This is a genomic window from Stenotrophomonas sp. Steno-C18 (assembly GCF_056393195.1).
In genome coordinates this window covers 170091-225863 of record NZ_JBWJOX010000005.1, presented here as the reverse complement: position 1 = coordinate 225863, position 55773 = coordinate 170091, and the positions used below count along the sequence as shown (strand labels likewise).

Sequence of the window (55773 nt, the reverse complement as noted above, 5' to 3'; positions counted from 1 at the left end):
GCCGGCGGCAGCAAGTAAGTCGCGCCGCTGGCGTCGCCGGACACGGCGACGCGGCCGGGCTCGGCTATCATCGTGCCCATGCATGATGTCCTCCTGATTCCCTCCGTCTTCCCCCTGTCGCTACGTAGGTCATTGCCGGTACCGATGGGAGGTGCCGCATGAACAGCATTCGTCCGCTGCCCGAGATCCTGATCAACCAGATCGCTGCGGGCGAGGTGGTGGAGCGGCCCGCATCGGTGGTCAAGGAACTGGTGGAGAACGCGCTGGACGCCGGTGCCACCCGTGTGGACATCGACCTGGAAGAAGGCGGCGTGCGGCTGATCCGCATCCGCGACAACGGCGGTGGCATCGCCGCCGAACAGCTGCCGCTGGCCGTGTCGCGGCATGCCACCAGCAAGATCGCCAGCCTGGATGACCTGGAATCGGTGGCCACGCTGGGGTTCCGCGGCGAAGCCTTGCCGTCGATCGCCTCGGTCAGCCGCTTCACGCTGGCCTCGCGCCGCCCCGATGACGAGCACGGCGCTGCCCTGCAGATCGAAGGTGGCAAGCTGGGCGAGGTGGCCCCACGCGCGCATGCGCCGGGCACCACGGTGGAAGTGCGCGAGTTGTTCTACAACGTGCCGGCACGGCGCAAGTTCCTGCGGGCCGAGCGCACCGAGCTGGGGCATATCGAGGAATGGCTGCGCTCCTTGGCGCTGGCCCGTCCCGATGTCGAGTTGCGCGTCTCGCACAACGGCAAGCCCTCACGCCGATACAAGCCCGGTGACCTGTACTCCGATGCACGCCTGGGCGAAACGCTGGGCGAGGATTTCGCGCGCCAGGCGCTGCGGGTGGACCACAGCGCCGCTGGCCTGCGCCTGCATGGCTGGATCGCGCAGCCGCAGTATTCGCGCGCCAGCACCGACCAGCAGTACCTGTACGTCAACGGTCGCTCCGTGCGCGACCGCAGCATCAGCCACGCGGTGAAGATGGGGTACGGCGACGTGCTGTTCCACGGCCGCCATCCGGCCTACGTGTTGTTCCTGGAGCTGGACCCGACCCGGGTGGACGTCAACGTGCACCCGGCCAAGCATGAAGTCCGCTTCCGCGATGCACGCCTGATCCACGACTTCGTCTATCGCACGCTGAAGGATGCGTTGGCTGAAACCCGTGCCGGATTGGAACCGTCGGCGATGGGACAAACCGCCGCGCAGGAAGCGCCGGCCGGAGCGGCACCGCTCAGTAGCGGTGGCGGTTACGGCGGCGGCTACGTGTTGTCGCGCCCCGGTGGCAGCGTCGGCAGCAGTGGCAACTGGCAGGCGCGGCAGTCGCCGCTGGGCCTGCCGGTGGCCGAAGCGCCGGCCGCCTACGCGGCCTTGTACTCGGCGCCGCCGGCTGGGCAGGTGCAGGCGCCGGTCGACGCCGGTCCCGCGTTGCCGCCCACCTCCAGCGACAGTGGCGTGCCACCGTTGGGTTATGCCATCGCCCAGTTGCATGGCATCTACATCCTGGCCGAGAACGCCGAAGGCCTGATCGTCGTGGACATGCATGCCGCGCACGAACGGATCGGCTACGAACGCTTGAAGAACGCACACGATGGCATCGGCCTGCACGCCCAGCCGCTGCTGGTGCCGATCACCCTGGCGGTCGGCGAGCGCGAGGCCGACACCGCCGAGCAGGAAGCGGCGACGCTGGCGGCGCTGGGCTTCGAGATCACCCGTTCCGGTCCCGGTTCGCTGCACGTGCGCAGCATTCCGGCACTGTTGGCCAACGCCGAGCCGGAAGCCTTGCTGCGCGATGTGCTGGGCGACCTGCGCGAGCATGGGCAGAGCCGGCGCATCGCCACCGCGCGCGACGAGCTGCTGTCCACCATGGCCTGCCACGGCGCGGTGCGCGCCAACCGGCGGCTTACGATTCCGGAAATGAATGCCCTGCTGCGCGACATGGAGATCACCGAGCGCTCGGGGCAATGCAACCATGGCCGCCCGACCTGGGCGCGCTTTTCTCTGGCTGAAATTGATCGCTGGTTCCTGCGGGGGCGTTGATGAAGACTTTACGGGGCTGTGCCGTGCTGCTGGCCGCGATGGTGCTGGCCGCGTGCGGCAAGCAGGAGGCGGCCAAACCGCCGGTGGCGGTGGATGCGAACTTCGCCCATGACAACGAGCTGTGGCGCGAAAGCCGCCTCACCGAGCTGCTCGCCCCGGATGGCTGGACCAGCCTGGTCGGCCTGCACTGGCTTGAACTCAAGGCGCATTACATCGGCAGCGGCAGCACCAGCGGCATCCGCATGGCGATGGGGCCGCCACGCATGGGGCTGGTCCAGCGCGAAGGCCAGACCTTCTGGTTCACCCCCGAGCCGGGCGTCTCGCTGAAGGCCAATGGCGCGCCGATCACCGGACGCATCCCGCTGCTCAGCGACGATGCCGAGCAGCCCACCGCGATCACCTTCGACGACGACAAGGGCCTGCTGACCCTGATCCATCGCGGGCCGCGCTACGCGCTGCGGCTGAAGCATGCCGATGCGCCGGCGCGCCGGCATTTCGGCCAGCTGACCTACTGGCCGGCGGATCCGTCCTGGCGTGTCACCGCCCGCTTCGTGCCGCATGACGCCAACAAGACGTTGCCCATCGTCGACATCACCGGCCTGACCACTGACCTTCCCAACGCCGGTGCGGTCGAGTTCGAGCGCGAGGGCCGCACCTGGCGGCTGGAAGCGCTGGGTGAACCGGGGCGTCCGTTGCAGCTGATCTTCGCCGACCGCACCAACGGCCGCGGAAGTTACTCGGCCGGCCGCTTCATCGATGCCGGGGCCCCCGACGCCAAGGGCGAGGTGGTGGTCGACTTCAACCGCGCCTACAACCCGCCGTGTGCATTCACCCCATTCGCCACCTGTCCGCTGCCACCACCGGAGAACCGGCTGGACCTGCTGGTCGAGGCGGGCGAGAAGGCGTACGCCAAGCCGGCGACGGAGGCCGCACCATGAGCCACTGGATGACGCGCGCGGCCTCCGCGCTATTGGGTTTCAGCCTGTTCTGCGGTGTCGCCTACGCGGCCCGGCCGGCCGCCACGCCTGCCGCCGCGCCGGCCTATGTGCCGCCGACGCCGTTGTTGTGGAAGGTCAGTGGCGGCAAGGGCGCCGAACTGTACCTGCTGGGGTCGTTCCATCTGTTGAAGCCGGATGACTATCCCTTGTCGCCGGACGTGGACCAGGCCTTCGCTGCCTCCAGCCGCCTGTTGTTCGAACTGGCTCCGGAGGAGATGGCGTCACCGGCGCTGGCCACGCAGATGATGCAGGCCGCGATCCGTCGTGATGGTGGCCAGCTCAAGGAGGAGCTCGACGCCGAGACCTGGCGCCGCCTGCAGGCGTGGGGCGCGGGCAACAGCATGCCGGTCGAGCGCCTGGTCGGCCTCAAGCCGTGGTTCATCGGCCTGACCATCAGCCTGACCCAGATGGCGCGGCAGGGCCTGGACCCGCAGGCCGGGCTGGACCGCCACTTGATGAACCTTGCAGCCAAGGCCGGCAAGCCGGCCGCGGGCCTGGAAAGCGCGAGCTCGCAGATCAGCATGCTCGACGGCATGAATGCCGATGAGCAGCGCCAGCTGCTGCGCGAGGCGCTGGAGCAGGTGGAGAAGGGCGACCAGCAAAGCCGTCGCCTGCACGATGCGTGGCGCCGTGGTGACGACGTCACCTTGTGGCGGGACATGGCGTCGGAAATGAAGCGCACCTACCCGGGCCTGTACCAGCGCATCAACGTCGATCGCAATGACGCCTGGCTGGCACCGCTGCAGCAGCGCCTGCAGGACAGGCAGGGCACCACGCTGGTGGTGGTCGGCGCGTTGCACCTGCTCGGCAGTGACGGTGTGGTCGAGAAGCTGCGTGCCAAGGGCTACACGGTCGAGCGCATCTGCTCGGCCTGCAGGAGCCGCCCGTAAGCGGGGCAGGGGCAGGTAGCGGAATGGGGTGGCCGGGATGTGATCCCGGCATCAGTGGTGGTGGTTGCGCCGCGCCTGCCGAATCTGCAAGACGACCTGTGGTCTGCCACACATGAAAAAGGCCGACGCTTGCGTCGGCCTTTTGATCATCCGGCAACGGCTCAGCGGCCGGTGCGGGTCTTGCCGCCGGTGCTCGGCGGCGGGTCGGCCGGCTTGTTGGTGCCGGTGCCCGAGGGGCGGCCGAAACCGGCACCCATGTTGCGCTGGAACTCCTGCCACAGCTCCAGGTTGCGCTCGGTGAGCTGGTTCATCATCGCCCACGGCGTCTGCCCCAGCAGATTGCCCATCTGCTGGCGGAACTGCTGCTGCTGGTCCAGGAACACCTGCATGCTGCGCTCCAGGTAGTTGCCCATGAAGCCCTGCAGCGAGTCGCCGTAGAAACGGATGAGCTGGCTCAGCAGCTGGGTGGACAGCATCGGCTCGCCGTCCTGCTCCTTGTCGGCAATGATCTGCAACAGCACCGACCGGGTCAGGTCCTCACCGCTCTTGGCGTCGCGGACTTCGAACTCCTCGCCGTCGAGGATCAGCTGGCGGACGTCCTCGATGGTGATGTAGCTGGAGATCTCGGTGTCGTAGAGCCGGCGATTCGGATACTTCTTGATGATGCGGGTCGCAGCCATTAAGCAGTCACTCGTCACGGTTAGGTGCGCAGCATGGCGCAGTGCAACAGGGCTTGCAACCGCCAAAAGTACAGGTTGCAAGGCGCGGAAGGATGATTTCTTGTTGCGCAACATGAACCGCCACGTCCTGCAACATGGCGGTCGCGCTTACCAGCCCATGTGGTGGCCGCCGTTGACGTCCAGGTTGGAGCCGGTGATCCAGGCCGCTTCCTCGGCGACCAGGAAGGCCACCGCATAGGCGATTTCCTCTGGCTTGCCGAGGCGTCCGGTCGGGATGTCGGCCACGATCTTGGCGCGCACCTCCTCTGGCACGGCCATCACCATGTCGGTGGCCACGTAGCCGGGCGAGATGGTGTTGACGGTGATGCCGAAGCCGGCGTTCTCGCGCGCCAGGGAAATGGTGAAGCCGTGCATGCCGGCCTTGGCCGCGGCGTAGTTGGCCTGCCCGTACTGGCCCTTCAGGCCATTGATCGAACTGATCTGGATGACCCGGCCCCAGCCACGCTTGCGCATGCCCTCGATCACCGGGCGGGTGATGTTGAACACCGAGTTGAGGTTGGTGTTGATCACCTCGTGCCACTGCTCGGCACTCATGCGGTGGAAGGTGGTATCGCGGGTGATGCCGGCGTTGTTGACCAGGATCTCGACCGGGCCGAGGCTGGCTTCCACCGCTTCGACCAGCGTCCGCCCACTGGTGGGGTCGGCCACGTCGCCCTCGAACAGGGCGATGTCGTAGCCCCGCTCGCGCATCTGCCGTTGCCACTGTTGCGCCTTCTCGGCGTTGCGGAAATTGGTGGCGACTCGATGGCCCTGGTCGGCCAGGCGTTGGCAGATGGCGGTACCAATGCCGCCGGTACCACCGGTGACCAGTGCGACGCGGGATGTCATGGGCAAGTGCTCCAGGGCGAAAGCGCGGGGAGCCGATGATTCTAATGAAACTGCGGTCAGCCCGGGGGCGATTCCGGGACGATGAACGAGGCTTTCTGCAGGAGCGCGGGGTTGAACCCGGCGGCGGCATGCTGCAGCAGCTCGCCGACGCTGCCTGCAGCATCCAGTGCAGCATCGGCCTGGCCCAGTGCCGACCACAGCCAGCGCAGGGTGGGCAGCGGGTCGGCGGCATCGACCGGCCTTGCGGCCAGCGACTTGGACAGCTTGTGGCCACTGGCATCGAGCAGCAGCGGCAGGTGCAGGTAGCGCGGGGTCGCCACACCCAGCGCCCGTTGCAGCAGGATCTGGCGCGGGGTGGAATCGATCAGGTCGAGGCCGCGCACCACGTCGGTGATGCCCTGCTCGGCATCGTCCACCACCACCGCCAGCTGGTAGGCCCAGCAACCGTCGGCGCGCAGCAGGACGAAGTCACCGACCTCCCGGTCCACCTGCTGGGTGAATGGCCCCTGCAGGCCATCCTGGAACATCACCCGGCTGCCGTCGGCTACCCGCAGCCGGACGGCCGGGTGGGGGCGTAGCTGGTGGGCCGCGCAATGCCGGTGAATGCCCTGCTGGCCGGCCAGGTCGCTACGGCTGCAATGGCAGGCAAAGGCCTTGCCCTCGGCCAGCAGGCGGTCGAGGGCGGCCTGGTACAGCCGATGGCGACGGCTCTGGTACTGGATGGGGCCATCGGCGTGCAGGCCGAATGCGGCGAGCGTGGCCAGCTGGGCATCAGCGGCGCCGGCGACCTCGCGTGGCGGGTCCACGTCCTCGATGCGTACCCGCCATTCACCCCCCGCATGGCGGGCCAGCAGCCAACTGCCGAACGCAGCCAGCAGCGAGCCAAGATGGAGCGGGCCGGTCGGGGAAGGGGCGAAGCGCCCGCGGTAGGGAATGGAGGACATCGAAGCTGAATCGTCGGTCAGATTCACGCTTGAATTCAAGCGTTGGCCCCCGCAGATTTAACTCACTTTTTCATCCTCACGGATTGTTTCCCATGTTTACCCGAATCGGGCTGTTCCTGATGACCAACTTCGCGGTGCTGATCTTGGCCAGCATCGTGATGTCGCTGCTGGGCGTGAACTCGGCGCAGATGAGCGGCCTGCTGGTCATGGCCGCGATCTTCGGCTTTGGTGGTTCCATCATTTCGCTGCTGCTGTCCAAGTTCATGGCCAAGCGCGGCACCGGCGCGGTGGTCATCACCGAGCCGCGCAACGCCACCGAGCGCTGGCTGCTGGATACCGTGGCCCGCCAGGCCAAGGCCGCGGGCATCGGCATGCCGGAAGTGGCGGTGTACGACGCCCCGGAGATCAACGCCTTCGCCACCGGCGCCAACCGCAACAACGCGCTGGTGGCGGTGTCCACCGGCCTGCTGCACAACATGAGCGAGGACGAGGCCGAAGCCGTACTGGGCCACGAGATCGCGCACGTGGCCAACGGCGACATGATCACCATGGCCCTGCTGCAGGGCGTGCTGAACACCTTCGTGATCGTGTTGGCCCGCGTGGTCGGCGGCGTGATCGACAGCGCGCTGTCGGGCAACCGCGAGGGCGGTGGGCGTGGTTTTGCCTACTACATCATCGTGTTCGTGCTGGAGATGGTGTTTGGCCTGGGCGCGACGGTCATCGCGATGTGGTTCTCGCGCCACCGCGAGTTCCGTGCCGACCATGGTGGTGCCTCGCTGGCTGGCCGCCAGAAGATGATCGCCGCGCTGGAGCGCCTGAAGCTCAACCATGGCCAGAGCACGCTGCCGACGCAGATCGCGGCCTTCGGCATCGCCGGCGCCACCGCCAGGAAGCTGTTCATGAGCCACCCGCCGCTGGAAGAGCGCATCGCCGCGCTGAAGGCATCCACGGTCGCCTGAGTGCTTGAACAACCGTCGTGAAGCAGAACGCCCGGCCAACGCCGGGCGTTCTGTTTTGTTGCGCCGATGCCGGGCCCGGCATCGGCACCGGTCATGGCCCGGTGGGCGAGCGCCTCACATTGCGCAGGCCGTTCGCATCCAGCACCGCGAGCACCTCGTCAGTGTCCTCGTCGACGAACAGGAGCTTGCCGGAGGGCGCGTCGGTGCTGCCAGTCAGGATATAGGCGGTGCAGTGTGCAAGCAGTTGCTGGAACTCGGGCGGGAGCTGGTTCCAGGTATCCACGGTCAGCACGGTGCCACCACGGGCGGTGGTGTGCCGGAGATCGAGCAGGCCGGTCCGCCGGGCCGAATCGATCTGTTCCTTGCACATGGGGATGGCCTGCGGGGGAAAGGGGGCCGGCGGGTCCGCCGGTTCCTGCCCACATGCGCTGTTCAGCGCCGCCAGGCTGGCAATGATGCAGATGAACGATCGTTTCATGGCTCCTCCCTGATCTTGAACGGTGCCTGTTTCACGGCGGCACGTCGGTATCGTAGCCAGAACCTCGCGTGTTCCGGTACCCCGACGCTGCGTGGCAGGAAGGGGGGGGCGCAGGGCCCTGCGCGGCGCGACGTTCCCGGCAGTGCCCTGGCGCGCTCTACAGGCCGCGCAAACAGAAACGGCACCCTTGTGGGTGCCGTTTGCGGTGTGCAGCTCCAGGGCGATCAGAACTTCGGATCGAACTCGGCGGCATAGCCGGTGTTGACGATCACCTGCTGCAGGGCTTCGCAGACCTTGATGTTGCCGGCGACCACCTGCTGGGTTTCCGGGCCCTTGTCGTCCATGCGTGCCAGGGTGGCGCCGCGGTAGTTGCAGACCTTGCCGCCGGCTTCGCGGACCAGCAGCACGCCGGCGGCGATGTCCCAGGCCTTCACGCCGGCCTCGAAATAGGCATCGGCGCGGCCGCAGGCCACGTAGGCCAGGTCCAGTGCCGCCGAACCCACGCGACGCACGTCTTCGGCCTGCACCAGCAGGGCGTCGACGGTCTTGAGCTGGGCGCTGGCACGGGCGCGCTCGCGCGGGGCAAAGCCGGTGTGGACCATCGCGCCGGCCAGGTCCTTGCGGTCGCTGACGCGGATGCGGCGGTCGTTGAGCACGGCGCCGGCCCCCTTGGAGGCGGTGAACAGCTCGTTGCGCAGCGGGTCGAAGATGACCGCGTCGGTCGGCTCGCCGTTCTCCACCAGCGCGATGGACACGCAGTAATGCGGGAAGCCGTGCAGGTAGTTGCTGGTGCCGTCGAGCGGGTCGATCACCCACATCTGGCGGCCGCTGCCCTGCACGCCGCCCTCTTCACCGAGGATGCCGTAGCTGGGGTAGGCGCGCTTGAGTTCCTTGATGATCACCTTTTCCGCATCGCCATCGACTTCGCTGGCGTAATCCATCCGACCCTTCTGCACCACGTTGAGCGCTTCGAGCTTGTTGATGTTGCGGAGCAGGACGTTGCCGGCGAGGCGGGCGGCCTTGACCATGACGGTGACGGCGGGTTTCTGCATGGCGTAAGGCTCCCGTGAAGGCAGAGATCGGATTGGCGGGGGAAAAGAGCAGGTCCGGCGCACTGGCCGGCCGCGCAGTTTACCATTCGCAGCTGTCCCGTTCCTGATTTTTTATAAACCATGCCTGCTTCCACCCGTATCCGTTTCGTCCTTGTTGGTACCCAGCACCCTGGGAACATCGGTGCTGCCGCCCGCGCGATGAAGACGATGGGGCTGGCCCGGCTGGTGCTGGTGGCCCCGGAAAAGCCATTGGACGAGGTGGCGTTGCGCCGCTCGGCCGGTGCCGAGGACCTGCTCGGTGACGCCCCGGTGTTCGCGACCCTGGCCGAGGCCGTGGCCGACTGCCGGTTGGTGCTGGGCTGCACGGCGCGCTCGCGCCGGGTCCAGTTGGAGGAGCTGCTGCCGGAAGTGGCCGGGCAGCGCGCCGTGGCCAAGGCCAGCGAGGAGGGCGGGGAGGTGGCTTTTGTGTTCGGCCGTGAGCGGACCGGCCTGACCAACGAGGAACTGCAGCTGTGCCACCTGGCCGTGCACATCCCCTCCAACCCGGAGTTCAGCTCGCTGAACCTGGCCGCCGCGGTGCAGGTGCTGGCCTACGAGGTGCGCATGGCCGTGCTGGAAGGCCAGGCGCAGCCGGAACGGGAGCCCGGCTACGGCGAGGCGCCGGCCAGCCATGCCCAGCTCGAAGGGTTGTTCGGGCAGTTCGGCGAAACCCTGGATGCGATCGATTTCCACAAGGGCCGTGCGCCGGAATCGGCCCTGCGCAAGCTGCGCCGCCTGTTCATGAAGGCCGACCTGTCCGAGCAGGAGGTACGCCTGCTGCGGGGGATCCTGGCCGACGCGCAGCGGATGGCGCGCCTGGCGTCCGAAGGGCGTAACTGAGAAGTACATCACGTTGCAATATTTCCGGTACGCTTGACGGATCAACAGGGGAGTTGCCGTTTTGCGTGTGTTTCGATGGCTTTGGGGAGCCGTGCTGGTGGCTGCTGTCCTGCAGCCGCTGGAAGGAAGCGCGGTGGAGCGTTCGGTGCTGGTACTGGGGCGGATCAGCGATGATCCGAAGGCCCACTACGACCAGCTCAAGCCGTTGCTGGACTACGTCGTGCCACGGATGCGCGAGGTCGGGATCGTCGAAGGACGCATCCTGATGGCCCGGGACGCGCAGCAGATGAGCAGCTACCTGCGTCGCGGACGGGTGGACTGGGTCACCGAGACCTCGGGGACGGCCATGGCGCTGCAGCAGCGCGCCCAGGCGCAGCCACTGCTGTTGACCGAGCGCAACGGCGTGAGCGCCTACCACTGTGTCTTCTTCGTGCGCCGCGACAGCCCCATCCAGACGCTGGACGACCTCAAGGGCCGGACCCTGGCACTGCAGAGCACGCTTTCAACCAGCGCCTACCTGGTGCCGGCGATGGAGCTGCTGCAGCACGGCGTGCCACCAGAAATCCTGCTCACTCCGCAGGACGCGCCCGCCGCCGACGCGGTGGGCTACGTGTTCGCCCGGTCGGAGCTGAACATCTCCACCTATGTACACAAGCGGGTGGTCGATGCCGGTGCGTTCAGCAGCATTGACTGGGCCGACGACCATGCCATGCCGGTGGCCTTCCGCCAGGACCTGCGGGTGATCTACCGCAGCGAGCCGATCCCGCGCGCGGTGGAGATGGTGCGGGGCGACCTGGAACCGGCGGTCCGCGAACGCCTGCGGGCGGTCCTGCTCGAGGCCAGTGGCGACCCGTTGGCCGGTCCGGCGCTGGTCAAGTTTTTCGGCACCACCGGGTTCCATCCGGTGGACGCGGACAGTCAGCGCGCCCTCGACCGGCTGCGCAACGGCCTGGCACGGGTCAGGATGGAAGTCGAATGAACACTCCCCGTTTTGGCCTGCGCGCACGCTTCATGCTGGCTGCCGGCGGTGCATTGCTGGTCGTGCTGCTGCTGGTGGTGCTGATGCTGACCCGGCAGGCGGCGGTACAGAAGGAAGTGCTGCGCAGCAGTGGCGAGGTGGTCAGCCAGGTGTTCGACCAGAGCGTGCGCGAGCGCGGCACCGCGCTGGCCAATGCGCTGGCCGAGGCCCTGGTCAACCCGTTGTACTACTCCGACCTGTCGGCGATCGGCACGCTGGTACGCAACACCGCCGGCCAGAAGTCGGTCAGCTATGTGCTGGTGCACGACCACGAGGGGCGGCTGATCCACGACGGTTCGTTCGACGTGGCCGGCTACGGCCAGGCCATGTCCGACCCGTTGGCGGAGGCGGCGGTGCGGGCCGACCGGATGCTGGTGCAGAGCTCGCCGTCGATCCTGGAAGTGGATTTGCCGATCCATATCGGCGACCAGCGGCTGGGTGGGGTGCGGGTCGGCATGGAACTGGCACCGGTGCGCGTGCAGGAGGCGGTGGCGATGCAGGCGCTGGCCGCGCGCATGGAGGACGCGCGTAGCCGGCAGATGGGCTGGATCTATGCGCTGATGGCGCTGCTGGTCGGTTTCGCCGTGGTGATGATGATCTACGTGCAGCGCACGCTGGTGCAGCCGATCCGCTGGCTGGGCGATGCCGCGCAGCGGATCGAGCGCGGTGACTACCGGATCAACGTGCAGGCCACCGCGCGGCGCGACGAGGTGGGTGAGCTGCTGCGCACCTTCGACCGGATGAGCCAGAGCATCGCCCGGCATGATCGCGAAGTCCGGCAGATGGCCTATACCGACGCGTTGACCGGGCTGACCAACCGCCTGGCGTTCCGCGAGGCGCTGGACCACCGGCTGGCCAAGGCCAAGTCGGCCAACCATGGGCTGGCGTTGCTGTTCATCGACATCGACGAGTTCAAGCGGGTCAACGACACGCTCGGCCACGAGGCCGGCGACGACGCCCTGCTGCAGTTCGCCCAGCGCATCGCCGCAGCGGTGGACCAGGAGGGCGGCGAGGATGCCCTGTTGGCCCGGTTCGGTGGCGATGAGTTCGTCATCTTGATCGACAGCGGCGAGCGCATCGTGGCCGAGACCGCCACCCGGCTGGCCGAGCGGCTGGTGCTGGAACTGGGGCGTCCGCTGCAGGTACAGCGCCGCGAGATCTTCCTGGGCAGCTCGATCGGCATCACCCTGTTCCCCGAGGACGCGGTGGATGCCACGGCGCTGTTGAAGAACGGCGACATCGCCATGTACCAGGCCAAGCTGGCCGGCAAGAACTGCTTCCGCTACTACAACCGGGCGATGGACCATGCGGTCGAGCGGCGCCTGCACCTGGAGCAGGAACTGCGCGGCGCCTGGGGCCGGGACGAGCTGCGGCTGGTGTACCAGCCGATCTTCCGTACCCGCGACCGGGTGCTGGCGGGCGTAGAGGTGCTGCTGCGTTGGGATCACCCGACGCTGGGCGCGATCGCGCCGTCGGTGTTCATCGATGTGGCCGAACAGAGCGGCCTGATCCAGGCGCTCGGCCCCAAGGTGCTGCGCCTGGCCTGCGAGCAGGCCACGCAGTGGCCGCGCAACCACCTGGGCGAGGAGTTGTTCATCTCGGTCAACGTCTCGCCGCGGCAGCTGCGCAACGGCGACCTGGTGTCGGAGGTGGAGAACAGCCTGCATGCCTCGGGTCTGTCTGCCTCGCGCCTGCACCTGGAACTGACCGAAACCGCGGTGATCGGCGACGAGATGCTGGCCGTGTCGCTGCTGGAGAAGCTGCACCGGGCCGGGGTCAAGGTCTGGCTGGACGACTTCGGCACCGGCTTCTCGGGCCTGAGCCACCTGCGCCAGGTGCCGGTGGACGGGGTCAAGATCGACCGCAGCTTCGTCGCCGAGATGGAACGCGACCCGGACGACCTGGCGCTGACCACGGCGATCATCGCCATGGCGCATGCACTGGGCATCACCGTGGTGGCCGAGGGCGTGGAGCAGGAGGCGCAGTTCGAACTGCTCAGCCAGCGCGGCTGCGACCTGGTCCAGGGGTACTGGTTGGGCCGACCGGTGGAAGCCGGCGAGCTGGTGCGGATGCTGCGCCCGGGGCCGCAGGCGCTGGCCGCCGACTGACCGGCGGCGGCTGGCTCAGAGCGGTCGCTTGCTGGTGTCGCCGGCGATCTCGCGCACCAGCTTGGGTACCAGGTACCCGGACAGCCGCGCCATCAGCCCGGCATGCAGGGCCAGGGCTTGTTCGTCGCTGACCTCGAAGTGGGCTACGCCCTGCACGCGGTCGAGCTGGTGCAGGTAATAGGGCAGTACGCCGGCGGCGAAACTGCGCTCGCTCAGCGCCGCCAGGCTGTCCAGGTCGTCGTTGATCCCACGCAGCAGCACGGCCTGGTTCAGCAACTGGGCGCCGGTGCCGCGCAGGCGCGCCAGCGCGGTGTCCACGCTGGCATCGAATTCGTTGGCATGGTTGGCATGGATGACGAAGGCCACCGGCCAGGGCAGGGCCGCCAGCCATTGCACCAGGCTGTCGTCCACGCGTTCGGGCAGCACCACCGGCAGGCGGCTGTGGATGCGCAGGCGCTTGAGGTGCGGGATCGCGGCCAATGCGTCGGTCAGCTCGGCCAGCTTGGAGGTGGCCAGTGACAGCGGGTCGCCGCCGCTGAGGATGACCTCGTCGATGCCGGCATCAGCGGCGATGGCATCGATGGCCTCCTGCCAGCCGCCCTTCGCCGCGTTCTCGCCGGCGTAGTCGAAATGGCGGCGGAAGCAGTAACGGCAGTGGATCGCGCAGCTGCCGGTGGCCACCAGCAGGGCACGGCCACGGTACTTCTGGATCACCCCGGTGGCCTTGCGGGCATCGCCGTCGCCCACCGCGTCGAAACTGAACCCGGGCACCACCTGCATCTCGGCATCGATGGGCAGCACCTGCCGCAGCAGCGGGTCGGCCGGGTCGGCTGGGCGCATCCGGGCCACGAAACCGCGCGGCACCCGCAACGGGAACTGCGCCAGCGCCTGCGCTGAAACGCCCAGGTCTTCGGCCCCCAGGCCGAGCAGGGCCAGCAGCTCCGCCGGGTCGCGGATGGCCTGCCGCCAGTGGGCCTGCCACCGGTCGGCAGGCAGGGGCAGGACGGCTTTTTCTGGAGTGCGGGCGGGGGCTGCGGTTATCATTGGCGGTCAGAAAAACAGATACCCCGCCTGCTGGCGGGCCTTCCATTCTAATCCGGCCGGCCAATGAACGCGCCGGTTTTGCTACCTCAGGAGTTTTTGCATGGCCGCTTACGGCATGAATGACGTCAAGAACGGGATGAAGATCCTGGTCAACAACCAACCGGCGGTCATCATCGACACCGAGTACGTCAAGCCGGGCAAGGGCCAGGCATTCACCCGCGTGAAGTACCGCCTGATCAAGGACGGCCGCACGCAGGAAATCACCATGAAGTCGACCGATTCGCTGGATGCGGCCGACGTCGTGGACACCGACATGAACTACATGTACAGCGACGGCGAGTTCTGGCACTTCATGGACCCGGAAACCTTCGAGCAGGTGCAGGCGACCAAGGCCGGCATGGGCGGCGCCGAAAAGTGGCTCAAGGGCGAGGAATCCTGCGTGGTCACCCTGTGGAACGGTGAGCCGATCGCCGTGCAGCCGCCGAACTTCGTCGAGCTGAAGATCACCGAGACCGACCCGGGCGTGCGCGGTGACACCTCCGGCGGCGGCGGCAAGCCGGCCACCCTGGAAACCGGCGCCGTGGTCCGCGTGCCGCTGTTCGTCAGCCAGGATGAAGTGATCCGCGTCGATACCCGCTCCGGCGAATATTCGGCCCGCGTCAAGTAAGCAACACGATGCAGGCGCCGCCACCCGTTGCCGCACAGCCTCGCGCTGCCGGTGGCGGGGATGCGGCGCCTGTTCGCATCCGGCCGCTGCGCCGGTTTGTCATGGCAACAGATGGTGACCCCCGTGAGTGACGCCCAACCCCAGCAATGTGACCTCCTGATCGAAGCCGGCCATGTGGTCCCGGTCGAGCCGCACGCGGTGGTGCTGGAAGACCACGCGGTCGCGGTGAGCGACGGCCGGATCGTGGCGATCCTGCCGCGTGCGCAGGCACGGGCCCGTTTTGCCGCGAAGCAGGTGGTTTCGCGTCCGGACGCGGCGCTGATCCCGGGCCTGGTCAACGCGCACACCCACAACCCGATGACGCTGCTGCGAGGCGTGGCCGACGACCTGCCACTGATGACCTGGCTGCGCGAGCACATCTGGCCGGTGGAAGCGGCGGTGATCGGCCCGGAATTCGTCGCCGACGGCACCACCCTGGCGATCGCCGAGATGCTGCGTGGCGGCACCACCTGCGCCAACGAGAACTACTTCTTCGCCGACGTGCAGGCCGCGGTCTACAAGAAGCATGGCTTCCGCGCGCTGGTGGGCTCGGTGATCATCGACTTCCCCAGTGCCTGGGCCAGGACCGACGACGAGTACTTCGCCCGTGCCACCGAACTGCACGACCAGTGGCGCGACGACCCGCTGATCGGCACCGCCTTCGCGCCGCACGCGCCGTACACGGTCAGTGACGCCAACTTCGAGCGGGTGCGGATGCTGTCCGACCAGCTGGACGTGCGCGTGCACCTGCACACGCACGAGACCGCGCAGGAGATCACCGATTCGATCCAGCTGCACGGCCAGCGCCCGCTGGCGCGCCTGGACCGGCTGGGGCTGGTCAACGAGCGCCTGATCGCGGTGCACATGACCCAGCTCACCGACGCCGAGATCCACCTGTGTGCCGAGCGCGGCGTGAGCGTGGTGCATTGCCCGGAGTCGAACCTGAAACTGGCCTCCGGTTTCTGCCCGGCCTGCGCGCTGGTGCGGGCCGGGGTCAACCTGGCCATCGGTACCGACGGCTGCGCCAGCAACAACGACCTGGACATGTTCAGCGAGAACCGCACCGCGGCCATCCTGGCCAAGGCCGTGGCCAACGACGCCACTGCGCTGGACGCGGCGACCACGCTGCGTGCGGCCACCCTGGGCGGCGCACGCGCGCTGGGCTTCGGCGAGCAGATCGGCTCGATCGAAGTCGGCAAGCAGGCCGACCTGGTCTGCGTGGACCTGTCAGCGCTGGAAACCCAGCCGCTGCACCACGTGCTGTCGCAGCTGGTCTATGCCGTTGGCCGCCATCAGGTCAGCGACGTGTGGATCGCCGGCAAGCCCAAGCTGGTCCAGCGCGAGCTGGTCGGCATGGACGTGCAGGCGATCACCGCCAACACCCGCCAGTGGCGCGACCGCATCCGTAACATCCGCGCCTGATGGCGCCACCGGGCCGCGCAGGCGGCCCCATGAGGACACCGCAATGAGTGCATCTACCGCCTCCACCAATTTCGATCAGGCCGAACTGGACAAGTTCGCCGCGCTGGCCAACCGCTGGTGGGACGCCGACGGCCCGCAGAAGCCGTTGCACGCCCTGAACCCGGTGCGCCTGCAGTACGTGGCCGACCGCGCGACGCTGCGCGGCGCCAAGGTGCTGGACATCGGCTGCGGTGGCGGCCTGCTCAGCGAGGCCCTGGCCAAGGAAGGGGCACGGGTGACCGCGATCGACCTGGCGCCGGAGCTGGTCAAGGTGGCGCGCCTGCATGGCCTGGAGTCGGGCGTGCAGGTGGACTACCGCGTGCAGGCCGCCGAGGACCTAGCCGCCGAGCAGCCGGGCGGCTTCGACGTGGTGACCTGCATGGAGATGCTGGAGCACGTGCCGGACCCGGGGGCGATCATCGCCGCCTGTCAGCGCCTGCTGCGTCCGGGCGGCAAGCTGTTCCTGTCCACCATCAACCGCACCCCGGCCGCGTTCGCGGTGGCGGTGGTGGGCGCGGAGTACATCGCCCGCCTGCTGCCCAAGGGCACGCATCACTACCAGGAATTCATCAAGCCGGCCGAGCTGGGCGCCTGGTTGCGCCAGGCCGACCTGCAGCTGCAGGACGTCAGCGGCATGGCCTACGAGCCGTGGCGCAACCGCGCGCGCCTGAGCAGCCGCACCGACATCAACTACCTGGCCTACGCGGTCAAGCCGGACCAGGCATGACTGCTCCCCGGTTCCCGGCGGCGGTGCTGTTCGACCTGGACGGCACCTTGCTGGACAGCGCTCCGGACTTCGTCGCCACCGTCAATGCCATGCGCCAGGCGCGCAACATGGACGGGGTCGCGCTGGAACAGCTGCGGCCGGTGGTTTCCAAGGGGTCGCGGGCGATGCTGGCGGTGGCTTTCCCGCACATGGCCGAGAGCGAGCGGCATGCGCTGGTGCCGGAATTCCTTGACCTGTACGAATCACTGATCGGCCGGCACGCGCGGGTGTTCGACGGCGTCGAATCGCTGCTGCGCACGCTGGAGCAGGCCGGTTGCGTGTGGGGCATCGTCACAAACAAGCCGGAGTACCTGGCCCGGCAGATCCTGCCGCAGCTGGGTTGGGAGCAGCGCTGCGCGGTGCTCATCGGCGGCGACACGCTGGCCGAACGCAAGCCGCACCCGTTGCCGCTGCAGGTGGCTGCCCAGCAGATCCAGGTGGCAGCGGCGGCCTGCGTGTACGTCGGCGACGACGAGCGCGACATCGTCGCCGCGCGCGCGGCGGGCATGCCGTCGGTGGCCGCGTTGTGGGGCTACCGACTGGACCACGACGATCCGGCCAGCTGGCAGGCCGACCAGTATTGCGAGCTGCCGCAGCAGCTCTGGCAGGCGGACGCATGGCCGCTGACCCGACGGGCTTCGGCCTGAACCAACGAACATCGAGGTAATGACGTGAGCAGTGCGCTGGACAGCTTCCTGGACAAGTGGCGTGAGCGGTGGCCGGAATGGGTCTTCGTCGAGCGCTTCGTCGAGGAGGGCATGCGCGAACGCGCGGTGGCGTGGTTCGCGCTGCTGCAGGAGTTCGATGACATGCTCAACGTCAGTGGTGACCCCACGCCATCGGACGCCAAGCTGGCGTGGTGGGGTGAGGAACTGCGCAGTTGGGACAGCCAGCGCTCGCGGCATCCGTTGGGTCGCGTACTGGAGCCGGTGCGTGCGCCATGGGCGCAGCTGGCCGATGCCCTGCCAGGCCTGGTCGACGCGCGCGAGCGTGTTGCCGACGGGGCCCAGGCGCGCGCCGGATTGGCGGGCTATGCCGCTGCGGTAGCCGCGGTGGAGGCGGCGATGTTCAAGCAGGCACCGGCGAAGGCGGCCGGAGAGGCCGTGCTTACCCAGACCCTGGCGCACCGGGTGCAGGAGCTGGGTGCAGCGGTGGTGCCGCTCGCCGCCGGCGACGAGGCGCAGTGGCAGCGGCAGTTGCTGGTCGCATGGCCGTCGCGGGTGGCCGGCCCGCGCCCGCGTCGTCTGTACGCGTCGCTGGCCCGCGCCCGCCTGCAGGCCGTGCTGAAGGGCGGGCAGTACCAGCCCAGCCCGGCCGCGTTGCTGTGGCGCAGCTGGTGGGCCGCGCGCGGGTAAGGCCGTCCGCTTCGCACCTGAAGGCGCTCCTGCAAACCGCAGGAGCGGCCTTGGCCGCGAAGCTGGAAGATGTTCCGCCAGTCGCAAAGCCCGGTTGCCGACGTTGCCGGCTTCGCGCCTGAAGGCGCGCCTACCTTGCGCGTTCCAGCACCAGCAGCGGGTCGATCCGCGTGTCGAACCAGTTCATACCCCAATGCAGGTGCGGCCCGGTCGCGCGCCCGGTGGCGCCGACCGCGGCGATGGTCTGGCCCTGCTCGATGCGGTCGCCGACCTTCACGTCGATGCGCGAGAGGTGCAGGAAGTTGGAACTGATGCCGAAGCCATGGTCGAGTACCAGCGTGCCGCCGGTCAGGTACAGATCCGGGTTGGCGAAGGTGACGATGCCGGCCGCCGGGGCCTTCACCGGCGTGCCGGTCGGCACCGCGATGTCCATGCCGGAATGGCCACTGCCCGGTTGCCCGTTGTAGACCCGGGCGTTGCCGAAGCGGCCACTGATGCGGCCCTGCACCGGCCACGCGAAGGTCTGGGTGAAGTCGGTGCGGTTGTCGTCGCGCCGCCGTGATTCGGTCACCAATGCCTGCTCGCGGGCAATGCGCTCGGCGATGGCGGGCGGCGGGTTCACTGTTTTCGGCGGCACGCCGTTGACCCGTTCGGTCGGCCAGTCGCGTGGGGTCACCACGATGCTGGCGGTTTCGCTGCTGCCATCCGGGCGACGCACCTGCACCTGCAGCGGTCCCTTTTCGTCGCGACCGATGCCGAACACCACGCTGCCGTAGCTGCTGACCCGCAGGTCACGGCCGGCATAGCGCACGCTGCTGCCCACAGGCACCTTGCCAATCACCATCGCGCCCTGCGAGGCACTGGCCGGGAACACCACGCGGTTGTCGACCAGCTCGCCGATGCCGTCCTGTGCCTGCACGGACGGGGCGGTGAACAGGGGCGCGGCCAGCAGCAGCGCCCCGAACAGGAAGGACGAACGCATCAGCGGTCGTAGGTCATGCGCTGGCCGGCCGGCGCGCCGACCAGCTTGCTGCCGTCCCACACCAGTTGGCCATTGACCCAGGTGGAGGCGATGCGCGAGCGGAAGGTGGTGCCTTCGAACGGCGACCAGCCGCACTTGGACAGCACGTCCTCACGCTTGACGGTGAACGGCACGTCCTCCACCAGCACCAGGTCGGCGAAGTAGCCCTCGCGCAGGAAACCGCGCTGCTCCACGTCGAACAGCTGCGCCGGCGCATGGGCGAACTTCTGCACCACCTGCTCGCGGGTCAGCTTGCCTTCGTGCACGCGCTCCAGCGCGGCGACCAGCGCGTACTGCACCAGCGGCAGGCCGGACGGCGCCTGGGCGTAGGGCTTCTGCTTCTCTTCCCAGGTATGCGGGGCGTGGTCGGTGGCGAGTACGTCGAGCACGTCGTCGGCCAGCGCGGCGGTGATCGCCTCGCGATCGGCCACGTCCTTGATCGCCGGGTTGCACTTGATCAGGTTGCCCTTGGTGGCGTAATCCGGGCGGGCGAAGTGCAGGAAATGCACGCAGGTTTCGGCGGTGATCTGCTTGCGGCTGCCATCGGCGCGGATCAGCGGGCCTTTCTCGAACAACGCCAGCTCATCGGCGGTGGAGATGTGCAGCACGTGCAGGCGGGTGCCGTGCTTGCGTGCCAGCGACATCGCCAGCCGGGTCGACTTGATGCAGGCCTCGCGCGAACGGATGTCCGGGTGCATCTCCGGGGTCAGTGCGTCGCCGTATTTGTCCTGGAACGCCTTCAGGTTGGCGTCGATCATCGGCGTGTCTTCGCAGTGCGTGATGATCGGGGTCGGGCACTCGCGGAAGATCGCGTCCAGGGTTTCCGGGTTGTCGACCAGCATGTTGCCGGTGGAGGCGCCCATGAACACTTTCACGCCCGGCGCCTTCTTCGGGTCGAGTACGCGGATGGCCTCGAGGTTGTCGTTGCTGGCGCCGTGGTAGAAGCCGTAGTTGGCCCAGGCGCGGCCCTTGGCCAGTTCGTACTTGGCTTCGAGGATGGTCGAATCCAGCGTCGGCGGGTTGGTGTTGGGCATGTCCATGAAGCTGGTCAGCCCGCCGGCCACGGCCGCGGCCGATTCGGTGGCGATGTCACCTTTGTGGGTCAGGCCCGGTTCGCGGAAATGCACCTGGTCGTCGATCATGCCCGGCAGTAGCCAGCGTCCGGCGGCGTCCACCACCTGTTCGCCGTCGCGCGGGGACAGTCCGCTACCGATCTGCGCGATGCGGCCGTTCTCGATGCGCAGGTCGCCATCGAAGGTGCGGCCTTCGTTGACCATGCGGGCGTTGGTGATGAGCGTGGAGGACATGTCAGTGTTTTCCTGTACAGCGGCAAGAGGGGGAATCGGGCCGCCCCGGTACCGGGTCGAAACCGCCGGGATGGAAGGGCTGGCAGCGGCCCAGCCGCAGCAGCGTCAGCCAGCAGCCACGCAACGGCCCGTGTACGCGGATGGCTTCCATCCCGTATTCAGAGCAACTGGGGACAAAACGGCAGCGCGGCCCGAGCAGGGGGCTGATGAAGCGCTTGTACAAGCGCAGTACGGCGATGAGTAGGCGGCCGATCACCCCCGAATGATATGCCAGTTGGCATTGCCATTGGATTTGTCGCACGATGCGCGGACGGCTGCGGCAATGCCTGCGGGTTTTGCCGAGCCAGCCAGGGGCGGATGGCTCCTGGTTACGTTCCGAACTGCGCGAAACGGTCCGGTGACGCCACCGGACCTGTATTGCACGGGTCGGGCATCCGTTCAGGCAACGGGGCCCGGCGCGGTTGCTGCTGCTGGTCGGGTAGGCTATAAAGGCCCGCTTTCCCGGGCCCCGGGGGAAACAAGGAAGAGCGTTTCGTGGCTGCTAAAAAACCTGCAAAGAAGGCCGTCAAGGTCGCCAAGAAAACCGCCAAACCTGTAGTCAAGAAGGCGGCGTCCAAGCCGGTTGAAAAGAAGCCGGTCGCCAAGGCTGCCAAGCCGGCCGCCAAGAAGGCTGCAGCGCCCGCCAAGAAGGCGGCTGGTGCCAAGAAGGCGGTGGCCAAACCGGTGGCTCCGGCCAAGAAGGCGGCGCCCAAGCCCGCCGTTGCCAAGAAAACGGCTGCCAAGCCGGCAGCACCTGCGAAGAAGGTGCCCGCCAAGCCGGTGGCCAAGCCCGCGGCAAAGAAGGTGGCGGACAAGCCCGCTGCCAAGCCCGCAAAGACGCCGGCCACCCCGCCCGTGGTCAAGTCCGTACCGAAGCCGGCCGCCAAGCCGGTGACGGCCAAGCCTGTCCCGGCCGAAGTCGCCAAGAAGGTTGCAGCACCGGCCCCCAAGCCGGCCGCCAAGCCGACGCCCGCGCCCAAGGCCCCGCAAATCAAGAATCCCGTGCCTGTTTCGAAATCCCCCGTCAAAACCACCGTCGTCAAGTCCGCAGCGCCTGCAGCCGTCCGTCCGGTCGGCAAGGTGGCGGTTGCCGTAACCGCCCGTTCGGCGGCCCCGGCACCGCGCAGCAAGTACAAGGTTGTCGAATACAAGACCGACGAAGCGTCCGGTCGTCCGATCCTGCCGGCCGGCTACAAGCCCAGCGCCGACGAGGAGTACATGAGCACGCTGCAGCAGGAGTACTTCCGCCAGCGCCTGCTGCAGTGGCGCGCCGACCTGGTCGAGGAATCGAAGCAGACCATCGAGAACCTGCGCGACGAAGTGCGTGACATCGGCGATGAAGCCGAGCGCGCCACCCGTGAGACCGAGAACTCGCTGGAACTGCGTACCCGCGACCGCTACCGCAAGCTGATCGGCAAGATCGACAGCACGCTCAAGCGCCTGGAAGCCGGAGATTACGGCTACTGCGTGGACACCGGCGAAGAGATCGGCCTGGACCGCCTGGAAGCCCGTCTCACCGCCGAGCGCACGATTGATGCGCAGGAGCGTTGGGAGCACCTGCAGAAGCAGCAGGGCGACTGATCGTCCCGGCGTGATGCACCCTGCAGAACCCCGCCCTGGCGGGGTTCTGTCTTTCTGGAGGTGGGAGAAGATGTCAGAGCAGGACGTTTTCATGCGCCGCGCGCTGGAACTGGCGCGCGCGAACATCGCCGCCGGTGGGCGCCCATTCGGTGCGGTCCTGGTGAAGGACGGCAAGGTGCTGGCCGAAGCGGCCAACGGCATCCATGCCAGCCACGACCCGACCGATCACGCGGAGATGCGCGCCATCCGCCTGGCCAGTGCTGTGCTCGGGAGCCCGCGCCTGGATGGCTGCAGCGTGTATGCCAGCGGCCATCCGTGCCCGATGTGCCTGGCTGCGATGTACCTGTGCGGGATCCAGCAGGCCTGGTTCGCCTATTCGAATGAGGACGCAGAGCCGTTCGGCCTGTCGACCGGCGCGGTGTACGCACGCCTGGCCGAAGGACCGGCGGCACCGGCCTCCGGCCTGCGCCAATGGAAGCCGGCGGACGAGCAGGGGCTGTATGCGGAGTGGGGAATGAAGTCGTAGCGGGCAAGCGGCGCCCTCATCCGCCCTGCGGGCACCTTCTCCCGCAGGCGGGAGAAGGCAGGGTGTTCGAGATTGCATGGAACGCTTGGGTCCATCCGACTGCCGGGCTGTTGTCGGCGCTCCCTTCTCCCGTGGACGGGAGAAGGTGCCCGCAGGGCGGATGAGGGCAGGCCTTTACTGCAGGTCGCGCAGGTTCAACCGGCGCAGCTGCGGCGCCTTCCAAGCGGTGACCCCGGCCACGCCAAGCACCGCGCAGCCGCCGATGACCACCGCCGGGACCAGTCCCAGCCAACGGGCCATGGTGCCGGCATAGAACGCGCCCAGCTCATTGGACGAACTGATGAAAATGCCGTTGATCGAGGATACCCGGCCGCGCATCTCATCCGGCGTGGCCAGCTGGAGGATGGTCGAGCGCACCACCACCGACACACCATCGCAGGCGCCATAGAACAGCAGGATCGCCGCCGACAGCCAGAAGTGCTGGGACAGCCCGAAGGCGATTACGCACAGGCCGAAGCCGGCCACCGCGAACAGCAGCACGCGCCCGGCATTGCGTTGCAACGGCCGGCGCGCCAACCACAGCCCCACGCAGATCGAGCCCAGCGCCGGCGCCGCGCGCAGGATGCCCAGGCCCTCCGGGCCGTAGTGCAGGATCTCCTGGATGAAGGCCGGCAGCATCGCCACCACGCCACCCAGCAGCACCGAGAACATGTCCAGCGCCATTGCGCCGAGCATGATCTGGTTGCCCAGCACGAAGCGCGCGCCTTCGGCGATGCTGGCGAAGATCGGTGCGCGCGTCTGCGGCGGGGGCGGTTCGCTGACCCGGAGCGAGGCCAGCGCGAGCAGCGCCAGGGTAGCCATCACCGCGGCCACGCCATAGGACAGGCCCTTGCCGCCCCAGCCGACCAGCACGCCGCCCAGTGCCGGGCCGACCACCATGCCGGTCTGGAACACCACGCTGCCGAAGCCGGCCCCGCGCGCGAACTGCTCGCGTGCCAACACCCGCGCGAACAGCGCGTTGTAGATCGGTGACAGGAAGGCGCGGACCATGCCGGTCAGCGCGATGGCCAGGTAGATCGGCCAGACGCCCTTGAACGGCAGCCAGCCCATCGCCACCGCTGCCAGCACCACTGCGGTGGCGATCAGGCCGAGGCTGGCCGCCATGCCCAGCCTGCGGCGGGGCAGGTGGTCGACCAGGTAGCCGGCGAACGGCGCCACGCAGAAGAACGGCAGCACCTCGGCCAGGCCGATCAGGCCCAGCGAGAACGGATTGCGGGTGATCTCGTAGATGTGCCAGCCGACCGTGACCGCGACGATCTGGTAGGACAGCATCGCGGCGATACGGTACAGCAGCAGTGACGCGAAGCCCGGCTGGCGCAGCAGGGCCAGGGCGCTGGTGTCGCCGACGGGGGCGCTCACCGCGACTGCGCTTGGGCGGTTTCGCGGATGAAGGCCAGCATCGCGGCCAGGCCGTTGCTGCGGGTCGGCGAGAGGTGCTTGGCCAGGCCGATGGCGGCCACGTAGTCCGGCTCGGTGGCCAGGATCTCGGCGGCCGAGCGACCGGAGTAGACGCGCAGGGCCAGGTAGATCAGGCCCGAGACGATGGCCGAATCACTGATGGCATGGAAGACCAGCTTGTCGGCGTTGCCTTCCGGGACGATCCAGACCATCGACTGGCAGCCGAGCAGGCGGTGCTCCTCGGTCTTCCATTCTTCCGGGAAGGTCGGCAACTTGCGGCCGAGGTCGATCAGGTATTGGTAGCGCTCGGACCAGTCGCCGAAGAAGGAGAACTCGTCGGCAATGGCGGCCTGGGCGTCGGCGGGGGTGGGTTCGAGCGGGAAAATCGTGTCGGTCATGGGGGTTCCTGTTCTTGCCCGCTCCAGTTGACGGGCGGGCCGGTGGGGCGGGCGGTTCTGCCCTCACCCCAACCCCTCTCCCGCGTGCGGGAGAGGGGCTTCAAGCGTTGCAGTCGCTCAGTTTCGCCTCAGCGTGCGCTGGGCTGAACCCCTCTCCCGCACGCGGGAGAGGGGTTGGGGTGAGGGAAAACAGAGGCCTCAGCCGCGCTTCCACCGCACGCCCTGCGGGGTGTCTTCCAGCACGATGTTCTCCGCCGCCAGCTGGTCGCGGATGGCATCGGCACGGGCAAAGTCACGGGTCTTCTTGGCGGCGATGCGCTCGTCGATCAAGGCCTGGATGCGGGCATCGTCGCCGGCTTCGGCGCCGCGGCTGAACCACGCCGCCGGCGCCTGCTGCAGCAGGCCCAGCGCCAGGCCGGCACCGAGCAGCTCGCGCTTCAGGCGGGCCTTGTCCAGGGCGCTTTCGGCCTTGCGGGCCTCGGCCGCCAGTCGCGCCACTTCGGCCAGTGCCAGCGGCGTGTTGAGGTCATCGTCCAGCGCCGCCTCGACCGCGGCCGGGATCTGCGCGGTCGCCTCGACATCGGCCAGGTCACGCAGGGTGCCGTACAGCCGGTCCAGGGTGCGGACCGACTGCTCGATCAGGTTGTCCGACCAGTCCAGCGGCTGCCGATAGTGCGCCGACAGCAGCGCATAGCGCAGGGCCTCCGGCGGGTGCTGGCGGACCAGGTCGTGGACGCGCTCGATGTTGCCCAGCGACTTGCTCATCTTGGCGCCGCCGAAGTTGAGCATGCCGTTGTGCAGCCAGAAGCGGGCGAAGGTCTGCCCGCCATGGGCGCATTCGCTCTGCGCGATCTCGTTCTCGTGGTGCGGGAACTGCAGGTCCACGCCACCGGCATGGATGTCGATGGTCGGGCCCAGGTGGGCGGCGGCCATGGCCGAGCATTCGATGTGCCAGCCCGGTCGGCCACGGCCCCAGGGCGAGTCCCAGCCCGGCAGGTCGTCGCTGGAGGGCTTCCACAGCACGAAATCACCGGCATCACGCTTGTACGGGGCCACCTCGACGCGGGCGCCGGCCAGCATTTCCTCCGGGTCACGCCGCGAGAGCTTGCCGTAGTCCTTGAAGCTGCCCACCGAGAACAGCACATGGCCCTCGGCCGCGTAGGCGTGGCCGCCGTCGATCAGGTCCTGGATCATCGCGATGATGTGCGGGATATGCGCGGTGGCTTCCGGCTCGATGTCCGGCGGGACCACGCCCAGCGCAGCCATGTCCTCGCGGTAAGCCGCGGCGAAACGGTCGGTGATGGCCGAGATCGGTACGCCCTGTTCCTTGGCCGCGGCGTTGATCTTGTCATCCACGTCGGTGATGTTGCGGGCGTAGCGCAGTGCACCATGGCGGCGGCGCAGCAGGTCGGCCAGTACCCCGAAGACGACCGGGCCACGGGCATTCCCGATGTGGACGTAGTTGTAGACGGTGGGGCCGCACACATACATGGTCGGGGCGGAGGGATCGAGCGGAGCGAACGGCTCCAGCTGCCGCGTCAGGTTGTTGTGCAGGCGCAGGGTCATGGTCTTCCGGGGGAGGAACGAATCGCCCAATTCTAGCGGTCCGGGCCGGGCGGGGCACAGCCGGGCTGGGCAGAACGCCTGCGGATGGGTAATGTTCAGGCCCGGGGCAGTTCGCCTGCCTACACTATTGTTGCCCCCCATCCCGGGCCTTGATCGAATTCATTGATGAAATCCGCTCCGTTTCTGTTGTTTGCCAGCCTGTTCGCCGCCGGTCCCGTTGCGGCCCAGGCGCAGGACGGTGACCAGCGCAATCGCGTGGTGATCATGGAGAACGTGCGCTACGACTATGCGCAGGTGCTCAATGTCGAGCCGGTCTTCCAGACCCTGCGCGCCACCCGTACCGAAGAGCACTGCGAGCCGGTATCCACCCGCACGCTGGCCCCGGTGCAGGTCAAGGGCGAGGAGGAGAAGGGCGGTTTCCGCCGTTTCTGGGATTCGGTGCGCGGCATCTTCACGCGCGGGGAAGGCGAGGAGGCGGTCGAGGACAGCAGCCAGGTCCATCACCCCGGCGCCAGCGCGCTGCTGACGCCCGAATGCAGGATCGTCGAGGTCGGCCGCGAGTTCCGCAGGCCCATCGCCTACGACGTGGACTACGTCTACAAGGGCATCAAGTTCCGCTCGCGCCTGCCGGAAGATCCGGGCAACCGCCTGAAACTGCGGGTGTCGATCACCCCGGATATCGGCCAGTCGTTCGAAACCACCCCGAGCATCCCCTGATGCTGCGCCGCGGCACTTGCGTGCCGCAGGGCCGCATGCGAGTATTCGGCGCTATGAAGGCGAACAGCTTCCAGCACGAAACCAGCACCGCCCGGATGGCCTCCGGCATGACCTCGCGTGCCCGCCGACCGGAATCCCACATATTCGCTGGGTAAGCCGGAGCTTCGTGCTGTCTGTTCGGAAAACCCAGCCCAGGCTGGGTTTTTTCGTTTTCGCGCCACCAAAAGTTTCAAACGCAATGAGTCGCGCCCCGGCGCATCCAACCGCCGGCAACGGCAACTTCCCGCAGCAAAGGATGGATTGATGTCTCTGAAGCACTTCTTGAACACCCAGGACTGGAGCCGGGCCGACCTTGATGCACTGCTCGCCCAGGCGACGCGGTTCAAGCAGAACAAGCTGGGTGACGAGCTGAAGGGCAAGTCGATCGCCCTGGTGTTCTTCAACCCCTCCATGCGTACCCGCACCAGCTTCGAGCTGGGTGCCTTCCAGCTGGGCGGGCATGCCGTGGTGTTGCAGCCGGGCAAGGACGCGTGGCCGATCGAGTTCAACCTGGGCACGGTGATGGACGGTGACACCGAGGAGCACATCGCCGAGGTGGCCAAGGTGCTGGGCCGCTACGTCGACCTGATCGGCGTGCGCGCGTTCCCGAAGTTCGTGGACTGGGCCTACGACCGCCAGGACATCGTGCTCAAGAGCTTCGCCAAGTACTCGCCGGTGCCGGTCATCAACATGGAGACCATCACCCACCCGTGCCAGGAGCTGGCCCACATCCTGGCGCTGCAGGAGCATTTCGGCACCACCGACCTGCGCGGCAAGAAGTACGTGCTGACCTGGACCTACCACCCCAAGCCGCTGAACACGGCGGTCGCCAACTCGGCGCTGACCATCGCCACCCGCATGGGCATGGACGTGACCCTGCTGTGCCCGACCCCGGATTACGTGCTGGACGAGCGCTACATGGGCTGGGCCGAGCAGAACGTGGCCGAGAGCGGCGGTTCGCTGCAGGTCAGCCATGACATCCGCAGCGCCTACGCCGGTGCCGACGTGGTCTACGCCAAGAGCTGGGGCGCGCTGCCGTTCTTCGGCAACTGGGAGCCGGAGAAGCCGATCCGCGACCAGTACAAGCACTTCATCGTCGACGAAGCCAAGATGGCGCTGACCAACAACGGTGTGTTCAGCCATTGCCTGCCGCTGCGCCGCAACGTGAAGGCGACCGACGCTGTCATGGATTCGCCGCAATGTATCGCCATCAATGAAGCCGAGAATCGCCTGCATGTGCAGAAGGCGATCATGGCGGCGTTGGCCGGCAAGTAACGCTTGAGCCCCTCTCCCGAGGGAGAGGGGTTGGGGTGAGGGTAACGCCTTGCCCCAGATGCACCTTCATTCGTTCGCCCCCTCCCCAACCCCTCCCCCGGAGGGAGAGGGGCTTAAAGATCAACAGCAGAGACTTCTTCCCCATGAGCAAAGACATCGTCCTCGCCTTCTCCGGCGGCCTCGACACCAGCTTCTGCGTGCCCTACCTGCAGGAGCGCGGTTACAACGTGCACACCGTGTTCGCCGACACCGGCGGCGTGGATGCCGAGGAGCGTGACTTCATCGAGAAGCGTGCCGCCGAACTGGGCGTCACCAGCCATGTCACCGTCGACGGTGGCCCGGCGATCTGGGAAGGCTTCGTCAAGCCGTTCGTGTGGGCTGGCGAGGCCTACCAGGGCCAGTACCCGCTGCTGGTGTCCGACCGTTACCTGATCGTCGATGCCGCGCTCAAGCGCGCCGCCGAACTGGGCACCAACATCATCGCCCACGGCTGCACCGGCATGGGCAACGACCAGGTGCGCTTCGACCTGGCGGTGAAGGCGCAGGGCGACTACGTGATCGTCGCGCCGATCCGCGAGATCCAGAAGGAGCACACCCAGACCCGCGCCTACGAGCAGAAGTACTTGGAGGAGCGCGGCTTTGGCGTGCGTGCCAAGCAGCAGGCCTACACCATCAACGAGAACCTGCTGGGCCTGACCATGTCCGGCGGCGAGATCGACAAGTGGGAAGCCCCGGGCGAGGGTGCACGCGGCTGGTGCGCACCGCGCAGCGCCTGGCCGATCGAGCCGTTGACCGTGACCTTGAAGTTCGTCGAAGGTGTGGCTGTTGAACTGGACGGCAAGGCGCTGCCGGGTGAGCAGATCCTGGCCAAGCTCAACAAGCTGTTCGCGCCGTATGGCGTGGGTCGTGGCGTCTACACCGGCGACACCGTGATCGGCCTGAAGGGCCGCATCGTGTACGAAGCACCGGGCCTAGTCTCGCTGCTGGCCGCGCACCGCGCGCTGGAAGACACCGTGCTGACCAAGCAGCAGAACCGCTTCAAGCCGGAAGTGGCGCGCAAGTGGGTGGAGCTGGTGTACGAAGGCTTCTACCACGACCCGCTCAAGTACGACATCGAGGCGTTCCTGAAGTCCTCCCAGGCCAAGGTGACCGGCGAAGTGGTGCTGGAAACCCGCGGTGGCCGCGTCGACGCGGTGGCGGTGCGCTCGCCGTACATCCTCAACGCCAAGGGCGCGACCTACGCGCAGTCGGCGGACTGGGGCGTGGAGGAAGCCGAAGGCTTCATCAAGTTGTTCGGCATGAGCTCGACGCTGTACGCGCAGGTCAACCGCTGAGCCGTTGAAGTCCCTCTCCCGCGTGCGGGAGAGGGGTTGGGGTGAGGGTAGCTTCTGCTTCTGTCGTTGTTTGCTCTCAAGGCAAACGCGGCAGGGCAAAAGGCTCCCCCATCCGCCCTCCGGGCACCTTCCCCCGCATGCGGTGGAAGGGATGCCTTCGATCACTGACCTGATGACCTGCCGCTGCCCACCATGACGACCTTGCTCGAATCCACCCTGCAGCACCTCGAAGCGCTGGTGTCCTACGACACCCGCAACCCGCCGCGTGCGATCACCACCGGTGGCATCTTCGATTACCTGCGCGACCACCTGCCGGGCTTCAACGTCGAGGTGATCGACCACGGTGCCGGTGCGGTCAGCCTGTACGCGGTGCGTGGCACTCCCCGTTTCCTGTTCAACGTGCATCTGGACACGGTGCCGGATTCCCCGCACTGGAGCGCCAACCCGCACGTGATGCGCCGCCTCGACGACCGCGTGGTCGGCCTGGGCGTGTGCGACATCAAGGGGGCCGCCGCCGCACTGGTGGCCGCCGCCAATGCCAGCCAGGGCGACGCCGCGTTCCTGTTCTCCAGCGACGAGGAAGCCAACGACCCGCGTTGCATCGCCGCCTTCCTGGCACGCGGCATCCCTTATGAAGCGGTGCTCGTGGCCGAGCCGACCATGAGCGAGGCGGTGCTGGCGCACCGCGGCATCAGCTCGGTGTTGATGAAGTTCGCCGGCCGCGCCGGGCATGCCTCCGGCAAGCAGGACCCGTCGGCCAGTGCACTGCACCAGGCCATGCGTTGGGGCGGCAAAGCGCTGGACCACGTCGAGTCGCTGGCACATGCGCGCTTCGGTGGACTGACCGGCCTGCGTTTCAACATCGGCCGCGTCGAAGGCGGCATCAAGGCCAACATGATCGCGCCGGAAGCCGAGCTGCGTTTCGGCTTCCGCCCACTGCCGTCGATGGACATCGATGCGCTGCTGGCCACCTTCGCCGGCTTCGCCGAGCCGCAGGCCGCGCATTTCGAGGAAACCTTCCGTGGCCCGAGCCTGCCCTCCGGTGACATCGCCCGGGCCGAGGAACGCCGCCTGGCCGCGCGCGACATCGCCGACGAGCTGGGCCTGCCGATCGGCAACGCCGTTGACTTCTGGACCGAGGCCTCGCTGTTCTCGGCCGGCGGTTACACCACGATGGTGTACGGCCCGGGTGACATCGCCCAGGCCCACACCGCCGATGAGTTCGTCACGCTGGAACAGCTGCAGCGTTACGTCGAATCGGTGCACAGCATCCTGCAACGCGGCGCCTGAGCCGCAGTGGCCCGGCGGCGTGCCGCCGGCTTCTTCCCCGCGACCGTCGTGGTCGCCTTGTAGACGCAAGCAATGTCCCCTGCCATGCAACCCCATCGCCAGACCCGCCAGACCATCGTCCGCCTGCTTTCGAGCATGGCCAGCGCGAAGGAGATCAGCCAGTACCTGAAGCGTTTCTCGCAACTGGACGCCAAGCGCTTCGCCGTGGTCAAGGTCGGCGGCGCGGTGCTGCGCGACGACCTAGAGGCGCTGACCTCCTCGCTGTCGTTCCTGCAGGAAGTGGGCCTGACCCCGATCGTGCTGCACGGCGCCGGCCCGCAGCTGGACGCCGAACTGTCGGCGGCCGGCATCGAGAAGCAGACCATCAACGGCCTGCGCGTGACCACGCCCGAAGCGCTGGCGATCGTGCGCAAGGTGTTCCAGCAGTCCAACCTCAAGCTGGTCGAGGCGCTGCAGCAGAACGGGGCGCGTGCCACCTCGATCACAGGTGGCGTATTCGAGGCGCAGTACCTGGACCCGGACACCTACGGCCTGGTCGGCGAGGTGAAGAGGGTCAACCTGGCGCCGATCGAGGCCAGCCTGCGCGCAGGTTCGATCCCGGTGATCACCAGCCTCGGCGAAACCCCGAGCGGGCAGATCCTCAACGTCAACGCCGACTTCGCCGCCAATGAGCTGGTGCAGGAACTGCAGCCGTACAAGATCATCTTCCTCACCGGCACCGGAGGGCTGCTGGACGAGGAGGGCACGCTGATCTCCTCGATCAACCTGTCTACCGAGTACGACCAGCTGATGGCACAGCCGTGGATCCATGGTGGCATGCGGGTCAAGATCGAGCAGATCAAGGACCTGCTGGACAAGCTGCCGGAGGAGTCGTCGGTGTCGATCACGCGCCCGGCCGACCTGGCCAAGGAGCTGTTCACGCACAAGGGCTCGGGCACGCTGGTGCGTCGCGGCGAGAAGGTGCTCAAGGCCACCTCCTGGGGTGAGCTGGATACCGTGCGGTTGAAGCAGCTGATCGAATCCAGCTTCGGTCGCACGCTGGTGCCGGATTACTTCGAGAAGACCAAGCTGCTGCGCGCCTATGTCAGCGAGAACTACCGCACCGCGGTGATCCTTACCGACGAGGCTGAAGGCGTGTACCTGGACAAGTTCGCGGTGCTGGACGACGCACAGGGCGAAGGCCTGGGCCGCGCGGTCTGGAACGTGATGCTGGAGGAAACCCCCCAGCTTTTCTGGCGCTCGCGCAACGGCAATCCGGTCAACCATTTCTACTACGCCGAATCCGACGGCTGCTACAAGCAGGGGCATTGGAAGGTGTTCTGGTTCGGCGCCGATGACTTCGAGGCCATCAAGGGCTACGTGAAGCATTGCGGTGAGCGCAAGGCGAGCCTGCAGGATTGATGCGATGCAGATCGGTTCGGACACCCTCTGGAATACGCCGCCGGAACTGAAGGGCCGGCATGCATGGCTGCAGCCGTTGCAGCGGGCGCACGTGCCGGCATTGGAGCTTGCCCTGGGCGACGGTGAACTGTCGCGCTGCTGGTACACCAACGTGCCGGCACCCGAAGCGGTGCAGGGCTACGTCGATGCCGCCCTGGACGTGCAGGCGCAGGGCAAGGTGCTGGCCTTCGTGGTCAAGGACGCCACTGGTGAGGCGGTGGGCAGCACCCGCTTCTACGCGCTGGAAGCGGACGTGCCGCGCCTGAACATCGGCTACACCTGGTACAACCCGCGCGTGCAGCGCACCGGCCTCAACACCGAGGCCAAACTGCTGTTGCTGCAGCATGCCTTCCAGGTGATGGGCTGCATCAGCGTGGGCTTCGAGACCAGCTGGTTCAACCATAACTCGCGCCGGGCCATCGCCCGCCTGGGCGCGAAGCAGGACGGCGTGCTGCGCAGCCACAAGCGCCATTCGGACGGGTCGCGTCGCGATACCGTGGTGTTCTCCATCATCGATACGGAATGGCCGGCGGTGAAAGCCCACCTGCAGTTCCTGCTGGATTCGCATTCATGACTGACAAGAAATTCTCGCTGGGCATCGTCGGCGCGCGCGGCTACACCGGTACCGAGCTGATCAAGCTGGTAGCCGGACACCCGAACATCGAACTGGCGTTCGTGTCCTCGCGCGAGCTGGCCGGGCAGCGCGTGGCCGACCACAACGATGCCTACACCGGTGAACTGCGCTACGAGAGCCTGGACGCCGACGCAGTCGCTGCCAAGGGCGTGGACGCGGTGGTGCTGGCGTTGCCGAACGGCAAGGCTGAACCGTTCGTGGCGGCGTTGGATGCAGCCAGGCCGGACACGGTGATCGTCGACCTGTCGGCGGACTATCGCTTCGACAACCACTGGTACTACGGCCTGCCGGAGCTGACCCGCAACCGTTACGACGGGCAGAAGCGGATCAGCAACCCGGGCTGCTATGCCACCGCGATGCAGCTGGCGATCGCGCCGCTGCTGTCGCAGCTGGCCGGGCCGCCGACGTGCTTCGGCGTGTCGGGTTGGTCCGGTGCCGGCACCACGCCCTCGGACAAGAACAACCCCGAGCTGCTGCGCGACAACCTGATGCCGTATGCGTTGACCAACCACGTGCACGAGCGCGAGGTGTCCACCCAGCTCGGCGTGCCGGTGGAGTTCATGCCGCACGTGGCGCCGCATTTCCGCGGCATCACCATGACCGTGAACCTGTGGCTGCAACAGCCGCTCAAGCGCGAGGAGATCGTCGCGCTGTACACGCAGCGCTACGCCGGCGAGCCGTTGGTGGAAGTCGTGGACGAGGCGCCATGGGTGAGCCGCATCGCCGGCACCCATGGCGTGCAGATCGGCGGCTTCACGATGGCGCCGGGCAACAAGCGCGTGGTGGTGGTGGCGACCATCGACAACCTGCTCAAGGGCGCCGCGACCCAGGCGCTGCAGAACCTCAACCGCGCGCTGGGCCTGGACGAGTTGACCGCCATCCCGCAGTGACGAGTTTCGCAGGCGCGGCCAAGGCCGCTCCTACAGACAGCCATAGCAAACCTTTTCGATTCCGAGAAACCACCATGACCAACCTGCTCTGGCAGAAACCCGGCGTCGCGGTCGACGCGAAGATCCAGACCTTCCTGGCCGGCGACGACGTCATCCTCGATCGCGAGTTCTTCCTGCACGATATCCAGGCCAGCGCGGCGCATGCCGAAGGCCTGCAGCACATCGGCATCCTCAGCGCCGACGAGCTGGCCGCGCTCACGCGCGAACTGGCCACGCTGGCCGAGGAGTTCCGCAGCGGTGCGTTCGTGCTCGACGAGCAGTACGAGGATTGCCACTCGGCGATCGAGGCCCGCCTGACCGAGCGCCTGGGTGATGCCGGCCGCAAGATCCACACCGGCCGCAGCCGCAACGACCAGATCCTGGTGGCCACGCGCCTGTGGTTGAAGGAGAAGCTGGCGCGCGTGGCGCAGATCAGCATCGAGGTCGCGCGGGTGGCGCTGGACCGCGCTGCCGCCGAGCAGCAGCAGCCGCTGCCGGGCTACACCCACATTCAGCGCGCCGTGGTGTCCTCGGCGGGCATGTGGTGGGCCGGCTGGGCCGAGGCATTCATCGACAACGCCGTGCGTGCCCGCGACACCCGCGCCCTGATCGACACCAACCCGCTGGGTACCGCGGCCGGCTACGGCGTCAACCTGCCGCTGGACCGTGCCCACACCACGCAGGCGCTGCAGTTCGCACGCATGCAGATCAGCCCGATCTATGCGCAGCTCTCGCGCGGCAAGTTCGAGCTGGCTGCACTGGAAGCCTTGGGCGGGGCCACGCTGGACCTGCGCCGCATCGCCTGGGACCTGTCGCTGTTCACCACCGGCGAGTTCGCCTTCGTGGCGCTGCCGGCGCAGTACACCACCGGCAGCTCGATCATGCCGAACAAGCGCAACCCGGACGTGATCGAGCTGATGCGCGCCACCCACGCCAGCGTCGCCGCCGCGCGCACCGAGATCGAGCAGTTGCTGTCGCTGCCGTCTGGTTACCAGCGCGACCTGCAGAATTCCAAGGGCGCGATCGTGCACGGCTTCGGCCGTGGCCTGGCGGCGCTGGAACTGCTGCCGGCGTTGTTGTCCAACCTAGACTGGCGGGACGATCACATCCGTGCGGCCATTGATTCGGGCATGTATGCCACCGACGTGGCAGTGGAAGCGGCCGTGGCCGGCGTGCCGTTCCGCGATGCCTACAAGGCCGCGGCGGCGGCGTCGGAAACGGCGGGGCAGGGGCGTACCCCCGAAGGCAGCCTGGCCGCGCGCGTGTCGCCCGGCGCGGCGGCGGACCTGCGTCTGGACGAGCTCAACGCACGCCTGGCGGCGCTGCTGGGCTGAGGTGGACACGGGCGCTTGGGGCGCCCGTGCTGGTTTGGTCTTGGCTCCGGCTGCGGCTTAAGCCCCTCTCCCGCCTGCGGAGGAGGGGTTGGGGCGAGGGGAAGCTCCTGGCTGGGCAACGTCCAAAGCCTCCCTCATCCGCCCTTCGGGCACCTTCTCCCGCAGGCGGGAGAAGGGACAGCCAAAGCAACAGCCAAAGCAACAGCCAAAGTCAAAGCCAAAGTCAAAGCCAAAGTCAAAGCCAAAGTCAAAGCCAAAGCCAAAGCCAAAGTCAAAGCCAAAGCCAAAGCCAAAGCCAAAGCAAGTTCCAAGCGAAAGCAATCGTGTCATCTTCGCTTTCGTCGTGGTGTCATGCGCAGCTAAAGGAGAACGCAATGAAGCTCTACCTCGTACTGGCAATGCGCAAGCCGTCATTTGACGATGCAGTGATTGCCCCACACATCGCTTTCCTCAACGCACTCGACGCGAAAGACCAGCTGTACTTGACCGGCGGCTTCAGCGATGGCACCGGCGGCGCCTATGTCTTGAAGAACATCGAAACTCTTGAAGCCGCCAAGGCCGTCGTCGCCGCCGATCCGTTGGCCCTCCACGGCAGTTCCGAGCTGATCATCCACGAGTGGAATACACGTTGATCCCATGATCCAGACTTCACTTTCGCCGTTCACCGAACAAGCGCTGCCGCAGTGGCGCCGGGCCGTGCTCAAGGTCGGCAGCAGCCTGCTCGCCGCCGACGGCGGTGGGCTGACGCCACGCTTCGCGCTGGGCTTGGCGCAGTTCGTCTCGGCCAATGTGCTGGCCGGGCGTGAGGTGGTGATCGTGTCCTCCGGCGCGGTGGCGGCCGGGCGCGCCATCGTGCCGAAGGCGGCCGAGGCCGGTGCGGCGATGGCGGCACGGCAGGCGCTGGCCGCGTTGGGCCAGGCGCAGCTGATCGCGCTGTGGCAGCGCTTCTTCGAACGGCCGGTGGCACAGGTGCTGCTGACCCACGACGACCTGCGCAACCGCCGACGCTATCTCAACGCGCGTGCCGCACTCACCGAGTTGCTGGCGCTGGGTGCGCTGCCGGTGGTCAACGAGAACGACACCGTTTCGGTGGATGAACTGAAGCTGGGCGACAACGACAATCTGGCCGCGATCGTGGCCGCGCTGGTGGACGCCGATGCCTTGTTCATCGCCACCGACATCGATGGCCTGTTTACCGCCGACCCGCGCGGCAATCCCGATGCGCGGCCGATCAACGAGGTCCTGGAACTGACGCCGGAGGTGCTGGCGATGGCCGGTGGCAGCGGCAGCGCGGTGGGGACCGGTGGCATGCAGACCAAGTTGCAGGCCGCGGCCAAGGCCGGTGCGGCGGGGATCGATACCTTCCTGTTCAACGGCCGGGATGGCGACGTGGTGCGTGGGCTGGCCCAGGGGCGGCTGCGCGGCACCCGCCTGCACGCCGGGCAGTCGCGGATCGCCGCACGCAAGTACTGGCTGCGGCATGCGCCACTGGAACCGGGTGCGATCCTGATCGACGCCGGTGCCGCGCGTGCGCTGCGCGAGAAAGGTGCATCGCTGCTGCCCGGCGGCGTGCTCGGCGCCGAAGGTGAGTTCCGGCGCGGCGACATGGTGGAGGTACGCCTGTTCGACGTACAGGGCCAGCAGAAGGTCGCGCGCGGCGTCAGCCAGTATTCGGCGGTGGACATCCGCCGCATCAGCCAGCACCACACGCGCGAGATCGAATCCATCCTTGGTTACAACTACGGCGACAACGTGGTCCACCGCGATGACCTGGTGGTGCTGTGATGTCAGCCTTCGAACGCAACGGGAACCGTCATGAGTGATATCCGCACCCTGGCCCTGCAATGCCGTGATGCCGCCCTGCAACTGGGCCGTCTCTCCACGCAGGCCCGTGGCGACCTGCTGCAGGCGATGGCGGCGGCACTGGAGGCCGATGCGCCGGCCATCCTGGCGGCCAACGACAAGGACCTGCAGGCCGCGCGCGACAAGGGCGTGGGCACTGCGATGCTCGATCGGTTGGCGTTGAACCCGTCACGCCTGGCCGGTGTGGCCAATGCGCTGCGCGAGGTGGCGGCGCTGCCGGACCCGGTGGGCGAGGTCACCCGCGACTATGTACGCCCCAATGGCATCCGCGTGCAGAAGGTGCGCGTGCCGCTGGGGGTGATCGCGATGATCTACGAGGCGCGCCCGAACGTGACCGCCGATGCGGCGGCGCTGTGCATCAAGGCCGGCAACGGCGTGATCCTGCGTGGCGGTTCGGAGGCGATCCATTCCAACACCGCCATCGCCGCCAGCCTCCGGCGCGCCCTGCGCGAGGCCGGCTTGGCGGAAGCGGCGCTGACCCTGGTCGAGGACCTGCGCCGCGAAACCATGCTGGAACTGCTGCAGCTCAACGACGTCATCGACCTGGCCATCCCGCGCGGTGGCGAGGGCCTGATCCGCTTCGTCGCCGAGCATGCGCGGGTGCCGGTGATCAAGCACTACAAGGGCGTGTGCCATCTGTTCGTCGATGACAGTGCCGATATCGATCTGGCGATCGGCCTGCTGGTCGATGGCAAGGTCTCGCGTCCGGCGGCCTGCAATTCGCTGGAAACACTGCTGGTGCATGAAGCCATCGCCGCGCGCTTCCTGCCGGCGGCGGCGCAGGCGTTGCGCGAGCGCGGGGTGGAGCTGCGGGGGGATGTGGCCACCCGCGCGGTGCTGCCGGACGTGCTGGCCGCCACGGAAGACGACTACGCCGCCGAGTACCTGGACCTGATCCTGGCCATCCGCATCGTGCCGGACCTGCAGGCTGCCATCGCGCATATCCAGCAGTACACCTCCGACCATACCGAGGTGATCGCCACCGGTACGCCCGCACACGGCCAGGCATTCGTGCAGGCATTGCGCTCGGCGGTGGTGATGGTCAACGCCTCCTCACGCTTCTCCGACGGCGGTGAGCTGGGGCTGGGCGCGGAAATCGGCATTTCCACCACGCGCCTGCATTCCTATGGCCCGATGGGCCTGGAAGCGCTCACGGTGGAGCGTTTCGTGGTGCAGGGCGAGGGCCAGGTGCGGCACCCGTTGGGTTGATACCCGCCGAGGGGAGGTGCCGCCTTACCAGCGGTCTTCCAGCTGCTGCGGCTTGCAGGCGAACCAGGCGGCGGTGGTCAGCACCACCGAGCACAGCGCGAGGAAGGCGAACGACCAGGTCCAGCCACCGCTGACGCCGTGCAGCCAGCCGAACAGCAGCGGGCCAAGGCTGGCCAGGCTGTAGCCCACCCCCTGCATGAAGCCGGACAGTGCGGCCGAGCCGGCCTGGGTGCGGGTGCGCAGGTTGATCAGCGTCAGGCCCAGCGGGAACGTGGAAGGGCCCAGGCCGGCGATGATTGCCCACAGCCAGGGGGCCTTCATCGGGGCCCAGAGCAGGCCGGCGAAGGCGATCATGTTCAGCACGAACACCATCACCGCGATCGGGAACGGATTGCGCAGGCGCACCGCCAGCGCAGGCACCAGCAGCGAAGGGGCCAGGCCGATCGCCGAGTACACCGCCACCATCACGCCACCGAAGGCTTCGCTGGCGCCGGCTTCCACCATCACCTTCGGCAGCCAGGTGAACAGGGAATAGGTACCCAGCGAGGTCATGCCGAACATCAGTGCCATGCCCCAGCCCAGCGATGTCTTCCAGACACGCCCCGGCGCGTGGCCGGTGGCTGCCGAGGCGGCTTCGCGGGGTGCCTGCCGGGCGAGCAGGATCCATGGCAGCAGGGCGGCCAGCGACAGCAGCGACCACATGCCCAGCGAGATGCGCCAATCGAAGGCATCGGCCATCGGCACCGCCAGCAGTGCGGGGATCATGGTGCCGGCCTGCAGCACGGTGATGTAGATCGTGCTCAACGTACCAACGCGGTCGGCGAAGTAGCGCTTGACCAGCGGCGGGACCACCACGTTGCCCATGCCCATGCCGGCCAGCGCGATTGCCGAGCCCAGCATCAGCATGCCGACATTGCCGGAGGCCGCGCGCAGCAGCAGGCCCAGCGTGGCCAGCACCATGGTCAGCACGGCGGTGCGTTCCAGGCCGATGGCGCGGGTGATGCGGGGCGTCGCCAGGCCGAAGGCGGCGAAGGCGGCCGTCGGCATCATGCCGAGCACGCCGGTCATGGTGCTGCCGAAGTCGAAGACGTGGCCCAGCCGGTCCAGCAAGGGCGTCAGCGAGGTCACCGCGCTGCGCAGGTTGGCCGAAACCAGCACGATGGCGACGAACGCCAGCAGACGGCCATGCAGCAGCGGGGCCGGGGTGGGGGAGGTGGTGGGCGAAGACATGTCGAACTCCGGCATGGCGGGTCCGGCACCGTGTGGAACCCGCCTAAAACAAAAGCCGGCCAGAGGCCGGCTTTTGTTGAATTGGTCGGGGAGACAGGATTCGAACCTGCGACCTCTACGTCCCGAACGTAGCGCTCTACCAGACTGAGCTACACCCCGAAGGAGCCGCCTATGATAACGGCGTTCCCGCAGTCTTGCAAGTGGTTTTCCCCGGAAGCCAACCGCGCGGGAGGGTTGCTTCCAGTGCGCCCGAAGGCGGCTTGTACATCCACAAAAAAGCCCGGAAAACGTCGCCGTTTTCCAGGCTTCGATGCGACCTCCTGGTCGGGGAGACAGGATTCGAACCTGCGACCTCTACGTCCCGAACGTAGCGCTCTACCAGACTGAGCTACACCCCGTGAAGGAGCCCGGAAAGATACGCTCAGTCCGGGCTCCTGACAATACCTCAGCGCATTTTTTTAACGTTTTGTTTCACTCTTGCGCGCTTCGCGTGCTTCGAACCACATGCCGTTGAGGATGGCAACGGTCGAAGCAAGGCCAGCACCCAGAATCCAGGCGAAATACCACATGTGATGTCTCCTTCCTAAAGCGTGGATGTGGATCAGTAGGCGTTCGGGTTTTCACCCATTTCCGTCAGCGTGGTCTTGCCCTTCAGCACGCGGTACACCCAGGTGGTGTAGCCGATGATGATCGGCAGGAAGACCACCGTGGCCAGCAGCATGATCCACAGCGTCAGATGGCTGGACGATGCGTCCCACAGCGTCAGGCTGGAGCCCGGCTGGCTGGAGGAGGGCAGCAGGAACGGGAAGATGGCGAAGCCGACGGTGAAGATGATGCCGGCGATCGACAGGCCCGAGGCGATGAAGGCCAGGCCGCCACGGCGCTTGCGCAGCAGCACCGCACTGGCCAGTGCGCCGATCAGGCCCGCCACCGGCGCCAGGATCGTGGCCGGCATGGCGCTGTAGTTGTGCATCCAGCCACCGGCGGCGGTCAGTTCGGCGGTCTTCAACAGCGGGTTGCTGGCCCCATCGCTGATCACCTGCGAGGTGATTGCATAGCCCGGCAGGCCCAGTGCGACCCAGGCACCGCCGGCGGCGAACAGCACGAAGCTGACGATGGCGGCGATGCTGCCGAAGCGGGCCGAACGATCGGCCACCGGGCCGTCGGTCTTGAGCACCAGCATGGCGGCACCGTGCGAGACCAGCATGGCGACGCTGAGCAGGCCGGCCAGCAGGGCGAACGGGGTCAGCAGGCCGAAGAACGTGCCCGTGTACCAGACGCGCTGGCTGTCATCGAAGTGGTAGGGGACGCCCAGCAGCACGTTGCCCACGGCCACGCCCATGATCAGCGCCGGGACGAAGCCACCGATGAACAGTGCCCAGTCCCAGTTGTTGCGCCAGCGCTGGCTGGGCATCTTGCCGCGGTACTTGAAGCCGACCGGGCGCAGGATCAGGGCGAACAGGATGACGAACATCGCCAGGTAGAAGCCGGAGAAGCTCACCGCGTACAGCGGCGGCCAGGCGGCGAAGATCGCGCCGCCACCGAGCACCAGCCACACCTGGTTGCCTTCCCATACCGGGCCGATGGTGTTGATCACCAGGCGGCGTTCCTCGTCGGTCCTGGCCACGAACGGCAGCAGCGCGCCGACGCCCAGGTCAAAACCATCCATCACCGCGAAGCCGATCAGCAGCACGCCCAGCAGCAGCCACCAGATCACGCGTAGCGTCGTGTAGTCCAGAAGAATGAAATCCATGAGTGTTCTCCTGCCTTATGCCTGGCGCGTGGCCGGCGAGGCGGCGTTGTTGGAAGCAGCCGAGGGCTGCAGCGAGGGCAGGATGTCGTCCGGGCCCTTGCGGATGGCCTTCAGCATCAGCTTGATCTCGATGATCATCAGCACCGTGTACAGCGCGGTGAAGCCGGCCAGGGTCATGACGATCTGGTGCAGGGCCAGGCCCGATGCGGCGTAGAAGGTCGGCAGCACGCCATCCACGGCCCACGGCTGGCGGCCGTACTCGGCGATGAACCAACCGCATTCGATGGCGATCCACGGGGCCGGCAGCGTCCACAGCGCGATCTTCAGGAAGGTGCGCTTGTCCTGGAAGTTGTGGCGGCAGGAGTAGTAGAAGGCCACCGCGAAGAAGGCGATCAGGTAGAAACCCAGGCCGGCCATGATGCGGAAGGTCCAGAACAGCGGGGCCACCGTCGGCACCGTGTCCATCGCGGCCTGCGAGATCTCCTGCGGCGTGGCGTTGAGGATGTCCTCGCGGTAACGCTTGAGCAGCAGGCCGTGGCCCAGGTCCTGCCAATGGCGGTCGAACATCTCACGGGCTTCGACGTCGTTCTTGTTGGCGCGGATGCGCTCCAGTGCACCGTAGGCCAGCTGGCCGCCGCGGATGCGGTGCTCGGCGCGCTCGACCAGTTCCAGGATGCCCGGGATCGGCTTGTCCAGCGAACGGGTGGCGATCAGGCCCATCAGGTACGGGATCTTGACCGCGTAGTCGTTCTGGTGGGTCTGCTGGTTCGGGATGCCGAAGGCGGTGAAGTCGGCCGGGGCACGCTCGGTCTCCCACATGGCTTCGATCGCGGCCAGCTTCATCTTCTGGTGCTCGTTGGCGGCGTAGCCGCTTTCGTCACCCAGCACCACCACCGACAGCGAGGACAGCAGGCCGAAGGCCGCCGCCACCGCGAACGAGCGGCGGGCGACGTCATGGTGCTTGTTGCGCAGCAGGAAGAAGGCGCTGATCGACATCACGAACACCGCGCCGGTCACGTAGCCGGCCGACACGGTGTGCACGAACTTGGCCTGTGCCACCGGGTTGAACAGCACGGCCATGAAGTCCACGACTTCCATGCGCATCGTTTCCGGGTTGAACACGGCACCTACCGGGTGCTGCATCCAGCCGTTGGCGATCAGGATCCACAGTGCCGACAGGTTGGTACCCAGCGCCATCAGCCAGGTCACGGTCAGGTGCTGCACCTTGGACAGCCGGCCCCAGCCGAAGAAGAACAGGCCGATGAAGGTGGCTTCCAGGAAGAACGCCATCAGGCCTTCGATGGCCAGCGGCGCGCCGAAGATGTCGCCGACGTAATGGCTGTAGTAGGACCAGTTCATGCCGAACTGGAACTCCATGACGATGCCGGTACCCACGCCCATGGCGAAGTTGATACCGAACAGCACGCCCCAGAACAGGGTCATGCGGCGCCAGACGTCCTTGCCGGTCATGACATAGACGCTCTCCATGATCGCGATCATGAAGGACAGGCCCAGGGTGAGCGGGACGAAAAGGAAGTGGTACATCGCGGTCAGCGCGAACTGCAACCGCGACAGTTCTACGACTGTTGGATCAATCATGGCCTATCTACCTCGTGGGTGGGCGTCATGGGGCTGGAGGGGGTTCTATGGACAGAATGCTCCGGGTTCATGCATTGCCGTGCCTTGATCTGGATCAATGTGACGGTCGTGCGCAACCGCGAAGGTGCGGTTGCCGGCGGACGAGGTGCTGCTTGCTTACAATCAGGCAGATTTCCTTCACCAGAGTTGCCAATCTTGAGCGAAGTTCCACATCCGGGCGAAGCGTTGCGCCAGCAGCGTCGCCAGCATCAGCAATGGCTGGCCTCCCTCGCCGCCGGGGCCCGCCCACGGCAGCGGCTGGCGGCCCTGTCCGTGTGTGCTTCGGGTGCGTTGCTGATCGTGCAGGCCGGGGCCATTGCCTGGTTGATCCAGAGCATAGTAGTGGAGCGCTTGCCCATCGTGCAGGCAGTTCACGTTTTCGGCCTGCTGGCCGCGGTGCTGGTGGCGCGCAGCCTGCTGGGCGGCCTGACCCAGTCCGCCGCCGGAGACGTGGCCGACAGTGCGCGGCTGGCGCTGCGCGAGCAGGTCTACCGGCGGCTGATGGCACGCGGCCCGCTGTGGCAGCGACGCCAGCGCAGCGGCGAGCTGGGCGAGCTGCTGCTGGCCCACGGTGACGCCATCGAGGGCTACTACGCCGGCTTCCAGCCGGTACGGGTGGAAGTGGTGGTGGTGCCGCTGCTGATCGCCGTCGCGGTGGCCTGGGTGGACTGGGTGGTGGCGGTGATCTTCCTGTTCACCGCACCGCTGGTGCCGTTCTTCATGATGCTGGTGGGCTGGGGTGCCGAGGCCGCCGGCCGGGCCCAGCTCGGCGAGCTGGCGCGCATGAGCGGGCATTTCGCCGATCGCATCAAGGGGCTGGGCCTGCTGCGCCTGTACGGGCGCGGGGATGCCGAGTTGCAGGGCATCGCGCAGGCCGCCGACGGGGTGCGCGTGCGGACCATGAAGGTGCTGCGGATCGCCTTCCTGTCCTCCACCGTGCTGGAGTTCTTCGCCTCGGTCAGTGTGGCGATGGTGGCCCTGTACCTGGGCCTGAGCTACCTGGGGATGATGTCGCTGCATGCCAGCGTGCCGACCCTGGGTACCGGCATGTTCTGCCTGCTGCTGGCGCCGGAGTTCTACGCCCCGTTGCGGCGGCTGGCCGCGCATTACCACGACCGGGCCAACGCGCTGGCGGCGGCGGCGGAAGTGGAGCGGCTGCTGGCCGAGGACACCCGCCTTGCCCCGGGGCCGGCCGACACCGCGTCCACCGGGCAGGAACCGACCCAGCGGCATGCGCCGTTGTTGCGGGTGCAGGGCGCGACATTGCGCCCGCAGGGCAGTGCGCAGGATGTGCTGCGTGGTTTCTCTCTCTCCCTCACCGATGGCCAGCGCGTGGCGCTGGTCGGGCCCAGCGGCAGCGGCAAAAGCACCGTGCTGGAAGCACTGGCGGGATGGTTGCCGCCCCGCCAGGGCCGGATCGTGCTGCGCGAGGGGGTCAGGGTCGGCTATGCCGGGCAGCGCCCGTACCTGTTCCACGGTTCGATCGCCGACAACCTGCGGCTGGCCGACCCGTCGGTCAGTGACGCGCGGCTGCAGGCCGTGGCGGAGGTGGCGCAGGTGATGCGGTTTGCCCGGGACCTGCCGCAGGGCCTGGACACGGTGATCGGCGAGCGCGGCTTTGGCCTGTCCGGCGGCGAGGCGCGTCGCATCGGCCTGGCCCGGCTGCTGTTGCGAGAGCCGGACCTGCTCCTGCTCGACGAGCCCACCGCGTTCCTTGATCCGCAGACCGAGGCCGACCTGCTGCAGGCCCTGGCCGCACATACGCGGGGGCGTACGGTGTTGATGGCGACCCACAGCGAGGCGGCGATGCGCTGGGCCGACGCGATCATCGACCTGCAGCAGCCGGGGGGGCGTGCATGAGCGGCGATGACATGCGGAGCGTGTTCGGCCGGCAGCGCGGGTGGTTGTTGCTGTCGATCGTGCTGCTGTTTACCACGATGCTGGCCGGGGTGAGCCTGTTGGGGCTGTCCGGCGGCTTCCTGACCGGGGCGGCGCTGGCCGGTGCGCTGGGCATGGGCGCGACCTTCAACTTCTTCTCGCCATCGGCGGGGATCCGCGGGCTGACGATGGCGCGGATCGTGTCGCGCTACTTCGAGAAGCTGGTCGGGCACGAGGCCACCCTGCGCATTGCCCGGGACCTGCGCGTGTGGTTCTTCCGGCGCGCCTTGCCGCTCGCGCCGGCACGCTTGGGCAGCAGCCGTACCGGCGAACTGCTGGCGCGGCTGATGTCCGATATCGGCGAGATGGACGGTTGGGTGGTGCGCGCGCTGGGGCCGTTGCTGGCGCTGGCCGGCATGTGCGTGGCCGCGATCATCGCCGCCGCGTTGATCTACTGGCCGGCGGCATTGTTGTTGCTGGTGCTGGCGGTGCTGGTGGGCGTGGGCGTGCCGCTGCTGGCGGTGCGACGCGGGGATGCCGGCGAGGCGCAACGTGCGCAGAGCCGTGCGACCCTGCGCACGCTCGCCTATGAAGGGTTGGAAGGTGTCGCCGACCTCACCGCGCTACACGCGCGCGACGCCTGGATCGCACGTGTCGATGCGGCCGCATGCGAAGTGGCTGGTCGTGACCGGCGGCGCCGTCGCCGCCTGATCGGCGGCAACGTCCTGCATGCCGTCTTGTCGGGGCTGGGTCTGCTGGCGATGTTGTGGCTGGCGCTGTCCGCCTTTGAGGCTGGGCGGATAGAAGCGCCCTATGCGGCGGCGCTGGTGTTCATGACGGTGGCGTTGCTGGAGGTGGCTGCAGGCAGCGGCATCGCCTGGCAGGCGTGGCAGTCCGCACGCGTGGCCGGAGGACGCCTGCAGCAGATCATCGAGCAGCCACCGTCGGTGCCCGAGGCCGCGACGCCGGCGTCGGTGCCGGCCGGTGATGCATCGGTCGTGTTCGAGCAGGTGGTGTTCGCTTGGCCTGGCGAGCGCCGGCGCCTGCTGGACGGCGTGGACCTGCACCTTGCAGTGGGAGACCGCGTGGCGATTCGTGGCGACAGCGGCAGCGGCAAGACCACGTTGTCGGCGTTGCTGCTGCGGCTGTGGGACCCGGGGCAGGGCAGTGTGCGCTACGGCGGCGTGGACCTGCGCCGGTTCGCGCAGGACGATTGGCATCGCCAGATCGCGTGGTTGCCGCAGGGCGCGCCGGTGTTCGCCGGCAGCATTGCCGAGAACCTGCGCCTTGGCCGCCCGGATGCCAGCGACGACACGCTGTGGCAGGTGCTGGAACAGGTCCGCTTGGGCGAATGGGCGCGCCAGCAGGGCGGGTTGCTGGCATGGGTCGGCGAGAACGGCGCGACGATGTCGGCCGGGCAGGCGCGACGCCTGGCGCTGGCCCGCGCGTTGTTGCGCGATGCGCCGCTGATGGTGCTCGATGAACCCACCGAAGGGCTGGACGTGGACACCGCGCATGCGCTGTTGACGGACCTGGCCGCGGCCCTGGGTTCGCGCAGCCTGCTGATGATCACGCACGACCGCCTGCCGCCAGGCGTCGTGCACCGGGAGTACCGCCTGCAGCAAGGGCAGTTGCTGGAGTTGGACCCCGCCGCGCCGTAGAAACGGCTTCAGCGGCGAAACTGGCGCTGTGGCAGATCGTTGGAAGGGCGACCCCTCCCCAACCCTCCCCTTGGCTGCGCCAAAGGGAGGGGGCGGTTGCTGCAGTCGTCCGGATTGCGGGTAGGAGCGGCTTCAGCCGCGAAGCTGGCGCTGTGGCAGGTCGTCGGAAGGGCAGCCCCTCCCCAACCCTCCCCTTGGCTGCGTCAACGGAAGGGGGCGGTTGCTGCAGCCGTCCGGATTGCGGGTAGGAGCGGCTTCAGCCGCGAAGCTGGCGCTGCGGCAGGTCGTCGGAAGGGCAGCCCCTCCCCAATCCTCCCCATGGCTGCGCCAACGGAAGGGGCGGTTGCTGCGGTCGTCCGGATTGCGGGTGGGAGCGGCTTCAGCCGCGAAGCTGGCGCTGCGGCAGGTCCTTGGAAGGGCGACGCCTGCTGGGGGTTACCGGCTACCGTCCACGTAAGGGCGCGATTGCAGGATCAGGATGTCGTTGCCGACCACCGCCCACTCGATGTCCTGCTCGGCGCCGCCGAGGGCTTGCCGGGTTCTGCGGCCAACGGCGGCAAGCCGTGCGACCAATGCGTCGTTCAGTACCTGGCGTGAAGCGGGCAGGGCGACCTCACGCACGCCGCCGTTGCGATCGGTGACCAGCTGCGTGTCTTCGGCCGAACGGCTGAGCACCTGCACCGCCCGCGAGCGGCTGGAATACATCACCTGTTCGGCCTGGCGCTTGCCTTCCACCACGCGGATGCCCAGCCCGCGCTTGGCCGAGATGTAGGTGATGTTGCGACGGCCAGCATCGAACGGATCGCGGGTGATCATCACGCCCGAGCTGTCCGAAGGCACGGCCTGCTGCACCAGTACCGCCATGACCACCGCGTCCTGCCCCAGCCCTGCCACGCGCCGGGCTTCGTAGGCTTCGAAGTTGTAGACCGATGCCCACACCGTCTGCACCGCTTTGACCAACGCATCGGCGCGCACGACGTTGGGAACGGTCGTGTACAGGCCGGCACCGCTGAAGCCGGGCAGGTCCTCGGAGTTGGACGAGCTGCGCACGAACACGCCGGCGCTCCGCAACTGGCCTTGCCATTGGCTCTGCACGAGCTGGACCAGCGCAGGGTCCGCAGGCGCATTGGCGATGGCCTCGCGCAGCTCGGTCAACGCCTGGCGACGGCGTGAGGCGTCGCTGGCGAAGCCCGGGCTTTGCTCCAACGCGGCCAGTCGTTCGGGAATGCGCAGGCGTTGCATGAAGGCCTGGTAGCGCGAGAACGGAATGCAGAAGCCGTCCGGCACACGCGCATCGGGCGGCAGCGCGGCGCGGAGCGTGCCGAGATTGGCGGCCTTCACGCCGCAATGGCGGCTGTCGCCCCGGCGCAGTTCGGCCAATGGCTTGAGCGCACTGACCGACAGGTCCGGTCGCGGCAGGCTGGCGGTTGGACGCTGCGCGGTGCTGGCGGGTACGCGTGCCGGACGCGTGGCCGGGCGCACGCTGTAGTTGGTGTTGCTGACCTCCAGCTCCACCCATTGGCCGTCATGGCGGCGCAGCTCGGCCTGTGCATCGCGGACATACGCATTGGGAATCCGCCACCCCTTGGCCAGCAGGTTGACGTGCGAGAGCAGGGTGGAAGGACGTTGGGTGATCAGCCCGGCTACCGGTGGCAGCGCGATGGGGACCTCATCCAGTACCACGATGTCCTGCGGCGACAGCTCGCCGGCCTGCTCCACCGAACGCACGATGCGCAGGCGGCCCTGCGCGCGACCGGTGTTCAACGGCAGGAAGACCTGCTCACGCAGCAGCGCTTCCTGGGTGATGAACGCGACGCCCGCGGCACGGGCGGCCTGTTCCTGCTGGGTGGAGTTGCTCTTGAATCGGATCGCGTCCTGGAACGTGGCACGGACACGGGCGTCGGCCAGCCGCAGCAGTTCCGGCGTGAGCTGGTCGCCTTCCCAGAATTCATGTACGTAGCCGGGCAGGGCGCGTTGCCAGCTGAGGGTGCCGAACAGGAACCGCCGCTGCGGATCGCGGTACTGCGCCGCCAGCGTGGCCTTGTCCAGCTGGGGCATGAGCTTCTCGCGGCGTACGAAGGTCTCGTGCAGCGGGAAACGCGGTGTGTTGATGTAGTACATGCGATCGCCCTGCTGGCGATCGATCACGAAGATCAGGTGCGGGATCTCGAGTGGCGTGCCGACGTTGTAGACACGGGCCAGGCGCATGAAGTCCTCGCGGCCATCAATGCGTGACAGGAAGTCCGGTGCCTGCCGTGAGGCGGCGCTGGGAGCCTGCGGGGCATGTTCGTAGGATGACGGCTTGCGTGCCGTCTGCGCGGACGCCGGTGCAATGCACAGCACGGTGAGCGTGGCCAGGCCAAACAGACCGGCACGCAGGCGGGGAAGAAGGGGGCGGAAGGCTCTGTCCATGAGTCCGGTGGAACGCGGCAAACGGCGGCCATGATACGACGGCACCGTGAAGAGGTCCCGTTCCGATGGCATGGCGCCGGGGAGCCGGCTCAGTGGACGCGCGTGAAGCGGCCGGACGCCAGCAGGTAGAGCACCGCGCAATGGATGAGCACGGTCAGCCAGAACGCGACCTGGAAGGACCGCTTGCGGTGCTTGTGGTGGAACAACCCCTGCGCCATCAGCGCACCGGGCCAGCCACCCAGCAGCGACACCAGGTGCAGAGTGTTTTCAGGAGTGCGCCGGCGGCCCTGCTGCGCGGCGGCCTTGTCCAGCGCGTACAGCAGCAGGGCGACCAGGCTGAGGCTGACGATGACCAGCGCGGACCATGCCGGTATCCATTCCAGCCACCCGCACGCTGCGAGCGACAGCAGGGCCGAAAGACCCAGCGCGATACGTGGCAGGTGGTGTGCGTGGCGGCCGGGCGTGGTGGATCTTCCCCTGGATGCAGGCGTATTGCGGCCGCGGGCGCCCGCCGTGTCGGCCAGGCGCACGGCGGTGGCATTGAGGCGGTTGCGTTCATCCTTGCGCACCGCGTAGCTGATCAGCGCGCCGTTGGAGGGGCGCTGCCCGCGTTGGTCGAACGCCTTGATGTGGACGAAGGCGCGTTCGCCGCCACCGTTGGGGGTGACGAAACCGAAGCCCTTGTCGTCGTTCCAGTCCTGCAGTCGTCCCTGGTAGCGCATCGTCGGCGTGGTGGTTCGGAGGGGTGTATTGGAGCCCAATCACGCGGCCGGCGATAGTGACCGGTGGGGCAGGCACGCGCCGGGGGGCGCGTCCAGCCTGGAACCGGCATCGCCTGTTCCAGGCCGGGGTGTCACTGGTTGGCATGCCGTACCCGCAGGAAGCGGGGGAAGCGCGGCAGGCCGTTGGGTGTCAGCCCGTTGTAGCGGTAAGTGACCTGGCTGCCGACCGGTGGCGGCGTGCGGCGCAACGCGTCACTCAATCCGCTGCCCAGGCGGAAGTGCAGCCCCTGCGGCATCTCCATCAACAGTGCGCCAACCATGCCGGTGTACTTGCCCTTGCCGGGAACGTAGCCGATCACGCGTGCTTCGGCATCCTCGAACAACTTGAGCTTGAACAGCCCATTGCTGCGACCATCGCGGTAGGGATTGTCCTCATGGTGGAGCATCAATCCCTCGCCACCGCCTGCCGCCACGCTGCGCAGGTGACGGTGCAGGCTGTCCGTGTCGGCCAGGCGACGTTGCTCGACCAGGGCCAGGTGCGGGTTGCCGCTTTGTTCGACAACATCCTGTAATGCAGCCAGGCGCTGGCTGAACGTGCCTGGCTGCATCGGAAGGTCGAAGGCCATGAAACGCAGTTGTCGCCATGCGTCGTCGCGGGCGGGATTGCTGCGGACGATGGCGCTGGTGGCATCGAAGCGTTCGCGCGCGATCCAGAGTTCGCCGTCCATCACCTGCACCGGCCAACCGCGGGTGAACCAGACGGGCGCGGGTATCACGCTGCCGGTGCGGGTGCGGAGTTGCCGACCATCCCAGCGGGCGCGGACACCGTCGAGTTTCTCGCTGACCCAGAAGCGGGTGACGTCGGGACCGTCCTGCCAGGTGCTGGCGGACATCAAGGGCGATGAGGCGGCGTGCAGCGGGCCGCAGGTCAACAGCAGGAGGCACAGCAACAGGCGCGACACCATGGTGGCGACTCTCGTTCGGGGAAGAGTCGCCAGCGTGTTCGGGGCACCGTGATCAGGCCATCGGCCGCGCCCGCGGCGTGGCGTAGGCCCGGGGATCAGGCGGTTGTCGGCAGGGACTGCAGGAAGTCGCGTACCGCAGGGCCGAAGCGGTCGTAGTCGACCAGGAAGGCATCGTGGCCCTGGGGCGAGTCCATGCCGATGAAGCGGGCGTCGGCGCCGCCGGCACGCAGTCCGTCGGCAACCTGCTGCTGCTGTTCGACCGGGAACAGAATGTCGGTGTTGGCACCGATGGCCAGCGCCCGCTCGACGTGGATCTTCGCCAGCCCGGCCAGCACGTCGCCGCCGGCGTACTCGGCCAGGTCGAACCAATCCATCGAGCGGCCCAGGTAGAGGTAGCAGTTGGGGTCGAAGCGGCGCACGAAGCGGCGCGCATGGCCTTCCAGGTAGCTTTCGACCTGGAACTCCATGCCGAACGGGTCCTCGTCGGCCAGCTCCGAATCCAGTCGCACGCGACCAAAGCGACCATCCCATTCCAAGGCCGAGCGGTAGGTGATCACGCCCAGCTTGCGAGCCATGCGCATGCCCGACTCGGGGTAGTGCTCCTCGTCGTAGTCGCCGTTGTTCCAGGCCGGGTCCAGGCGGATGGCCTCGCGCTGCAGCGAGCGAATGGCGATGGAGAACGGCAGGGCCTGCGCGCTGCCGGAAATGTTGATGTGGCTGCGGGCGATGCCCGGGTGCTGGTACAGCAGCGCCAGCGCGGTCATGCCGCCCATGGAGTTGCCGATCAGGCAGGCCAGCTGCGAGATGCCCAGGGCCTTGACCACGTCGGCGGCGGCATTGGCCACATCCTCGATGGACAGCTCCGGGAAGCTCAGCCGGTACGGCTGGCCGGTCGCCGGGTCCGGCGATGCGGGGCCGGTGGAGCCCTTGCAGCTGCCCAGCGAATTGACGCAGACCACGAACCAGCGGTTGGTATCGATCGGCTTGCCGGGGCCAAGCATGGGTTCCCACCAGCCCGGCGCCGGGTTGCCGGCATGGCTGGCGGCATGGGCATCGGGCGACAGCCCGGTGACGATCAGGATGGCATTGCTGGCCTGGGCATCGAGCGTGCCCCAGGTTTCGTAAGCGACGCGGGCGCCATGCAACACGCCGCCGCGCTTCATCGGGAAAGGCGAGGCGAGGGCGTGAAAGCGGCTGCCTTCGGGGATGAATTCAGTCATCGGCCAATTTTAACGGGGCAGGGGAAATGGGCGATGCCCATCCAGATAACCGGCGGCTATTTGAATATGTCGCGCTCAGGGTTGGCCGAGCGTGATCTGCATGACCTTGTCGGTGGGCAGATCGAGCGTGATCGGCGCCGATTCCACGTCGCCTTCCTGGCGCATGGCGGTGCCGCTGGCCGACAGGCGCGCGAAAACCTCCACCCGCCTGAGTTCGGACAGCTTCTGGGTAGGCATGGGGCTATCCGCGTCACTGAGGGTGACGGTCAACGGGCTGGCCTGGACCGGATGGCGCTGCACGGCGACCGGCATCGGTGGGCCACCGGGCACACGCGCGATGACGAATACCGTGTCCTGGCCTGCCGCGGCGCGTGCGGCCAGTGCAGGGGCAAGGATGACGGTGACGCTGAGGCCCGGTGACGGCGAGGTGCTGGCGGTCGGGGTGGCCGGTGCCTGCGCAAGGGTCGGTGTCTTGCCGCGGGCGATGTCGATCTGCTCCTGCAGCGCGGCGGCGGCGGCCGGCTCCAGGCGGCTGAGCAGGCTCTCCCAGGTGGCCGCGGCGGCTTCGTCCTGGCCGCGCTGGCGCTGCACGATGCCGGTCAGCCAGATCGCGCGTTCGTTGTCCGGTGCCACTTGCCGCGCATGCTGCAGCCATTGCACGGCGGTGTCGTCGAACAGGGACTGCGGGTTGGCCCGTGCCCGCGCCTGCGCGGCCTCGACCAGCAAGGGGGCTTCGTCCGGTGCCAGCTGCACCGCGCGTTCGTAGGCGGCCGCGGCCTCGGTGGTGCGGCCCAGCTCCAGTTGCGAGCGCGCCAGCAGGAGCCAGCCGTCGGCGCGTGCGGGGTTTTTCTCCAGGGCTGCCTGCAGCTGGGTGATGCCTTCCTCCAGGGTGCGCGGGGCGTCGGCGCTCTGGCCATCGGGCAGCTGCAGGGCGGCCGGCGTGCCGAGCCATTGGTACAGGCCCAGGGTGGCGACGATGGCGGCGGCGACCAGCGTGCCCCAGATCCGTCGCTTGCCATCCCGCCACAGCGGCCACAGCACGATGCCGGTGGCGATGGCCGCCAGCATCCCGGCGCCGATCAGGAACGTGGTGCTCACCATTGGCGATCATCCTGGCTGGTGTCACGGCCGGCGTCCGGCGCGAGAGGGACGGCACGCGCGCGACGGCGCACGTACAGCACCAGCACCACCGCCCCGGCCAGCAGCAACAGGCCCGGGCCGAACCACAGCAGCAGGGTGCTGCCTTCCAGCTGCGGGCGGTACAGCACGAACGGGCCATAGCGATCGACCAGGAACTGCTTGATCTCCGCGTCGCTGCGGCCCTGTTGCATCAGGGTGAGCACCTCGCGGCGCAGGTCATGGGCGATCTGCGCGTTGGAGTCGGCCAACGACTGGTTCTGGCACTGCACGCAGCGCAGTTCGGCGGTGAGGGCGTGGAAACGGGTTTCCTCGACGCGGTCGCGGTACTGCAGCGGCGTCGGGTCGCCGGCCGGTTGCGCCTGGGCGGCAATGGCCAGGCACAGCCACACCAGCAGGCCGGCCACTGCCTTCATCGGCTGACCCCGAAGTCCGGCGCGACATGGCGGCCGCCGCTTTCGGCCTCGACCTTTTCCAGCGCCGGTATCAGTTGCTGGTCCAGCACGTCCTGGCTGATCGCACCGCTGTACTTCCAGCGCACGATGCCGCTGCCGTCGACCAGGAAAGTTTCCGGTGCGGCGGCGATGCCCCAGTCCAGCGCGGTGCGGCCTTCCTCATCGGCCAGCACGACCATGTAAGGGTTGCCCAGCTGTTCGAGCCAGCGCAGGGCGTCGTCGCGGTTGTCCTTCCAGTTGTAGCCGATCATGCGCACGCGCTTGGTCTCGGCGAAGCGGGTCAGGATCGGGTGCTCGTCGCGGCAGGTCGGGCACCAGCTACCCCAGACGTTGAGGATGTACGGTGCGCCGCGCAGCTGTTCGTCGGTGACGTGCACGTTGGGGTCGTGCAGGACCGGCAGCGAGAACGCCGGCGCGGGCTTGCCGATCAGCGCCGAAGGCAGGCTGTCGCGGTCCGGTGCACCGGAGCGGCTGACGCCGTACAGCATCAGGCCGAGCAGGCCGAGGAAGAACAGCGCGCCCAGCGCGATGGCGACGGGCGGCAGGCGGTGCGGCTTGTTGGATTCGGGGGCGGGGGTGTTCATCGGGACTTCTCCGGGAGCCTGCGGAACCGGCGGTCGACGGCGGTGATGAAACCGCCCAGCGCCATCAGCGCCGCGCCCAACCAGATCCAGCGGACAAAGGGTTTGATCTGCACCCGGACGGCCCAGGCGCCATTACCCAGTGATTCTCCCAGTGCGACGTACACATCGCCACCCAGCGCCGGATGGATGCCGGCCTCGGTCATGGCCTGACCGCCGCTGGCATACATGCGTTTTTCCGGGTGCAACAGGGCGACCTGGCGGTCATCGCGCAGCACCTTCAGGTGACCACGGTCGGAGTGGTAGTTGGGGCCGTCGGTGGCATCCACGCCCTCGAACACCAGCTGGTAGCGGCCGGCCTGGACCGATTGCCCGGGGGCCAGGGCGACCTCGTGCTGCACGTTCAGCGCTTCCACCAGCAGCGCGCCGACCAGGAACACGGCGATGCCCAGGTGGGCGACCAGCATGCCCAGCGTCTCTGCATTGAGGCGTCCGCTGTTGCGCAGGCGCGTCCACAGGTAATACAGCGTGCCCAGGCACACCCAGGCGGCGGCGGCGAGGCCGGCGGCGGTCTTGAGCTTGCCCTGCGGTGCCATGTACCAGCCGATCACGCCCAGCAGCAGCGCCAGCCCGGCCCACGGTGCCAGCAGCGCCAGCGGGCGCAGACCCTGCTCACGTTGCCAGCGGGTCAGCGGCCCGACCGGCACCAGCAGCACCAGCGGCGCCATCAGCAGCAGGAACAGGGTGCCGAAGTAGGGCGGGCCGACCGAAACCTTGCCCAGGTCCAGCGCGTCGGCCAGCAGCGGGTACAGCGTGCCCAGCAGCACCATCGCGCAGGCGCAGGCGAGCAGCAGGTTGTTGGCCAGCAGCAGGCCCTCGCGCGAGTTCAGCGCGAAGGCACGGTTGGAATCGCGGCTGTTGCCGCCGACGGTGGGCGCGCGCAGCGCGTACAACAGCAGCGAGCCGCCGACCACCAGCGCCAGGAACACCAGGATGAACAGGCCGCGTGCCGGGTCGGCGGCAAACGAATGCACGCTGGTCAGCACGCCGGAGCGGACCAGGAACGTGCCCAGCAGCGACAACGCGAAGGCGGCGATGGCCAGCAGCAGGGTCCAGCCGATGAACACGCCGCGCTTCTCGGTGGCGGCCTGGGAATGGATCAACGCCGCGCCGACCAGCCACGGCATGAAGCTGGCGTTCTCGACCGGGTCCCAGAACCACCAGCCGCCCCAGCCCAATTCGTAGTACGCCCACCAGCTGCCCAGCGCGATGCCGATGGTCAGGAAGGCCCAGGCCACGTTGGTCCACGGCCGGGTCCAGCGCAGCCAGCGCACGTCGATGCGGCCGTCGAGCAGGGCGGCGATGGCGAAGGCGAACGGCACCACGAAGCCGACATAGCCCAGGTAGAGCATCGGCGGGTGGATGATCAGGCCCGGGTCCTGCAGCAGCGGGTTGAGGTCGTGGCCTTCGGCCGGGGCCGGCAGCAACCGCGCGAACGGGTTGGAGGTGAACAGCAGGAAGGCGATGAAGCCCACGCTGATGATGCCCATCACCGCCAGCACGCGTGCCACCACGTCGGCCGGCAGCTTGCGCGAGAACTCGGCCACGGCCGCCGTCCACAGTGCCAGCACCAGCGCCCACAGCAGCAGCGAGCCTTCGTGCGCGCCCCACACCGCCGAATAGCGGTAGATCATCGGCAGCAGCGAGTTGGAGTTCTCGGCCACGTAGCGCAGCGAGAAGTCCTGGCGCACGAAGGCGATGGTCAGCACCACGAACGCACCCAGCAGCATGGTCAGCTGCAGCATCGCGGCCGGGCGGGCGGTGGCGATCAAGGCCGGCGCCTGGCGCTGCGCGCCGATCAGCGGCAGCACGCTCTGCAGCAATGCCGCCAGCAGGGCGAGGATCAGCAGG

At 67.8% G+C, this 55773-nt stretch carries 53 protein-coding genes and 2 tRNA genes (2 of these 55 running past the window's edge); 28 read left to right on the top strand and 27 right to left on the bottom strand.

From position 1 onward, the window contains the following. The 4 genes from AC06FE_RS12435 to AC06FE_RS12420 form a co-directional block, all read left to right on the top strand. On the top strand, nt 1-18 hold the 3' portion of the coding sequence (locus AC06FE_RS12435; RefSeq protein ID WP_478073186.1) for an N-acetylmuramoyl-L-alanine amidase. It extends 1545 nt beyond the left edge of the window; only the last 18 of its 1563 coding nucleotides appear in the window; its start codon lies beyond the left edge, outside the window; its stop codon occupies nt 16-18. Between the two features lie 140 nt (nt 19-158). After that, nucleotides 159-2024: a DNA mismatch repair endonuclease MutL gene (gene mutL, locus AC06FE_RS12430; RefSeq protein ID WP_313254613.1), complete on the top strand. Its 1866-nt coding sequence runs from the start codon at nt 159-161 to the stop codon at nt 2022-2024. Further along, the gene (locus AC06FE_RS12425) at nt 2024-2962 is read left to right on the top strand and encodes a DUF1684 domain-containing protein (RefSeq protein ID WP_478073185.1); all 939 of its coding nucleotides are present in this window, start codon (nt 2024-2026) and stop codon (nt 2960-2962) included. Before mutL ends, AC06FE_RS12425 begins: the two co-directional genes overlap by 1 nt. Then, nucleotides 2959-3912 carry a TraB/GumN family protein gene (locus AC06FE_RS12420; RefSeq protein WP_478073184.1) on the top strand — a complete coding sequence of 318 codons (954 nt, stop codon included), beginning with the start codon at nt 2959-2961 and terminating at the stop codon, nt 3910-3912. Before AC06FE_RS12425 ends, AC06FE_RS12420 begins: the two co-directional genes overlap by 4 nt. Nucleotides 3913-4073: 161 nt before the next feature. On the opposite strand, the gene phaR is transcribed toward AC06FE_RS12420, so the two are convergent. The 3 genes from phaR to gluQRS form a co-directional block, all read right to left on the bottom strand. Continuing rightward, complete coding sequence (gene phaR, locus AC06FE_RS12415; RefSeq protein ID WP_165931117.1) at nt 4074-4658, bottom strand: polyhydroxyalkanoate synthesis repressor PhaR; 585 nt, start codon at nt 4656-4658, stop codon at nt 4074-4076. Between the two features lie 81 nt (nt 4659-4739). Continuing rightward, nucleotides 4740-5480, bottom strand: a complete 741-nt coding sequence (gene phbB / locus AC06FE_RS12410) for a beta-ketoacyl-ACP reductase (RefSeq protein ID WP_132862978.1) — start codon at nt 5478-5480, stop codon at nt 4740-4742. A gap of 56 nt (nt 5481-5536) precedes the next feature. Then, nucleotides 5537-6424, bottom strand: coding sequence for a tRNA glutamyl-Q(34) synthetase GluQRS (gene gluQRS, locus AC06FE_RS12405; RefSeq protein WP_478073258.1), 888 nt, complete (start codon nt 6422-6424; stop codon nt 5537-5539). A gap of 92 nt (nt 6425-6516) precedes the next feature. Here gluQRS and htpX point away from each other — a divergent pair, with 92 nt between their 5' ends. Next, nucleotides 6517-7383 (top strand): protease HtpX, encoded by an 867-nt coding sequence (htpX, locus tag AC06FE_RS12400; protein ID WP_132862979.1) that lies wholly within the window; start codon nt 6517-6519, stop codon nt 7381-7383. Between the two features lie 91 nt (nt 7384-7474). Here htpX and AC06FE_RS12395 read toward each other — a convergent pair whose 3' ends face one another. Further along, nucleotides 7475-7861 (bottom strand): hypothetical protein, encoded by a 387-nt coding sequence (locus tag AC06FE_RS12395; protein ID WP_313254606.1) that lies wholly within the window; start codon nt 7859-7861, stop codon nt 7475-7477. A gap of 224 nt (nt 7862-8085) precedes the next feature. Further along, entirely contained in the window at nt 8086-8913 is an 828-nt protein-coding gene (locus AC06FE_RS12390) for an inositol monophosphatase family protein (protein ID WP_132862981.1), read from the bottom strand. Nucleotides 8914-9033: 120 nt separating this feature from the next. Here AC06FE_RS12390 and AC06FE_RS12385 point away from each other — a divergent pair, with 120 nt between their 5' ends. From AC06FE_RS12385 to AC06FE_RS12375, 3 genes are all read left to right on the top strand, one after another. Continuing rightward, on the top strand, nt 9034-9792 hold the full coding sequence (locus tag AC06FE_RS12385) for an RNA methyltransferase (RefSeq protein WP_132862982.1): 759 nt from the start codon (nt 9034-9036) through the stop codon (nt 9790-9792). A 61-nt stretch (nt 9793-9853) separates the two neighbouring features. Beyond that, nucleotides 9854-10771 carry a phosphate/phosphite/phosphonate ABC transporter substrate-binding protein gene (locus AC06FE_RS12380; protein ID WP_192286088.1) on the top strand — a complete coding sequence of 306 codons (918 nt, stop codon included), beginning with the start codon at nt 9854-9856 and terminating at the stop codon, nt 10769-10771. Then, nucleotides 10768-12918, top strand: a complete 2151-nt coding sequence (locus AC06FE_RS12375; RefSeq protein WP_192286087.1) for a putative bifunctional diguanylate cyclase/phosphodiesterase — start codon at nt 10768-10770, stop codon at nt 12916-12918. Before AC06FE_RS12380 ends, AC06FE_RS12375 begins: the two co-directional genes overlap by 4 nt. 15 nt (nt 12919-12933) lie before the next feature. On the opposite strand, the gene epmB is transcribed toward AC06FE_RS12375, so the two are convergent. Then, nucleotides 12934-13962: an EF-P beta-lysylation protein EpmB gene (gene epmB / locus AC06FE_RS12370; protein ID WP_192286086.1), complete on the bottom strand. Its 1029-nt coding sequence runs from the start codon at nt 13960-13962 to the stop codon at nt 12934-12936. A 100-nt stretch (nt 13963-14062) separates the two neighbouring features. Here epmB and efp point away from each other — a divergent pair, with 100 nt between their 5' ends. The 5 genes from efp to AC06FE_RS12345 all read left to right on the top strand — a co-directional run bounded on the left by efp (nt 14063) and on the right by AC06FE_RS12345 (nt 18250). Further along, nucleotides 14063-14629 carry an elongation factor P gene (gene efp / locus AC06FE_RS12365; RefSeq protein WP_132862986.1) on the top strand — a complete coding sequence of 189 codons (567 nt, stop codon included), beginning with the start codon at nt 14063-14065 and terminating at the stop codon, nt 14627-14629. Nucleotides 14630-14752: 123 nt separating this feature from the next. Further along, nucleotides 14753-16090: a TRZ/ATZ family hydrolase gene (locus tag AC06FE_RS12360; protein ID WP_478073183.1), complete on the top strand. Its 1338-nt coding sequence runs from the start codon at nt 14753-14755 to the stop codon at nt 16088-16090. A 43-nt stretch (nt 16091-16133) separates the two neighbouring features. Then, on the top strand, nt 16134-16856 hold the full coding sequence (gene ubiG, locus AC06FE_RS12355) for a bifunctional 2-polyprenyl-6-hydroxyphenol methylase/3-demethylubiquinol 3-O-methyltransferase UbiG (RefSeq protein WP_313254595.1): 723 nt from the start codon (nt 16134-16136) through the stop codon (nt 16854-16856). Further along, nucleotides 16853-17542, top strand: a complete 690-nt coding sequence (locus tag AC06FE_RS12350; RefSeq protein WP_446541522.1) for a phosphoglycolate phosphatase — start codon at nt 16853-16855, stop codon at nt 17540-17542. Before ubiG ends, AC06FE_RS12350 begins: the two co-directional genes overlap by 4 nt. A 24-nt stretch (nt 17543-17566) precedes the next feature. Further along, nucleotides 17567-18250 carry a squalene/phytoene synthase family protein gene (locus AC06FE_RS12345; protein WP_478073182.1) on the top strand — a complete coding sequence of 228 codons (684 nt, stop codon included), beginning with the start codon at nt 17567-17569 and terminating at the stop codon, nt 18248-18250. 130 nt (nt 18251-18380) lie between these two features. On the opposite strand, the gene AC06FE_RS12340 is transcribed toward AC06FE_RS12345, so the two are convergent. The 3 genes from AC06FE_RS12340 to yidD are packed head-to-tail and all read right to left on the bottom strand — an operon-like array spanning nt 18381 to nt 20852. After that, nucleotides 18381-19232: a M23 family metallopeptidase gene (locus tag AC06FE_RS12340; RefSeq protein ID WP_478073181.1), complete on the bottom strand. Its 852-nt coding sequence runs from the start codon at nt 19230-19232 to the stop codon at nt 18381-18383. After that, on the bottom strand, nt 19232-20578 hold the full coding sequence (locus tag AC06FE_RS12335) for a dihydroorotase (protein ID WP_478073180.1): 1347 nt from the start codon (nt 20576-20578) through the stop codon (nt 19232-19234). Before AC06FE_RS12335 ends, AC06FE_RS12340 begins: the two co-directional genes overlap by 1 nt. Nucleotide 20579: 1 nt before the next feature. Beyond that, complete coding sequence (gene yidD, locus AC06FE_RS12330; RefSeq protein ID WP_132866063.1) at nt 20580-20852, bottom strand: membrane protein insertion efficiency factor YidD; 273 nt, start codon at nt 20850-20852, stop codon at nt 20580-20582. A 260-nt stretch (nt 20853-21112) separates the two neighbouring features. On the opposite strand from yidD, the gene dksA reads away from it, so the two are divergent. Together dksA and AC06FE_RS12320 are read left to right on the top strand one after the other, a co-directional pair. After that, the gene (gene dksA / locus AC06FE_RS12325; RefSeq protein WP_478073179.1) at nt 21113-22198 is read left to right on the top strand and encodes an RNA polymerase-binding protein DksA; all 1086 of its coding nucleotides are present in this window, start codon (nt 21113-21115) and stop codon (nt 22196-22198) included. Further along, on the top strand, nt 22152-22724 hold the full coding sequence (locus AC06FE_RS12320; RefSeq protein WP_478073178.1) for a nucleoside deaminase: 573 nt from the start codon (nt 22152-22154) through the stop codon (nt 22722-22724). The genes dksA and AC06FE_RS12320 overlap by 47 nt, the downstream gene beginning before the upstream one ends. A 174-nt stretch (nt 22725-22898) precedes the next feature. On the opposite strand, the gene AC06FE_RS12315 is transcribed toward AC06FE_RS12320, so the two are convergent. The 3 genes from AC06FE_RS12315 to cysS form a co-directional block, all read right to left on the bottom strand. Next, nucleotides 22899-24143 carry an MFS transporter gene (locus tag AC06FE_RS12315; RefSeq protein ID WP_478073177.1) on the bottom strand — a complete coding sequence of 415 codons (1245 nt, stop codon included), beginning with the start codon at nt 24141-24143 and terminating at the stop codon, nt 22899-22901. Further along, on the bottom strand, nt 24140-24580 hold the full coding sequence (locus tag AC06FE_RS12310) for a SufE family protein (protein ID WP_132862997.1): 441 nt from the start codon (nt 24578-24580) through the stop codon (nt 24140-24142). Before AC06FE_RS12310 ends, AC06FE_RS12315 begins: the two co-directional genes overlap by 4 nt. Nucleotides 24581-24778: 198 nt before the next feature. Then, entirely contained in the window at nt 24779-26146 is a 1368-nt protein-coding gene (cysS, locus tag AC06FE_RS12305) for a cysteine--tRNA ligase (RefSeq protein ID WP_478073176.1), read from the bottom strand. 165 nt (nt 26147-26311) lie between these two features. On the opposite strand from cysS, the gene AC06FE_RS12300 reads away from it, so the two are divergent. From AC06FE_RS12300 to AC06FE_RS12265, 8 genes are all read left to right on the top strand, one after another. Further along, nucleotides 26312-26863 (top strand): hypothetical protein, encoded by a 552-nt coding sequence (locus AC06FE_RS12300; RefSeq protein WP_132862999.1) that lies wholly within the window; start codon nt 26312-26314, stop codon nt 26861-26863. A 303-nt stretch (nt 26864-27166) separates the two neighbouring features. Further along, complete coding sequence (locus AC06FE_RS12295; RefSeq protein ID WP_192286072.1) at nt 27167-28177, top strand: N-acetylornithine carbamoyltransferase; 1011 nt, start codon at nt 27167-27169, stop codon at nt 28175-28177. A 143-nt stretch (nt 28178-28320) separates the two neighbouring features. Continuing rightward, nucleotides 28321-29511: an argininosuccinate synthase gene (locus AC06FE_RS12290; RefSeq protein WP_132863001.1), complete on the top strand. Its 1191-nt coding sequence runs from the start codon at nt 28321-28323 to the stop codon at nt 29509-29511. Between the two features lie 192 nt (nt 29512-29703). Further along, nucleotides 29704-30801 (top strand): acetylornithine deacetylase, encoded by a 1098-nt coding sequence (locus AC06FE_RS12285; protein ID WP_192286070.1) that lies wholly within the window; start codon nt 29704-29706, stop codon nt 30799-30801. Nucleotides 30802-30873: 72 nt separating this feature from the next. After that, complete coding sequence (locus AC06FE_RS12280) at nt 30874-32202, top strand: acetylglutamate kinase (RefSeq protein ID WP_478073175.1); 1329 nt, start codon at nt 30874-30876, stop codon at nt 32200-32202. Between the two features lie 4 nt (nt 32203-32206). Next, complete coding sequence (locus AC06FE_RS12275) at nt 32207-32815, top strand: GNAT family N-acetyltransferase (RefSeq protein WP_478073174.1); 609 nt, start codon at nt 32207-32209, stop codon at nt 32813-32815. Further along, nucleotides 32812-33765 carry an N-acetyl-gamma-glutamyl-phosphate reductase gene (argC, locus tag AC06FE_RS12270; RefSeq protein ID WP_478073173.1) on the top strand — a complete coding sequence of 318 codons (954 nt, stop codon included), beginning with the start codon at nt 32812-32814 and terminating at the stop codon, nt 33763-33765. Before AC06FE_RS12275 ends, argC begins: the two co-directional genes overlap by 4 nt. 74 nt (nt 33766-33839) lie before the next feature. Further along, a complete protein-coding gene (locus AC06FE_RS12265) occupies nt 33840-35138 on the top strand; it encodes an argininosuccinate lyase (RefSeq protein WP_478073172.1) in 1299 nt (432 codons plus the stop codon). A gap of 134 nt (nt 35139-35272) precedes the next feature. Here AC06FE_RS12265 and AC06FE_RS12260 read toward each other — a convergent pair whose 3' ends face one another. Then, nucleotides 35273-35449 carry a hypothetical protein gene (locus AC06FE_RS12260; RefSeq protein WP_478073171.1) on the bottom strand — a complete coding sequence of 59 codons (177 nt, stop codon included), beginning with the start codon at nt 35447-35449 and terminating at the stop codon, nt 35273-35275. Between the two features lie 63 nt (nt 35450-35512). Here AC06FE_RS12260 and AC06FE_RS12255 point away from each other — a divergent pair, with 63 nt between their 5' ends. From AC06FE_RS12255 to AC06FE_RS12245, 3 genes are read left to right on the top strand one after another with little or no spacing between them, the layout of a single operon-like run. Further along, nucleotides 35513-35770: a YciI family protein gene (locus tag AC06FE_RS12255; protein ID WP_132863007.1), complete on the top strand. Its 258-nt coding sequence runs from the start codon at nt 35513-35515 to the stop codon at nt 35768-35770. A gap of 4 nt (nt 35771-35774) precedes the next feature. Then, nucleotides 35775-36923 carry a glutamate 5-kinase gene (proB, locus tag AC06FE_RS12250; protein ID WP_478073170.1) on the top strand — a complete coding sequence of 383 codons (1149 nt, stop codon included), beginning with the start codon at nt 35775-35777 and terminating at the stop codon, nt 36921-36923. Between the two features lie 30 nt (nt 36924-36953). Beyond that, on the top strand, nt 36954-38210 hold the full coding sequence (locus tag AC06FE_RS12245) for a glutamate-5-semialdehyde dehydrogenase (RefSeq protein WP_132863009.1): 1257 nt from the start codon (nt 36954-36956) through the stop codon (nt 38208-38210). A gap of 24 nt (nt 38211-38234) precedes the next feature. On the opposite strand, the gene AC06FE_RS12240 is transcribed toward AC06FE_RS12245, so the two are convergent. The 6 genes from AC06FE_RS12240 to AC06FE_RS12215 all read right to left on the bottom strand — a co-directional run bounded on the left by AC06FE_RS12240 (nt 38235) and on the right by AC06FE_RS12215 (nt 42792). Next, on the bottom strand, nt 38235-39440 hold the full coding sequence (locus tag AC06FE_RS12240; protein WP_192286062.1) for a CynX/NimT family MFS transporter: 1206 nt from the start codon (nt 39438-39440) through the stop codon (nt 38235-38237). Between the two features lie 82 nt (nt 39441-39522). Further along, nucleotides 39523-39599 (bottom strand) — tRNA-Pro (locus tag AC06FE_RS12235). A 162-nt stretch (nt 39600-39761) separates the two neighbouring features. Beyond that, nucleotides 39762-39838 (bottom strand) — tRNA-Pro (locus tag AC06FE_RS12230). Between the two features lie 60 nt (nt 39839-39898). Further along, complete coding sequence (gene cydX, locus AC06FE_RS12225) at nt 39899-40009, bottom strand: cytochrome bd-I oxidase subunit CydX (RefSeq protein WP_132863011.1); 111 nt, start codon at nt 40007-40009, stop codon at nt 39899-39901. A 32-nt stretch (nt 40010-40041) separates the two neighbouring features. Beyond that, nucleotides 40042-41193: a cytochrome d ubiquinol oxidase subunit II gene (cydB, locus tag AC06FE_RS12220; protein WP_478073169.1), complete on the bottom strand. Its 1152-nt coding sequence runs from the start codon at nt 41191-41193 to the stop codon at nt 40042-40044. 15 nt (nt 41194-41208) lie between these two features. Beyond that, entirely contained in the window at nt 41209-42792 is a 1584-nt protein-coding gene (locus AC06FE_RS12215) for a cytochrome ubiquinol oxidase subunit I (RefSeq protein ID WP_132863013.1), read from the bottom strand. A gap of 195 nt (nt 42793-42987) precedes the next feature. On the opposite strand from AC06FE_RS12215, the gene cydD reads away from it, so the two are divergent. Together cydD and cydC are read left to right on the top strand one after the other, a co-directional pair. Beyond that, nucleotides 42988-44691 (top strand): thiol reductant ABC exporter subunit CydD, encoded by a 1704-nt coding sequence (cydD, locus tag AC06FE_RS12210; RefSeq protein WP_478073168.1) that lies wholly within the window; start codon nt 42988-42990, stop codon nt 44689-44691. Continuing rightward, nucleotides 44688-46370: a thiol reductant ABC exporter subunit CydC gene (gene cydC / locus AC06FE_RS12205; RefSeq protein WP_478073167.1), complete on the top strand. Its 1683-nt coding sequence runs from the start codon at nt 44688-44690 to the stop codon at nt 46368-46370. The genes cydD and cydC overlap by 4 nt, the downstream gene beginning before the upstream one ends. A gap of 435 nt (nt 46371-46805) precedes the next feature. Here the strand turns inward: cydC and AC06FE_RS12200 are convergent, their stop codons facing one another. The 8 genes from AC06FE_RS12200 to AC06FE_RS12165 all read right to left on the bottom strand — a co-directional run. Then, nucleotides 46806-48782 carry a PEP/pyruvate-binding domain-containing protein gene (locus AC06FE_RS12200; RefSeq protein ID WP_478073166.1) on the bottom strand — a complete coding sequence of 659 codons (1977 nt, stop codon included), beginning with the start codon at nt 48780-48782 and terminating at the stop codon, nt 46806-46808. 89 nt (nt 48783-48871) lie between these two features. Next, a complete protein-coding gene (locus AC06FE_RS12195; protein ID WP_478073165.1) occupies nt 48872-49504 on the bottom strand; it encodes a DUF1294 domain-containing protein in 633 nt (210 codons plus the stop codon). 131 nt (nt 49505-49635) lie between these two features. Continuing rightward, nucleotides 49636-50469, bottom strand: a complete 834-nt coding sequence (locus tag AC06FE_RS12190) for a DNA ligase (protein WP_192286056.1) — start codon at nt 50467-50469, stop codon at nt 49636-49638. A 95-nt stretch (nt 50470-50564) separates the two neighbouring features. Beyond that, complete coding sequence (gene metX / locus AC06FE_RS12185; protein ID WP_478073164.1) at nt 50565-51689, bottom strand: homoserine O-acetyltransferase MetX; 1125 nt, start codon at nt 51687-51689, stop codon at nt 50565-50567. A 75-nt stretch (nt 51690-51764) separates the two neighbouring features. Continuing rightward, nucleotides 51765-52790, bottom strand: coding sequence for a tetratricopeptide repeat protein (locus AC06FE_RS12180; protein ID WP_478073163.1), 1026 nt, complete (start codon nt 52788-52790; stop codon nt 51765-51767). Further along, a complete protein-coding gene (locus AC06FE_RS12175) occupies nt 52784-53242 on the bottom strand; it encodes a cytochrome c-type biogenesis protein (RefSeq protein WP_132863020.1) in 459 nt (152 codons plus the stop codon). Before AC06FE_RS12175 ends, AC06FE_RS12180 begins: the two co-directional genes overlap by 7 nt. After that, nucleotides 53239-53865, bottom strand: a complete 627-nt coding sequence (locus tag AC06FE_RS12170) for a DsbE family thiol:disulfide interchange protein (RefSeq protein WP_132863021.1) — start codon at nt 53863-53865, stop codon at nt 53239-53241. The genes AC06FE_RS12175 and AC06FE_RS12170 overlap by 4 nt, the downstream gene beginning before the upstream one ends. Beyond that, a protein-coding gene (locus tag AC06FE_RS12165) for a heme lyase CcmF/NrfE family subunit (RefSeq protein ID WP_192286053.1) crosses the window boundary here: on the bottom strand, nt 53862-55773 show its 3' portion. Its footprint extends 23 nt past the window's final position; 1912 of the gene's 1935 nt are visible here — the last part of the coding sequence; its start codon lies beyond the right edge, outside the window — the gene reads right to left on this strand; its stop codon occupies nt 53862-53864. The genes AC06FE_RS12170 and AC06FE_RS12165 overlap by 4 nt, the downstream gene beginning before the upstream one ends.

Coding starts and splice junctions, on each gene's coding strand:
- AC06FE_RS12215 (WP_132863013.1), bottom strand. CDS start 42,792: ATGATTGATCCAACAGTCGTAGAACTGTCGCGGTTGCAGTTCGCGCTG.
- cydB (WP_478073169.1), bottom strand. CDS start 41,193: ATGGATTTCATTCTTCTGGACTACACGACGCTACGCGTGATCTGGTGG.
- AC06FE_RS12285 (WP_192286070.1), top strand. CDS start 29,704: ATGACGACCTTGCTCGAATCCACCCTGCAGCACCTCGAAGCGCTGGTG.
- AC06FE_RS12275 (WP_478073174.1), top strand. CDS start 32,207: ATGCAGATCGGTTCGGACACCCTCTGGAATACGCCGCCGGAACTGAAG.
- metX (WP_478073164.1), bottom strand. CDS start 51,689: ATGACTGAATTCATCCCCGAAGGCAGCCGCTTTCACGCCCTCGCCTCG.
- AC06FE_RS12290 (WP_132863001.1), top strand. CDS start 28,321: ATGAGCAAAGACATCGTCCTCGCCTTCTCCGGCGGCCTCGACACCAGC.
- cydX (WP_132863011.1), bottom strand. CDS start 40,009: ATGTGGTATTTCGCCTGGATTCTGGGTGCTGGCCTTGCTTCGACCGTT.
- AC06FE_RS12300 (WP_132862999.1), top strand. CDS start 26,312: ATGAAATCCGCTCCGTTTCTGTTGTTTGCCAGCCTGTTCGCCGCCGGT.
- AC06FE_RS12280 (WP_478073175.1), top strand. CDS start 30,874: ATGTCCCCTGCCATGCAACCCCATCGCCAGACCCGCCAGACCATCGTC.
- AC06FE_RS12310 (WP_132862997.1), bottom strand. CDS start 24,580: ATGACCGACACGATTTTCCCGCTCGAACCCACCCCCGCCGACGCCCAG.
- AC06FE_RS12425 (WP_478073185.1), top strand. CDS start 2,024: ATGAAGACTTTACGGGGCTGTGCCGTGCTGCTGGCCGCGATGGTGCTG.
- gluQRS (WP_478073258.1), bottom strand. CDS start 6,424: ATGTCCTCCATTCCCTACCGCGGGCGCTTCGCCCCTTCCCCGACCGGC.
- cysS (WP_478073176.1), bottom strand. CDS start 26,146: ATGACCCTGCGCCTGCACAACAACCTGACGCGGCAGCTGGAGCCGTTC.
- argC (WP_478073173.1), top strand. CDS start 32,812: ATGACTGACAAGAAATTCTCGCTGGGCATCGTCGGCGCGCGCGGCTAC.
- AC06FE_RS12395 (WP_313254606.1), bottom strand. CDS start 7,861: ATGAAACGATCGTTCATCTGCATCATTGCCAGCCTGGCGGCGCTGAAC.
- AC06FE_RS12375 (WP_192286087.1), top strand. CDS start 10,768: ATGAACACTCCCCGTTTTGGCCTGCGCGCACGCTTCATGCTGGCTGCC.
- proB (WP_478073170.1), top strand. CDS start 35,775: ATGATCCAGACTTCACTTTCGCCGTTCACCGAACAAGCGCTGCCGCAG.
- ubiG (WP_313254595.1), top strand. CDS start 16,134: ATGAGTGCATCTACCGCCTCCACCAATTTCGATCAGGCCGAACTGGAC.
- AC06FE_RS12420 (WP_478073184.1), top strand. CDS start 2,959: ATGAGCCACTGGATGACGCGCGCGGCCTCCGCGCTATTGGGTTTCAGC.
- AC06FE_RS12255 (WP_132863007.1), top strand. CDS start 35,513: ATGAAGCTCTACCTCGTACTGGCAATGCGCAAGCCGTCATTTGACGAT.
- AC06FE_RS12385 (WP_132862982.1), top strand. CDS start 9,034: ATGCCTGCTTCCACCCGTATCCGTTTCGTCCTTGTTGGTACCCAGCAC.
- AC06FE_RS12195 (WP_478073165.1), bottom strand. CDS start 49,504: ATGCGCTACCAGGGACGACTGCAGGACTGGAACGACGACAAGGGCTTC.
- AC06FE_RS12390 (WP_132862981.1), bottom strand. CDS start 8,913: ATGCAGAAACCCGCCGTCACCGTCATGGTCAAGGCCGCCCGCCTCGCC.
- mutL (WP_313254613.1), top strand. CDS start 159: ATGAACAGCATTCGTCCGCTGCCCGAGATCCTGATCAACCAGATCGCT.
- AC06FE_RS12320 (WP_478073178.1), top strand. CDS start 22,152: ATGCGCAGGAGCGTTGGGAGCACCTGCAGAAGCAGCAGGGCGACTGAT.
- AC06FE_RS12265 (WP_478073172.1), top strand. CDS start 33,840: ATGACCAACCTGCTCTGGCAGAAACCCGGCGTCGCGGTCGACGCGAAG.
- AC06FE_RS12340 (WP_478073181.1), bottom strand. CDS start 19,232: ATGCGTTCGTCCTTCCTGTTCGGGGCGCTGCTGCTGGCCGCGCCCCTG.
- AC06FE_RS12245 (WP_132863009.1), top strand. CDS start 36,954: ATGAGTGATATCCGCACCCTGGCCCTGCAATGCCGTGATGCCGCCCTG.
- AC06FE_RS12335 (WP_478073180.1), bottom strand. CDS start 20,578: ATGTCCTCCACGCTCATCACCAACGCCCGCATGGTCAACGAAGGCCGC.
- epmB (WP_192286086.1), bottom strand. CDS start 13,962: ATGATAACCGCAGCCCCCGCCCGCACTCCAGAAAAAGCCGTCCTGCCC.
- cydC (WP_478073167.1), top strand. CDS start 44,688: ATGAGCGGCGATGACATGCGGAGCGTGTTCGGCCGGCAGCGCGGGTGG.
- AC06FE_RS12295 (WP_192286072.1), top strand. CDS start 27,167: ATGTCTCTGAAGCACTTCTTGAACACCCAGGACTGGAGCCGGGCCGAC.
- AC06FE_RS12200 (WP_478073166.1), bottom strand. CDS start 48,782: ATGGACAGAGCCTTCCGCCCCCTTCTTCCCCGCCTGCGTGCCGGTCTG.
- htpX (WP_132862979.1), top strand. CDS start 6,517: ATGTTTACCCGAATCGGGCTGTTCCTGATGACCAACTTCGCGGTGCTG.
- AC06FE_RS12190 (WP_192286056.1), bottom strand. CDS start 50,469: ATGGTGTCGCGCCTGTTGCTGTGCCTCCTGCTGTTGACCTGCGGCCCG.
- AC06FE_RS12240 (WP_192286062.1), bottom strand. CDS start 39,440: ATGTCTTCGCCCACCACCTCCCCCACCCCGGCCCCGCTGCTGCATGGC.
- AC06FE_RS12350 (WP_446541522.1), top strand. CDS start 16,853: ATGACTGCTCCCCGGTTCCCGGCGGCGGTGCTGTTCGACCTGGACGGC.
- AC06FE_RS12180 (WP_478073163.1), bottom strand. CDS start 52,790: ATGGTGAGCACCACGTTCCTGATCGGCGCCGGGATGCTGGCGGCCATC.
- phbB (WP_132862978.1), bottom strand. CDS start 5,480: ATGACATCCCGCGTCGCACTGGTCACCGGTGGTACCGGCGGCATTGGT.
- efp (WP_132862986.1), top strand. CDS start 14,063: ATGGCCGCTTACGGCATGAATGACGTCAAGAACGGGATGAAGATCCTG.
- AC06FE_RS12175 (WP_132863020.1), bottom strand. CDS start 53,242: ATGAAGGCAGTGGCCGGCCTGCTGGTGTGGCTGTGCCTGGCCATTGCC.
- AC06FE_RS12170 (WP_132863021.1), bottom strand. CDS start 53,865: ATGAACACCCCCGCCCCCGAATCCAACAAGCCGCACCGCCTGCCGCCC.